Annotated in this window: 52 protein-coding genes (2 of these 52 running past the window's edge); 24 read left to right on the top strand and 28 right to left on the bottom strand. The window is 65.1% G+C overall.

The annotated features are described in order from the left end of the window. A protein-coding gene (locus tag CT676_RS04505; protein ID WP_135214008.1) for a sulfite exporter TauE/SafE family protein crosses the window boundary here: on the top strand, positions 1–546 show its 3' portion. Its footprint begins 225 nt before the window's first position; 546 of the gene's 771 nt are visible here — the last part of the coding sequence; its start codon lies off the left edge, out of view; it ends in the stop codon at positions 544–546. 98 nt (positions 547–644) lie between these two features. Here the strand turns inward: CT676_RS04505 and CT676_RS04500 are convergent, their stop codons facing one another. Continuing rightward, positions 645–2,042 (bottom strand): NAD(P)/FAD-dependent oxidoreductase, encoded by a 1,398-nt coding sequence (locus CT676_RS04500; RefSeq protein WP_135214007.1) that lies wholly within the window; start codon positions 2,040–2,042, stop codon positions 645–647. A gap of 192 nt (positions 2,043–2,234) precedes the next feature. Here CT676_RS04500 and CT676_RS04495 point away from each other — a divergent pair, with 192 nt between their 5' ends. Further along, entirely contained in the window at positions 2,235–3,206 is a 972-nt protein-coding gene (locus CT676_RS04495; protein ID WP_135214006.1) for a YiiX/YebB-like N1pC/P60 family cysteine hydrolase, read from the top strand. 157 nt (positions 3,207–3,363) lie between these two features. On the opposite strand, the gene CT676_RS04490 is transcribed toward CT676_RS04495, so the two are convergent. After that, the gene (locus CT676_RS04490) at positions 3,364–3,639 is read right to left on the bottom strand and encodes a metal-sensitive transcriptional regulator (protein ID WP_007598521.1); all 276 of its coding nucleotides are present in this window, start codon (positions 3,637–3,639) and stop codon (positions 3,364–3,366) included. A 50-nt stretch (positions 3,640–3,689) separates the two neighbouring features. Here CT676_RS04490 and CT676_RS04485 point away from each other — a divergent pair, with 50 nt between their 5' ends. Together CT676_RS04485 and nikR are read left to right on the top strand one after the other, a co-directional pair. Further along, entirely contained in the window at positions 3,690–6,155 is a 2,466-nt protein-coding gene (locus CT676_RS04485; protein WP_167767941.1) for a heavy metal translocating P-type ATPase, read from the top strand. Positions 6,156–6,286: 131 nt separating this feature from the next. Further along, a complete protein-coding gene (gene nikR / locus CT676_RS04480) occupies positions 6,287–6,733 on the top strand; it encodes a nickel-responsive transcriptional regulator NikR (RefSeq protein WP_135214004.1) in 447 nt (148 codons plus the stop codon). Positions 6,734–6,906: 173 nt separating this feature from the next. Here nikR and CT676_RS04475 read toward each other — a convergent pair whose 3' ends face one another. Beyond that, the gene (locus CT676_RS04475; RefSeq protein ID WP_135214003.1) at positions 6,907–8,550 is read right to left on the bottom strand and encodes a S53 family peptidase; all 1,644 of its coding nucleotides are present in this window, start codon (positions 8,548–8,550) and stop codon (positions 6,907–6,909) included. Positions 8,551–8,837: 287 nt separating this feature from the next. Between CT676_RS04475 and CT676_RS04470 the strand changes: the two genes are divergently transcribed. From CT676_RS04470 to CT676_RS04460, 3 genes are all read left to right on the top strand, one after another. Beyond that, the gene (locus CT676_RS04470) at positions 8,838–10,010 is read left to right on the top strand and encodes a hypothetical protein (RefSeq protein WP_135214002.1); all 1,173 of its coding nucleotides are present in this window, start codon (positions 8,838–8,840) and stop codon (positions 10,008–10,010) included. Between the two features lie 63 nt (positions 10,011–10,073). Continuing rightward, positions 10,074–12,101 (top strand): S8 family serine peptidase, encoded by a 2,028-nt coding sequence (locus CT676_RS04465; RefSeq protein WP_135214001.1) that lies wholly within the window; start codon positions 10,074–10,076, stop codon positions 12,099–12,101. Between the two features lie 191 nt (positions 12,102–12,292). Further along, positions 12,293–13,033 (top strand): sulfate transporter family protein, encoded by a 741-nt coding sequence (locus tag CT676_RS04460; RefSeq protein WP_135214000.1) that lies wholly within the window; start codon positions 12,293–12,295, stop codon positions 13,031–13,033. 6 nt (positions 13,034–13,039) lie between these two features. Here the strand turns inward: CT676_RS04460 and CT676_RS04455 are convergent, their stop codons facing one another. From CT676_RS04455 to nth, 3 genes are all read right to left on the bottom strand, one after another. Further along, entirely contained in the window at positions 13,040–14,668 is a 1,629-nt protein-coding gene (locus tag CT676_RS04455; protein WP_135213999.1) for an MFS transporter, read from the bottom strand. After that, positions 14,655–15,785, bottom strand: coding sequence for an HlyD family secretion protein (locus tag CT676_RS04450; RefSeq protein WP_135213998.1), 1,131 nt, complete (start codon positions 15,783–15,785; stop codon positions 14,655–14,657). The genes CT676_RS04455 and CT676_RS04450 overlap by 14 nt, the downstream gene beginning before the upstream one ends. A 110-nt stretch (positions 15,786–15,895) precedes the next feature. Further along, positions 15,896–16,663, bottom strand: a complete 768-nt coding sequence (gene nth / locus CT676_RS04445; protein WP_167767940.1) for an endonuclease III — start codon at positions 16,661–16,663, stop codon at positions 15,896–15,898. Positions 16,664–16,685: 22 nt separating this feature from the next. Between nth and CT676_RS04440 the strand changes: the two genes are divergently transcribed. Together CT676_RS04440 and CT676_RS04435 are read left to right on the top strand one after the other, a co-directional pair. Next, positions 16,686–17,219 carry a DUF2244 domain-containing protein gene (locus CT676_RS04440; protein WP_135213996.1) on the top strand — a complete coding sequence of 178 codons (534 nt, stop codon included), beginning with the start codon at positions 16,686–16,688 and terminating at the stop codon, positions 17,217–17,219. A gap of 55 nt (positions 17,220–17,274) precedes the next feature. Then, positions 17,275–18,171, top strand: a complete 897-nt coding sequence (locus tag CT676_RS04435; RefSeq protein ID WP_135213995.1) for a bifunctional helix-turn-helix domain-containing protein/methylated-DNA--[protein]-cysteine S-methyltransferase — start codon at positions 17,275–17,277, stop codon at positions 18,169–18,171. Between the two features lie 40 nt (positions 18,172–18,211). Here the strand turns inward: CT676_RS04435 and CT676_RS04430 are convergent, their stop codons facing one another. The 14 genes from CT676_RS04430 to dnaK form a co-directional block, all read right to left on the bottom strand. Then, positions 18,212–18,661, bottom strand: a complete 450-nt coding sequence (locus CT676_RS04430; RefSeq protein WP_135213994.1) for a hypothetical protein — start codon at positions 18,659–18,661, stop codon at positions 18,212–18,214. Between the two features lie 3 nt (positions 18,662–18,664). Next, positions 18,665–19,288 carry a 2,3-bisphosphoglycerate-dependent phosphoglycerate mutase gene (locus CT676_RS04425; RefSeq protein ID WP_014490847.1) on the bottom strand — a complete coding sequence of 208 codons (624 nt, stop codon included), beginning with the start codon at positions 19,286–19,288 and terminating at the stop codon, positions 18,665–18,667. Positions 19,289–19,394: 106 nt separating this feature from the next. Next, entirely contained in the window at positions 19,395–20,210 is an 816-nt protein-coding gene (gene dapB / locus CT676_RS04420) for a 4-hydroxy-tetrahydrodipicolinate reductase (protein ID WP_135213993.1), read from the bottom strand. Positions 20,211–20,313: 103 nt separating this feature from the next. Further along, positions 20,314–21,312 (bottom strand): M23 family metallopeptidase, encoded by a 999-nt coding sequence (locus tag CT676_RS04415; RefSeq protein WP_166061620.1) that lies wholly within the window; start codon positions 21,310–21,312, stop codon positions 20,314–20,316. 29 nt (positions 21,313–21,341) lie between these two features. Further along, entirely contained in the window at positions 21,342–22,424 is a 1,083-nt protein-coding gene (locus CT676_RS04410) for a helix-turn-helix transcriptional regulator (RefSeq protein ID WP_224580537.1), read from the bottom strand. A gap of 178 nt (positions 22,425–22,602) precedes the next feature. Then, a complete protein-coding gene (locus tag CT676_RS04405) occupies positions 22,603–23,964 on the bottom strand; it encodes an HlyD family type I secretion periplasmic adaptor subunit (RefSeq protein WP_135213991.1) in 1,362 nt (453 codons plus the stop codon). Further along, on the bottom strand, positions 23,961–25,676 hold the full coding sequence (locus CT676_RS04400) for a type I secretion system permease/ATPase (protein WP_244623066.1): 1,716 nt from the start codon (positions 25,674–25,676) through the stop codon (positions 23,961–23,963). Before CT676_RS04400 ends, CT676_RS04405 begins: the two co-directional genes overlap by 4 nt. Positions 25,677–25,798: 122 nt before the next feature. Then, the gene (locus CT676_RS04395) at positions 25,799–27,100 is read right to left on the bottom strand and encodes a calcium-binding protein (RefSeq protein ID WP_175617958.1); all 1,302 of its coding nucleotides are present in this window, start codon (positions 27,098–27,100) and stop codon (positions 25,799–25,801) included. 409 nt (positions 27,101–27,509) lie between these two features. After that, positions 27,510–27,812 carry a DUF1330 domain-containing protein gene (locus CT676_RS04390; protein WP_063980243.1) on the bottom strand — a complete coding sequence of 101 codons (303 nt, stop codon included), beginning with the start codon at positions 27,810–27,812 and terminating at the stop codon, positions 27,510–27,512. Positions 27,813–27,885: 73 nt separating this feature from the next. Beyond that, complete coding sequence (gene pyrF, locus CT676_RS04385) at positions 27,886–28,599, bottom strand: orotidine-5'-phosphate decarboxylase (protein ID WP_135213988.1); 714 nt, start codon at positions 28,597–28,599, stop codon at positions 27,886–27,888. 6 nt (positions 28,600–28,605) lie between these two features. Further along, the gene (locus CT676_RS04380; RefSeq protein ID WP_085405104.1) at positions 28,606–29,184 is read right to left on the bottom strand and encodes an NAD(P)H-dependent oxidoreductase; all 579 of its coding nucleotides are present in this window, start codon (positions 29,182–29,184) and stop codon (positions 28,606–28,608) included. A 57-nt stretch (positions 29,185–29,241) separates the two neighbouring features. After that, positions 29,242–29,841: an rRNA adenine N-6-methyltransferase family protein gene (locus tag CT676_RS04375; protein ID WP_028148799.1), complete on the bottom strand. Its 600-nt coding sequence runs from the start codon at positions 29,839–29,841 to the stop codon at positions 29,242–29,244. An 88-nt stretch (positions 29,842–29,929) separates the two neighbouring features. Beyond that, on the bottom strand, positions 29,930–31,057 hold the full coding sequence (dnaJ, locus tag CT676_RS04370) for a molecular chaperone DnaJ (RefSeq protein ID WP_063980245.1): 1,128 nt from the start codon (positions 31,055–31,057) through the stop codon (positions 29,930–29,932). Positions 31,058–31,302: 245 nt separating this feature from the next. Beyond that, a complete protein-coding gene (dnaK, locus tag CT676_RS04360; RefSeq protein ID WP_028148797.1) occupies positions 31,303–33,204 on the bottom strand; it encodes a molecular chaperone DnaK in 1,902 nt (633 codons plus the stop codon). A 395-nt stretch (positions 33,205–33,599) separates the two neighbouring features. Between dnaK and CT676_RS04355 the strand changes: the two genes are divergently transcribed. Then, a complete protein-coding gene (locus CT676_RS04355; protein ID WP_166347182.1) occupies positions 33,600–34,541 on the top strand; it encodes a hypothetical protein in 942 nt (313 codons plus the stop codon). A 113-nt stretch (positions 34,542–34,654) separates the two neighbouring features. After that, a complete protein-coding gene (gene pncA, locus CT676_RS04350; protein WP_028155509.1) occupies positions 34,655–35,377 on the top strand; it encodes a bifunctional nicotinamidase/pyrazinamidase in 723 nt (240 codons plus the stop codon). Positions 35,378–35,529: 152 nt separating this feature from the next. Here pncA and grpE read toward each other — a convergent pair whose 3' ends face one another. Together grpE and hrcA are read right to left on the bottom strand one after the other, a co-directional pair. Beyond that, complete coding sequence (gene grpE / locus CT676_RS04345; RefSeq protein WP_063980247.1) at positions 35,530–36,135, bottom strand: nucleotide exchange factor GrpE; 606 nt, start codon at positions 36,133–36,135, stop codon at positions 35,530–35,532. 96 nt (positions 36,136–36,231) lie between these two features. Further along, on the bottom strand, positions 36,232–37,320 hold the full coding sequence (hrcA, locus tag CT676_RS04340; protein WP_063980248.1) for a heat-inducible transcriptional repressor HrcA: 1,089 nt from the start codon (positions 37,318–37,320) through the stop codon (positions 36,232–36,234). A 168-nt stretch (positions 37,321–37,488) separates the two neighbouring features. Here hrcA and rph point away from each other — a divergent pair, with 168 nt between their 5' ends. Genes rph through hemW form a run of 3 tightly spaced genes read left to right on the top strand, consistent with a single transcriptional unit; the run spans position 37,489 to position 39,990 of the window. Then, positions 37,489–38,202, top strand: a complete 714-nt coding sequence (rph, locus tag CT676_RS04335; protein WP_135213986.1) for a ribonuclease PH — start codon at positions 37,489–37,491, stop codon at positions 38,200–38,202. 11 nt (positions 38,203–38,213) lie between these two features. After that, a complete protein-coding gene (rdgB, locus tag CT676_RS04330; protein WP_135213985.1) occupies positions 38,214–38,849 on the top strand; it encodes an RdgB/HAM1 family non-canonical purine NTP pyrophosphatase in 636 nt (211 codons plus the stop codon). Continuing rightward, entirely contained in the window at positions 38,836–39,990 is a 1,155-nt protein-coding gene (hemW, locus tag CT676_RS04325; RefSeq protein WP_135213984.1) for a radical SAM family heme chaperone HemW, read from the top strand. Before rdgB ends, hemW begins: the two co-directional genes overlap by 14 nt. 120 nt (positions 39,991–40,110) lie before the next feature. On the opposite strand, the gene CT676_RS04320 is transcribed toward hemW, so the two are convergent. Further along, entirely contained in the window at positions 40,111–41,346 is a 1,236-nt protein-coding gene (locus CT676_RS04320; RefSeq protein WP_063980251.1) for a penicillin-binding protein activator, read from the bottom strand. A gap of 339 nt (positions 41,347–41,685) precedes the next feature. Here CT676_RS04320 and rsmI point away from each other — a divergent pair, with 339 nt between their 5' ends. The 7 genes from rsmI (at position 41,686) to CT676_RS04285 (ending at position 48,813) form a co-directional block, all read left to right on the top strand. Beyond that, positions 41,686–42,636, top strand: coding sequence for a 16S rRNA (cytidine(1402)-2'-O)-methyltransferase (rsmI, locus tag CT676_RS04315; RefSeq protein ID WP_135213983.1), 951 nt, complete (start codon positions 41,686–41,688; stop codon positions 42,634–42,636). Then, on the top strand, positions 42,623–43,021 hold the full coding sequence (locus tag CT676_RS04310; protein WP_071908793.1) for a YraN family protein: 399 nt from the start codon (positions 42,623–42,625) through the stop codon (positions 43,019–43,021). Before rsmI ends, CT676_RS04310 begins: the two co-directional genes overlap by 14 nt. A gap of 10 nt (positions 43,022–43,031) precedes the next feature. Then, on the top strand, positions 43,032–43,976 hold the full coding sequence (gene gshB, locus CT676_RS04305; RefSeq protein ID WP_135213982.1) for a glutathione synthase: 945 nt from the start codon (positions 43,032–43,034) through the stop codon (positions 43,974–43,976). 414 nt (positions 43,977–44,390) lie between these two features. After that, positions 44,391–45,206, top strand: a complete 816-nt coding sequence (gene cpaB / locus CT676_RS04300; RefSeq protein WP_135213981.1) for a Flp pilus assembly protein CpaB — start codon at positions 44,391–44,393, stop codon at positions 45,204–45,206. Between the two features lie 13 nt (positions 45,207–45,219). After that, entirely contained in the window at positions 45,220–46,737 is a 1,518-nt protein-coding gene (locus CT676_RS04295) for a type II and III secretion system protein family protein (RefSeq protein ID WP_135213980.1), read from the top strand. A 52-nt stretch (positions 46,738–46,789) separates the two neighbouring features. Then, complete coding sequence (locus CT676_RS04290; protein WP_063980257.1) at positions 46,790–47,524, top strand: CpaD family pilus assembly protein; 735 nt, start codon at positions 46,790–46,792, stop codon at positions 47,522–47,524. Next, positions 47,521–48,813, top strand: a complete 1,293-nt coding sequence (locus CT676_RS04285) for an AAA family ATPase (protein WP_063980258.1) — start codon at positions 47,521–47,523, stop codon at positions 48,811–48,813. The genes CT676_RS04290 and CT676_RS04285 overlap by 4 nt, the downstream gene beginning before the upstream one ends. Before the next feature lie 80 nt (positions 48,814–48,893). On the opposite strand, the gene CT676_RS04280 is transcribed toward CT676_RS04285, so the two are convergent. Continuing rightward, positions 48,894–49,667, bottom strand: coding sequence for a tetratricopeptide repeat protein (locus tag CT676_RS04280; RefSeq protein ID WP_135213979.1), 774 nt, complete (start codon positions 49,665–49,667; stop codon positions 48,894–48,896). Between the two features lie 79 nt (positions 49,668–49,746). Beyond that, positions 49,747–49,992, bottom strand: a complete 246-nt coding sequence (locus CT676_RS04275) for a PilZ domain-containing protein (RefSeq protein ID WP_027534981.1) — start codon at positions 49,990–49,992, stop codon at positions 49,747–49,749. Between the two features lie 226 nt (positions 49,993–50,218). On the opposite strand from CT676_RS04275, the gene CT676_RS04270 reads away from it, so the two are divergent. The 3 genes from CT676_RS04270 to CT676_RS04260 all read left to right on the top strand — a co-directional run bounded on the left by CT676_RS04270 (position 50,219) and on the right by CT676_RS04260 (position 54,695). Continuing rightward, the gene (locus CT676_RS04270) at positions 50,219–51,757 is read left to right on the top strand and encodes a YifB family Mg chelatase-like AAA ATPase (RefSeq protein WP_135213978.1); all 1,539 of its coding nucleotides are present in this window, start codon (positions 50,219–50,221) and stop codon (positions 51,755–51,757) included. A gap of 110 nt (positions 51,758–51,867) precedes the next feature. Continuing rightward, positions 51,868–52,341 (top strand): hypothetical protein, encoded by a 474-nt coding sequence (locus CT676_RS04265; protein WP_135213977.1) that lies wholly within the window; start codon positions 51,868–51,870, stop codon positions 52,339–52,341. Between the two features lie 119 nt (positions 52,342–52,460). Then, the gene (locus CT676_RS04260; protein ID WP_135213976.1) at positions 52,461–54,695 is read left to right on the top strand and encodes an ATP-binding protein; all 2,235 of its coding nucleotides are present in this window, start codon (positions 52,461–52,463) and stop codon (positions 54,693–54,695) included. A gap of 275 nt (positions 54,696–54,970) precedes the next feature. On the opposite strand, the gene coaA is transcribed toward CT676_RS04260, so the two are convergent. The 3 genes from coaA to hisF form a co-directional block, all read right to left on the bottom strand. Next, positions 54,971–55,927, bottom strand: a complete 957-nt coding sequence (coaA, locus tag CT676_RS04255) for a type I pantothenate kinase (protein ID WP_028150152.1) — start codon at positions 55,925–55,927, stop codon at positions 54,971–54,973. A 25-nt stretch (positions 55,928–55,952) separates the two neighbouring features. Continuing rightward, positions 55,953–56,273: a phosphoribosyl-ATP diphosphatase gene (locus CT676_RS04250; protein ID WP_028150153.1), complete on the bottom strand. Its 321-nt coding sequence runs from the start codon at positions 56,271–56,273 to the stop codon at positions 55,953–55,955. Between the two features lie 78 nt (positions 56,274–56,351). Then, on the bottom strand, positions 56,352–56,598 hold the final stretch of the coding sequence (gene hisF / locus CT676_RS04245; protein ID WP_135213975.1) for an imidazole glycerol phosphate synthase subunit HisF. Its footprint extends 527 nt past the window's final position; only the last 247 of its 774 coding nucleotides appear in the window; its start codon lies off the right edge, out of view; it ends in the stop codon at positions 56,352–56,354.

The raw sequence follows: 56,598 nt of genomic DNA, 5'->3' as shown, positions 1-56,598 counted from the left end.
AAGGCGGACCGCAAGGCCACCGCGGTGATCGTGCTGGGCGCGCTGGTCGGCGTGCCCATCGGCACTTATTTCCTCAGCGTGCTCGAGCCCGTCACCACGCGCTGGATCATCTCCTGTTTCGTTGCTGCGCTGTTGCTGCTGCTGCTGTCCGGCTGGCGCTATCGCGGCAAGGACCACGCCTGGCTCTCGGTCGGCATCGGTGGCCTCTCGGGCTTCTGCAGCGGTCTGGCGCAGACCGGCGGCCCGCCGATCGTCGGCTACTGGCTCGGCCGCCCCATCGCGCCGATCGTCGCGCGCGCCAATATCGTGCTGTTCTTCGGCGCGTCGGATTTCTTCTCGATGGTCAGCTACGCGACAACCGGCCTGATCTCACGCGAATCGCTGGTGCTGTCGCTGATTGTCGGCCCGGTCTATGCGATCGGCGTCGCGTTCGGTGCGTCGCTGTTCGGCCGCGCCAGCGAAAAAGTGTTTCGCGCGATTTGCTACGGTCTGATCGCGATGGCGGTGATCGCGGGGCTGCCGGTGCTGGACGGGATTTTGCGCTAGAGCCTTTCCCGTTCCGATGGAATCGGAACGGGGCTCTAGATTCTTGTTTTGACGCGTTTTCTTGACGCGAACCGGTATCCACTTCGCTCGAAAACGCTCTAGTTGCCCTGCTGCCGCGGCGCGCGGCGCTTCTTCGTCGACTGCGTCGGCACGTCGGCCGACTCGTCCTTGAGCGCGCCGATCTTGCGCAAGGCCGCATCCGCCGCGCGCTCGCCGCTTTCCCAGGCGCCGTCGACGGTGCCCCACAGCGTCTCGTGCGTGGCTTCGCCGGCGAGGAACATGTTGCCGATCGGCTCGGTCAGGATTTTTCGCGAGAGCTGCCCGCCGGGCGAGGACGCCGACATCGCGCCCATCACGAAAGGCGAGGCGTTCCAGCGCGTCGCGGTGGTCTTCTGCACGGCGGCCGCCGCCTCGCTGCCGAACAGCTTCGTGATCCATTCCCTGGCGAAGGCGACCATCGCCTTCTCGCCCTGCTCGGAGAGATCGCGGCCGAACGAGCCGCCGACATCGATCGAACACAGTGAAGAGCCGCCGATATTGGCGAGCATCAGCGCCGTGCGCGTCGAATTGCTCTGCTCGATGAGGATGTCGTCACGCGAGAGCCCCAGCGGATTACCCGGCAGTTGCAGCACGATGCGATCGTAGCTGCCGAGCGTGAGCTTTGACGCCGCATCGAGCATGCGCTTGGGAATATCAGGCCCGAACTTGATCGCGCCCGACGTCAGCACGTTGGTCGAGACCGTGACGATGGCGGCGCGTGCGGCGATCCTGCCGGATGGCGTCTCCACGCTGACATCGCGATTGCTCCAGACAATCCTGCTCACCGGCGTCGACAGCGCCACCGGCGCCTGTTCGCCGAGCCTGGTGATCAGGGTCCCCAGGCCCTGGCGGCAGGCGATCGCGGTGTTGCGGTCCTGCGCACGCGCCTTGTCGATCGCCGAGAGCTCCTTGAGGTCTTTGCCCGCAAAGCTCGCACCGAGCGCGAATTCGGCCGCACCGGCCCAGTCGCCGAGATCCTTCGGCAGCACCGAGGCGCAGGCCGTATCGAGCTTGCCGCGCCCGGCCTCGTCGATGGCACGGTTGGCGCGCACCAGCGCCGCCAGGAACTGTTCGGTCTCGCCCGCGCGCGCATTGCGGCGGCCGATACGCATCTTCTGGCCGGTCGGCGCCGGCAGCACGTCGAGCCCGGCACTGCGCGCCAGCCGGATCATCGGATTGGTCTCGGGATTGTGCATCCAGCGCGCGCCGCGATCGAACGGCACGTCGAAGGTCGTGCTGTCCGTGATACAGCGGCCGCCGATCTGGGATGCCGCTTCCACCACCACGACCTTGCGGTTGGCGGCCATGATGCGCCGCGCCGCGGCAATTCCGGCCGCTCCCGCACCGATCACGACGATGTCGGCCTCGCGCGGCAGGGGTGCGGCAGTCGCGCGCAGGACCGGCATCGCGGCAAGAGCCGCCGACGCCGATAGGAAGCTGCGGCGCGTGATTGTCATGTCATGGTTTCCGGGAACTTGCGGCGAACGGGAACAGCCCGCGAACCTTGCTGCATCTGGTGTTGCACGGCAACCATCATGGTGAATCAATCGTGCTTGATCTCACAGAGTGATGAACCGAATTGCAACACGTTTCGACCATGATAGAGAAGGGAAAAAGACGGCCGGAAAAGGCCGTGGGGGGAGTTTGAAATGGGGACGGTTCTGGACTCAGTCGGCAAGCTGATTGCCGCGTACCTCTCGAAGGAGGTGCCGGGCTACGAGCCGTTCACGCCGAGCGACCCGGAGCACCTGCGCGGCGTCATCGAGCCCGGCGACGTGCTGCTGGTCGAGGGCAACAACCGCATCTCCGGCATCATCAAATATCTGACGCAGTCGACCTGGTCCCATGCCGCGCTCTATGTCGGTCCGGTCGAGGGCGCCGTGGAGCCCAACGGCGAGCCGCACGTGCTGATCGAGGCCAATATCGGCGAGGGCGTCACCTCGGCGCCGCTGTCGAAATATTTCCCGTATCACACCCGTGTCTGCCGCCCGGTCGGGCTGTCCTATGAGGACCGCACCACGGTCTGCCGCTATGCGATCAACCGCATCGGCTTCGGCTATGACACCAAGAACATCGTCGACCTGATGCGCTTCCTGTTCCCGTTGCCGATCCCGCAACGCTGGCGGCGGCGCATGATCTCGATCGGTTCGGGCGATCCGACAAAAATCATCTGCTCGGCGCTGATCGCGCAGGCCTTCGATGCCGTGCGCTATCCGATCCTGCCGAAGATCACCAAGGCCGGCAGCCGCGCCGCCCGCCGCGAGATCCTGCACATCCGCGATTCCTCGCTCTACATGCCCCGCGACTTCGACATCTCGCCCTATTTCGAAGTCGTCAAACCCACCATCGTGCACGGCTTCGACTACACCGCGCTGCACTGGGCCGACAAGCAGAAGCCGCTCGAGGAGGTAGCGGGCACATTCAGTGTGTTTCCAGAAACGCTCAGTGCGCCGCCGCTCGTTCCTGAGAAGGTTGACGAAGAAGCGCCGACTGAAGTTCCGGCTGAAGAAGTGAGCGCGCAGCCCGCGGAGATGGGCGCCATCTGCTCCGAGCATTTTGTGCTGCTGAACGAACTGGCGATGTACCGCGCGCGGGGACGCGCGCAGGAGATGGCGGCGTAAGCATCGCGCCTGCCGTCGTTCCGGCAAAGGCCGGGAGAGACGTTGCACCGCTCTTTCCACCGTCATTGCGAGCGTAGCGAAGCAATCCAGAGTCCCTCGGCGGAGGCAGTCTGGATTGCTTCGTCGCTGCGCTCCTCGCAATGACGATGGTGAGAGCCTACCGCTCCGCCCGCCCGATCACCGCCATCAGCTCCGCGATCTTCTCGCGCTGATCGGCCTTGTCGCCGCTCGCGATCGCGTGCTCGACGCAATGGGCGACGTGATCTTTCAGAACCTCTTCCTCGACCCGGCGCAGCGCGGCACGCACGGCCGAGATCTGCGTCACGATGTCGATGCAATAGCGGTCCTCCTCGACCATCTTCGAGAGGCCGCGAACCTGACCCTCGATCCGGCCAAGACGTTTTCCGACGGATGCCTTGATGTCCTTGCGCATGCGCTTTATATACCCCCCTAGGGTATATGTTGCAAGGCCGGAGCATGGCAATGAACGACGCCGAACACGGGCACCATCACACGTCGGAAACACCTTCCGGATGCGGCTGTTCCGCCAAGGCTGCTCCCGAGGCCGCCCCCAAGGCTGCCCCGCCAGCCGATAAGCCCGCGGCGTCCTCCTGCTGCGGCGGGCACGGCGATCAAGCGCATGACCACGGAGCCGCCGCGACAAAAGTCCTCGATCCCGTCTGCGGCATGACGGTCGATCCCGCGACCTCGAAGCATCACCACACACATCACGGCAAGACTTTCCATTTCTGCTCGGCCGGTTGCCGCACCAAATTCGCCGCCGATCCCGCAAAGTATCTCGCCAGAGAGAAGGCGCCCGAACCGGAGATGCCCGCGGGCACGATCTACACCTGCCCGATGCATCCGGAGATCCGCCAGGTCGGACCCGGCAGCTGCCCGATCTGCGGCATGGCGCTGGAGCCGGAGGTCGCGAGCCTGGAGACCGGACCCAATCCCGAGCTTGCCGACATGACGCGGCGGTTTTGGATCGGTGGCGCGCTGGCGCTGCCGGCGGTGGTGCTGGAGATGGGCGGCCATCTCGCCGGACCACACAACTGGATCGATCCGGCGCTGTCGAACTGGCTCCAGCTCGCCTTCACCACGCCCGCCGTGCTGTGGGCCGGCTGGCCGTTCTTCGTCCGCGGCTGGCAGTCTCTGGTCACCCGCAACCTCAACATGTTTACGCTGATCGCGATGGGCACGGGCGTTGCCTATGTCTACAGCGTCGTCGCGACTGTCGCGCCGCAGATTTTCCCGGCGACCTTCCGCAGTCATGATGGCGCCGTTGCCGTCTATTTCGAACCCGCCGCTGTGATCACCGTGCTGGTGCTGCTCGGCCAGGTGCTGGAGCTGCGCGCCCGCGACGCGACGTCGGGCGCGATCAAGGCGCTGTTGCAGCTTGCGCCAAAAACCGCGCGCCGCGTCGGTGCCGATGGCGGCGAGCATGAGGTCGAAATCGAGCAGCTCCACGCCGGCGACCATTTGCGCGTCCGTCCCGGCGAGAAGGTGCCAGTCGACGGAATTATCCTCGAGGGACGCTCCGCGCTCGACGAATCCCTCGTCACCGGCGAATCGATGCCGGTCACCAAGGAGCCAGGTGCGAAAGTTATCGCCGGCACGCTCAACCAGTCGGGCGGCTTCATCATGCGCGCCGACAAGGTCGGGCGCGAGACCCTGCTGTCGCAGATCGTGCAGATGGTCGCGGACGCGCAGCGCTCGCGCGCGCCGATCCAGCGGCTGGCCGATCAGGTCGCGGGCTGGTTCGTGCCGACCGTGATCGCCGTCGCCATCGCCGCCTTTGCCGCCTGGGCCTGGTTCGGACCGGAGCCGCGGCTGGCGTTCGGCCTCGTTGCTGCCGTCAGCGTGCTGATCATCGCCTGCCCCTGTGCGCTCGGCTTGGCGACCCCGATGTCGATCATGGTCGGCGTCGGCCGCGGCGCGCAGGCGGGCGTGCTGATCAAGAACGCCGAGGCGCTGGAGCGGATGGAGAAGATCGACACGCTGGTGGTCGACAAGACCGGCACGCTGACCGAGGGCAAGCCCAAGGTGGTTGCGATCGTCCCGGCTGCCGGCTTTGCGGAGGACGACATCCTCCGCATTGCGGCCAGCGTCGAGCGCGCCAGCGAGCATCCCCTCGCCGACGCCATCGTGCGCGCCGCGAAAGAGAAGCAACTCACCCTCGCTCAGGTCGAACAGTTCGACTCGCCGACGGGCAAGGGCGCGACCGGAAAAATCGACGGCAGGAGCATCGTGCTCGGCAACGCAAGATATCTGGGGTCGATCGGTATCGACACCAGAGCGCTCGATGCCGAGGCCGAACGGATGCGCCAGGACGGCGCCACCGTGATCAACATGGCCGTCGACGGCAAGCTGGCCGGCCTGTTCGCGATCGCCGATCCGGTCAAGGCCTCGACTCCGGACGCGTTGAGGGCGCTGGCCGATGAAGGCATCAAGGTCATCATGCTGACCGGCGACAATCTCACGACGGCGGAAGCGGTGGCGCGCCGGCTCGGTATCGTCGAGGTCGAGGCCGAGGTTCTGCCCGACCAGAAGAGCGCGGTGGTGACGAGGCTGCAAAAGGCCGGGCGCAGCGTCGCGATGGCGGGCGACGGCGTCAACGACGCGCCGGCGCTGGCGGCCGCCGAGGTCGGCATCGCCATGGGCACCGGCACGGACGTGGCGATGGAGAGCGCCGGCGTCACCCTGCTGGGCGGTGATCTCACCGGCATCGTGCGTGCGCGAAGACTGTCGCAGGCGACCATGAGCAACATCCGGCAAAACTTGTTCTTCGCTTTCATCTACAACGCCGCCGGCATTCCGATCGCGGCCGGCATCCTCTATCCGGCGTTCGGCATCCTGCTGTCCCCGATCATCGCCGCGGCGGCGATGGCGCTGTCCTCGGTGAGCGTGGTCGGGAATGCGCTGCGGCTGCGCGCGACGAAATTATGAAGGAATGCGTAGCCCGGATGGAGCGAAGCGAAATCCGGGATCCTGCCCACATATTGGCACCGTCCCGGATTGCGCTTCGCTCCATCCGGGCTACGGTTCACGGGACACAGGCGAGACGCGGGGAGCATCTGATGCAGCGGATTACGATCACCATCGAGGACGATCTTTTGGCGGAGATCGACGCGGCTGCGGAAGCGCGCGGCTACCAGAACCGCTCCGAGATCATCCGCGACCTCACGCGCGCCGGCCTGCAACAGAGCACCGAGGACACCGCGCAGACCGGCCCCTGCGTCGCCGGCCTCGTCTACGTCTACGACCACGCCGCGCGTGATCTCTCGAAGCGCCTGGTGCAGGAATTCCACGGCCACCACGACCTCGCGCTGGCCACCCTGCATGTCCATCTCGACGATAACAATTGCATGGAGATGACGGCGCTGCGCGGCGACGCCGGCGAGGTCAAGCATTTCGCCGACCACATCATCGCCGAGCGCGGCGTCCGCTACGGCCGCGTGGTGATGATCCCGACCGGTGAAGGGAAGCAGGCGAAGGCGCGCAAGCACGGGCACCGGCACGAGTAGGAGCGAGTCGCACACGCGCTTCACCCTCTCCCCTTGTGGGAGAGGGTGGCTCACCGCGCAGCGGTGAGACGGGTGAGGGGTATTTCTCCGCGAATTCTGAACTCGCGGAAGCATACCCCTCATCCGGCGCTTCGCGCCACCTTCTCCCACAAGGGGAGAAGGAAGAGACAAGCTCACGCCGAGAGCAAATTCTGCAGCGCTTCGCCGTTGGGGACGCCGAGGCCGGAGCAGGCGTCCCAGCCGGGGCCGGCCTTGTACATGCCGTGCAGATCGCCGGTGATGTCGTTATTGCCGACCGTGATGTCGCGGAACACGCCTTGCGTGTGGGAGGCATAGATCAGCGGGTTGATGAAGCCGACGGTCTTGCCGAATTTCTTCGTCGTCGCCTCGTTGATGCGGGCGATCAACCCCGCCATCAGCGGCGCCACGGCACTTGTGCCGCCGATGGTGGTACCGACGCCGTTGAGGAAGATCTGGTAACCGGTCGCGGGATCGGCATCGCCGGCAACATCGGGCACGCCGCGGCCATTGTGATGCGTCGGTGATTTCGGCACATGGGCCTGGGCCTGGTATTGCGGCCGCGGGAACACGACGCTGACACCGCCGCCGCCTGCGCCGCCCTGCGGCCCGCCGTTCCAGACCACCTCGTTGATATGGCCGTTCGGCGCCTTCAGATTGGTGCCGCCGCAGGCGAGTGCAAACGGGCTCGAGGCCGGGAAATCGGCATGTGGCTTGCCGTCCCAGTCCGCACCCATGTCAGCCGAACCATTGTCGCCGGAGGCAACGCAGACGGTGACGCCCATCGCGGCGGCGTCGCGGATCGCCTCGTTCAGGCCGTCGACGAATTGCTGCGAGCCTTCCTGGTCTTCCGGCCCACCCCAGCTGATCGAGATCACCGAAGGTTTTCGCGCGGTGTCGTGGACGGCGGCCTTGACCGCATCGATGAAGCCGTTGGTGGTGTTGGGCGCGAAATAGACCACGATCCTGGCGCCGGGCGCGATCGCACCGGCCACCTCGATGTCGAGCACGACCTCGCCGTCGGCGTCCGAATGGCCGGGCTTGTTGGCGCCGCCGTCGACGCTCGCGGGTGCGATCTTCGGCATCGGGATGCCCGCCTTCTTGAAGAAGGTGCGCAGGTCTGACGTTTTGTAGCCGGCGCCCGTGGGATGGCCCTTCTGGTCGATGTCGTTGAGCTCGATGATGGCGATGCACTGGCCGGCGCCGGTCTCGCCGCCGGGGAAATTGTAGAGCTGGGCGATCTGATCGACCGAGAAGCTGCCGCCCTGCGCGGCGCGTGCGGCTGCGCCCTTCTGCGGCAGCTTGCGGCGGAAGTGGGGTTGCGCCACCGGCCGGTTGTCCAGGCCGTGCACGCCGACCACGATACCTGCGAGCTCGGCCGGGATCTGCACGCTACCTTTACGCATGCGATGGGTCGCGCCCTCGTATCTGACCTTGTTGAGCTTGACGCCGAAGGCTGCGCTCATGGCCTTCACCGTCCCGGTCAGCTTCACGGTGCGGGACGCCAGATGCACGCTCTTGACGTTGAGATCGTGGTGATGCGCGAAATCGTCGATCTTGGCGACGTCGGCGGGGTCCGCGCCCATCTCTGCGCCGAACTCGGCACGCGAGAGATACTGCCGCTCGCGCGGCGGTTGCGCGCCGAGCGTCATCACCTGCTCATCGTCGGCACGCTTCGCGCGCAGGCGAACGCTGATCTCGATTTCCTGCTTGGGATCGGCCGCGCCGACGAGCTTGGCCCCCTTCGGCAATTTCCGTGCGCTGTTCGCCAGCGTCACGCGCGTGGTCGAGCTTGCCATGACTTCCTCCGTTTGTGATTGGAAGGCAGATTGTCGCACCTCAACTATAGGTGTAATCTCAAGCCCAAATTGGTTCAGGCATTTGAGCGATATTTTTTCAGCAAACCTCTTGTTTGACAGGGGCAACATCCAACTTGCTCAGATCGGCACGGAATCGGTCAATATTCACGACCATTCGTCGACAACGATTTCGATTTAAAATTGCAATCGTTGGCTTGTCTGGCCGACCAACGGAAGACGTTCGTCGAAATCAGACGTCTGAAAATCAATTTGGCGGAGACATTGCGATGCGTGCTGACCGCAAATGGGTTGAGAGAAATCTCGGTTTTGATCCGATCACGACGCCGCCCCCGCCCGACACCTTCGTGGTGAAGCGCGTGGCCAAGGGCGCGGTGAAGAAATCCGCGAAGGTCTCGACCGAGGACTTTCGGCGCGAGATCATCGATTTCGATTCGGAATCGAGCGAGGGCCGCGAGTTCATGGCCTTCTCGACCTCAACCGGGCTGTCGCGCTTCACCGACATTGCCTGGCCGAAGGGGCTGGCGCCGCAAACCGGGCCGAAGCCGAAGGGCAACGGCAAGGGACCGTTGCCGCGCGCCGACGTGCTGGTCGTGACCTGGACCGTCGACGAGGGGCACGCCCTCAGCCGCGTGCTGACGCCGGGCAAGGACTCCCGCAACGATTACGTACCCTATACGCACAATTACGCGGCCATCTCCAAGAAGATGCGCAACGGGTGTCCGGCCAAGGAGCTGAAACGGCTCGGCACCTACTGGACCACCACGATCGGCAAGAAGAAGGTCGTGATCTTCAAATCCGATTCGCACATGTCGCAGGACGGCCCGCAGCTGCCGAACATCGACGTCTGGCGCCAGATCATCACCGAGGTGCAGCCGACGCTCGTCATCACCACGGGCACGGCCGGCGGCATCGGCAGGGAATTCGAGGTCGGCGACGTCGTCGTCAGTCCGATCGTTCGCTTCGACTGCCTGTCGAAGTTCAAGAAGCAGCCGTTCGCGCAGGAGCATTTTTCCAGCAGAACCGCCGTGACGAAGAAGTTCGCGCAGGCCAAGACGCTGTTCAAGGCCAATGCCGGGCAATTGCCGAAGGACAATACAAGGGCGCCGAAGATCTTCGTCGTGAAGCCGAGCGGCCTGTCCTCCTCCGTGGTCACCACCGACTTCTTCGGCTTCGACACCTCGGACGACCACTTCCATCTCCAGGGGCTCGGCGACGTCTCCGAAATGGGCGATGCCATCCTTGGCCTGGTCGCGCAGGAGATGGGCGACAAGGCACCGCGCTGGCTCGCGATCCGCAACGTTTCCGATCCGCAGATCAAGGCCGAAGGCACCCTGCAGCAGCAGGAGCAGATCGCCGCCCAGATCTACAAGGGGTTCGGCCGCTGGAGCACGGTCTGTAGCGCCATCACCTGCTGGGCCAGCATCGCGGCGGAGCCGTAGCGAGCGATCCGGCCAGCGCAGACGACAAAGGACGGGCGATCAATCAGGGAAAGTGGAACGGCCATGGCGCAGATCACGATCAACGGCATCACGATCGATCCTTCGGCTCCGCACGCGGAACGCGCCGCGCTGTCGCTGGATCATGCGAATGCGAAGGAATCCGACTACATCATCGTGCAGACCGACCAGCCGCTCAACGCCGAGCGCAGAGGGCAGCTCGCCAAGGCCGGCGCCGAGATCCTGGAAGCCGTCCCGGGCAGCGCCGTCATCTGTCACTTTCCGGCGGCCGGGCTCGACAAGGTGCGGAAACTGCCGTTCGTGACATGGGCAGACCTCTACCCGGGCATCGTGAAGATCGCGCCGGCACTGCGCAACCTTGACACCCAACCCGGAGGCGTCGCTGCGGCGCGCGCGCTTGCGGCAAAGCCGGCGGCGCTCGACCGCACCAGCGTGACCGTCGACGTCATGCTCCACCGCAATGTCGGCGTGAAGGCCGCTGCAAAGAAGATCGCGGAAGCGGCGCATGTGCAGCTTGACGACGTCGTTCCGGGCACGGCCAAGGTGCGTGTGACGCTGAAGATGCGCCGTCTTGCCGACGTCGCTGCGCTCGACGAGGTGCGCAGCGTCGAGAAGGTCTTTCCCCGCAAGCTGCTCAACAACATCGCGCGGGGCATTCTTCGCGTTCCCGCGGCGACGCCCAGCAATGGCGGCGAAGGCGCGGGCGAGATCATCGCGATCGCCGATACCGGTTTCGACAAGGGATCGACCACGAACACGCACCCGGCTTTCAAGGGGCGCGTCAAGAAGCTCTACGCGCTCGGCCGGCCTGGGCGCAAAGACGATCCTGATGGTCACGGCACCCATGTTGCGGGTTCCGCCCTCGGCGACGGCGTATCGAAAAGCGACGGCCCGATCCGCGGCACGGCTCCCGGCGCAAAGCTGGTTCTGCAATCCGTGCTCGACAGCGGCGGCAACCTCGGCGGCCTTCCCGACAGCCTCGATGCGCTGTTCGGTCCGCCCTACAAGACCGACAAGGCGCGAATTCATTCCAACTCCTGGGGCAGCGTCGGAAACTTCGGCGTATATGATTCCCAGGCCAACGAGCTCGACACGTTCGTCTACGCGCATCGCGACATGCTGATCTGCTTTGCCGCGGGAAATGAAGGCAGCGACAAGGATGGCAATGGCCAGGTCGACCCCAACTCCGTGACGCCGCCTGGTACGGCCAAGAACTGCCTCACCATCGGCGCATGCGAGAACAATCGCCCCAACGAGCCCATGACCTACGGAGAGGCCTGGCCACGCGATTTTCCGGCCATTCCCATCAACCCCGATCCCGTCGCCAACGATCCCGAAGGGATGGTGGCGTTCAGCAGCCGGGGACCCACGAACGACGATCGCATCAAGCCCGACGTCGTGGCGCCAGGATCTTTCATCCTGTCAACGCGCTCCCGCGTCACGAAATCGAAGGGATGGAAGCTCTCGAAGGACCCGCTCTACATGTTCGAAGGCGGTACCAGCATGGCCACGCCGCTGGTGGCCGGATGCGTCGCGGTGGTCCGGTCGTTCCTGAGGAAGAGCCACGGGCTGAAGTCGCCGAGCGCCGCACTGCTGAAGGCACTCATCATCAACGGAGCTCGTAGCATTGCTGGCCAATACATTCCCTCGGAGGCGGGCTCTGTCGCAAACAACAGTCAGGGTTTCGGCCGAGTCGACGTCCAGGCCGTGGTCGGCCCCCTTGCTGCGAAGGAAGCCTTGCAGTTCTTCGACGAGAAGAAGAAGCTCGACGCAGGCGAACGCGAAGACCGCACGGTCACGATACCGGCGGCAAGCGGCCGCCTGAAGGTCACGCTGGTCTGGACCGATCCGCCTGGCGAAGGCCTGCAAAGCGACCTCGATCTCGTCGTGGTGGCCAACAAGCAGGAACGCCATGGCAACATGCCGGCCGGCTCGAAGGACTTCGACCGCCGGAACAATGTCGAGCAGGTCATCTTCGAGAATCTGCCGGCCGGCGAAGCGGTGATATCGGTCATCGCTCATTCCATCGCCGTCGCGCCGCAGAACTATGCCCTCGTCATCAGGGTCAGCTAGAGCGTCTTCAAGCGAAGTGGCTGCCGGCTCGCGCGAAGAAAACGCGTCAAAACAAGCGCCTTGAGCTTCCGTCCTGATTCACTCAGAACCCAAGCTCAAGGCGCGGCAATCTGTCCCGGAAGGCTCGGCCTCTTGTCGAACCTTCCGCGCATGTCTACCTCTCGCGGGTGGTTTTGCTGAGAGGTACTCCGATGCTGGATGCCGCCGTAAAGGCGCTGTCGCAATTGATCTCGCCGCCGATGCGCTCGATCCTGTGGCGATCGATCGGGCTTGCACTGGTGCTGATCATCGTGCTGGCGATCGGCTTGCAGCGGCTGCTGAGCTGGTTTGCGACCTATGGCGAGGTCTGGCTGGAAGGCCTGCTCGGGCCGAGCTGGCATTCCTCGCTCGAGGTCCTCGCCTGGATCGTCTCGATCACGGCGGGCCTCAGCGTCGTGTTCGGCGGCGTGTTCCTGATGCCTGCGATCACCTCGCTGGTGGCGAGCCTGTTCGTCGACGACGTCGCCGACATCGTCGAGCGCGAGCACTATCCCGCCGAGCGGCCGGGCGCTGCGCTGCCGTTCAGCCAGGCGATCTACGAGGGCGTCAAGACCGCGCTGCTGACGATCGTGGTCTATCTGGTGGCGTTGCCGCTGGTCCTGTTCGCCGGTGCCGGATTCCTGATCTTCTTCGTCGCCGCCGCCTGGCTGCTCGGGCGCGAATATTTCGAGCTCGCCGCGATGCGCTTCCGCTCACCGGAGGACGCCAAGGCGATGCGGCGCGACAACGCCGCGACCATCTTCACCGCCGGCCTCTTCATCGCGGCCTTCGTCTCGATCCCGATCGTCAATCTGGCGACGCCGATCTTCGGCATGGCGTTCATGGTCCACATGCACAAGCGCCTGTCGGGGCCGCGGCCCGAGCTGATCGAGCCGGCGCGGCAGATGCGGTGAGGCCTCTCAGTTCACTTGCACCCCGCATTTGCGCAGCAGCATCTTGGCGAAACCGAACGGCGCCGGCGTGAACGGGCCCGGTGGCGCCCGGGTGATCAGCGCGACGACGCCGAGTGCGACCATCGCGAGCCAGAAGCACAGCCAGAAGCCGTCGATATAGGCGAGCACATTGGCCTCGCGCTGCACCAGGCCCGCGAGCGTGCCGACCGCGCGCGCCTGCGCCATGCCGGTGCCATGGGCCGCGAAGTAATCGGCGAGCTGCTTGAGCCTACCCACCACGTCGGCATTGCCGACCACAAGGTCCTGGCCGAGATAGAAGGAATGGACCTGCTCGCGCACGCGCAGCCACGTTCCCATCAGCGCGATGCCGATCTCCGCGCCGCCGAGCCGCATGATCTGGATGTAGGCGGCAAAGGAGGTGGCGCGGCTCGGATCGGCGTTCGACAGCAGCGTGATGATGATCGGCAGCAGGAGCAGCGACTGCCCGATCGCCTGGAGCAGCACGATGCCGACAAAATCCTCGCGCGCCCAGACATGGCTGAGCTGCGTGCCCCAGAGATTGGCCGCGGCAAAGCAGGCAAAACCCAGCACCACGACGAGCCGCGTATCGAAATGCCGCAGCAGCCAGATCGAGATCGGCACCAGCACGAACATCGGCAGCGCGCCATAGGTGAGCAGCACCATCCCGCTCTGCTCCGGCCGGAGCAGAACGACATTGCCGAGGAAATTCGGCACCAGCGACGAGTTGGAAAGGCTGGTCAGCGTGTAGAGCAGGATCAAGATCAGCCCCAACCCGACATTGCGCGAGAACAGCACGTTGACATGCGCCCAGGGCTGTCGCACCAGCGACTCGTTGACGAGGAAGCCTGCGAACAGCACCACACCGCTGACGAGCAGCGCCATCACCGTCCCCGAGCCGAGCCAGTCCAGGCGATTGCCCTGGTCGAGGCCGGCATAGATCATCGAGACCGCGGCGCCGAGCAGCAGCATGCCGCCCCAATCGGCCTCGCGCAGCAGCGTGCGGTTCACCGGCTCGCTCGGCGTGCCCAGATAAACCATCAGGCCCATCAAGGGCGCGATCACGACGCTCTGCCAGTACATCCATTGCCAGCCCAGATGGTCGACATAGAAGCCGACCAGGGAGCTCGACGTATCCAGCGCAAAGCCGACCCGGATCGAATAGAGCGAGATCGCCGGCACCCACCATCGGATCGGCAGGTTTCGTAACACGATCATGAGCGTCGCAGGCACGAAGGTGCCGAGCAGCAGGCCATGGACGACGCTGAGCGCGAGCAGCGTCGGATAATCGTGCACGAAGGGAATGATCAGCGACACCGCGGCGTAGACGAGGCTCGGGATGCCGAGCACGCGGCGCAGGCCGAACACCGTCGCGAGCCACGCCACCGCCGGCGCGATCAGGATCTGCGAGCCGATGCCGGCGGTCGAAAGCCAGGCGCCCTCGTCGAACGAGAGCGAGAACGCACCGCGCAGGTCCGGCAGGCCGACCGTGGTCAGCCGGCTGTCGAAATTGGCGAGGAACGAGCCGAGCAGCACCGCCGCCACGGCAAACAAGGGCTGTGGCGCGATGCCGCCGCGCGAGAGAGGTCCGCGGCCGGCATCGTCATTTTCCGCCATTCGCGGCCTTCGTGTCGATGCTGGTGACGACCGACATGCCCGGCACCAGCCGCGCCAGCAGCGGCTGGTTGTCGTCGAACTGGATGCGCACGGGAATGCGCTGCACGACCTTGGTGAAATTGCCGGTCGCATTGTCCGGCGGCAGCAGGGCCACTTGCGCGCCGGTCGCGGGCGCAATGCGCTCGACCTTGCCGCGCAGCTTCTCGCGCGGGAAGCCATCGACGGTGATCTCGACCGGCTGGCCCGGCGCGACATGAGTGAGCTGGGTCTCCTTGTAATTCGCGATCACATAGACCTTCGGCAGCGGCACCACGTTGATGAGGTTGGTGCCGATGTTGACGTAGTCGCCGGGCTGCACCTGGCGCTCGCCGACGACGCCGTCGAACGGCGCGGTGATCCTGGTATAGCCGAGCTTCAGCTTCGCGCTCGCCAGCGTCGCCTTGGCCGCCGCGACATCGGCGGCGCGCTGCTTCTTGGTGCCCTGCAGAACTTCGAGTTGATGCTGCTGCGCGGCGATGACGGCGCGACTGGCACGTACGTCGGCCTGCGCCTTCGCATAGCCCGCGACGGCCTGTTCCAGCCGCTGCCGCGTGCCGGCTTCCGTCTGCGTCAGGGATTTCTGGCGATCCTGCTCCTGCCGGGCCTCGACTTCCAACGCTTCCGCGGACAGCTGCGCGGCCTGCGCCTGCGCGATGGTCGCATATTGCAGCTCGACCTGGTTGCTCAGATTGTCGAGCACGGCCTGCGCGGCGGCGACAGCGGCCTCGGACTGCGCGACCTGGGCCTGGTAGTCGGCGGGATCGATCTGGATCAGGAGATCGCCGGCCTTGACGCGCTGGAAGTCGGAGACCCCGACGGTCAGCACTTCGCCGGAGACGCGGCTTGCAAGCCGCGTCAGATCGGCGCGCACATAGGCGTCGTTGGTGGTCTGGACCACGGCGTTGCCGACCCATTCGTCGAAGCGCAGCGTCGCCAGTGCCACGAAGGCGAGCGCGACGATCACGGCGAACAGGGGGATCGCGAGCCGGCCCCAGAGCGAGCTCGCCGGCCGCTGTGTCGGCTTCGGCGGCGGAGCCGGTGCCGCGGCCGGCGGTGGCGGTGGCGATGGCGATGGCAATGGCGATGGCGATGGCGATGGCGATGGCGATGAGATTTGTTCTTGCTGACTCACGACATGTCCCCAAAACCGGCTTGCTTCACATCGCCCCCCGAAACGACGGCGCCACCTCAGACCGTCTTCTCCGGCCACCGGCAGAGATCGTTGATCAGGCAAACCTCGCAGCGCGGCTTGCGGGCGAGGCAAGTATAGCGGCCATGCAGGATCAGCCAATGATGGGCGTGCAACATGAACTCGGCCGGGATCACCTTTTCGAGACCGAGCTCAACTTCGAGTGGCGTCTTGCCGGGCGCGAGCCCGGTGCGGTTGCCGACCCGGAAGACATGCGTGTCGACCGCCATGGTGTGCTCGCCGAAGGCCATGTTGAGCACCACGTTGGCGGTCTTGCGCCCGGCGCCTGGCAGAGATTCGATCCCGGCGCGCGTGCGCGGCACCTCGCCGCCGAATTCGCTGAGCACCTTTGCCGACAGCGCAATCACGTTCCTGGCCTTGGTGCGATAGAGGCCGATGGTCTTGATGTATTCGCGCAAGCGTTCTTCGCCGAGGTCGAGCATCTTCTGCGGCGTGTCGGCGATCTCGAACAATGCGCGTGTCGCCTTGTTGACCCCGGCATCGGTGGCCTGCGCCGACAGCACCACCGCGACCAGCAGCGTGAACGGATTGACGTGCTCGAGCTCGCCTTTCGGCTCCGGATTGGCCTTGCGGAAACGGCTGAAGACCTCGTGGATCTCGGCCGGCGTCCAAGGTTTGGTAGAATTGGGTCTTGTGGCCTTGAGCGATTTCCTGGCGGGAGCCTTCGGCTTCGCAACTATCGCCTTTGCCTTTTTCTTCGGCACGGACGCTTTGCGCGGGGCCGGCTTGCGGGTGATTTTCGCCATGATCCGGATATACTGAGGGACGATGAGCACAGGCAACGAAATTGAGCGCGGGCGATCTGAAAGCGAGACGGAGCCTCAGATCTTCTCCGCGCTCCTGACGCCGCACCGCTCGCTGAACCGCACCGGCTTCCTCGCCGTGATGCTGTTCCTGAGCGTGGTGAGCTTTGCCACCGGCCTCGCCTTCCTGATGATGGGTGCGTGGCCGGTGTTCGGCTTCTTCGGCCTCGACGTGCTGGTGATCTGGTGGGCCTTCAAGGCTAATTTCCGCACCGCGCGGGCGCGCGAGGAGATTTCGGTCACGACGTCTGAGCTGCGGGTGCGGCGCGTCAGTCATCGCGGCCAGGTCGCCGAATGGACGTTCAATCCGCTCTGGGTCCGCCTCGACATGGAGGTCGACGAGGATTTTGGCATCGAGCATCTCTATCTGATCTCGCGCGGCCACCAGATCCAGATCGCCCGCTTCCTCGGCCCGGACGAAAAAGCAAGTTTTTACAAAGGCTTGGTTGAGGCCCTGAACGCCGCCAAGCGCGGCCCGACCTACAACCCGGTCTCCTGAGTCCGGATCGGAAATCGGGTGGTTTCGGCCCGGCGCCACGCCTACATTTCCAGTCATGATGACACTCGCCATAAATGACCAGCGCCTGGCCAAGCCGGGCTCCCAGAACGCCGCGTTGCGCGATTACGACTCCGTGCGCCGGGCGATCGCATTCATCTCGGAGAACTGGCGCACCCAGCCGGCCATCGAAGCGATGGCGGATGCGGCGGGCGTCACGCCGGATGAGCTGCACCATCTGTTCCGCCGCTGGGCCTCGATCACGCCGAAGGCGTTCATGCAGGCGCTGACGCTCGATCACGCCAAGGGACTGTTGCGGGACTCCGCGAGCATTCTCGATGCCGCGCTCGACTCAGGTCTTTCAGGACCGGGCCGGCTGCACGATCTCTTCGTCACCCATGAAGCGATGTCGCCCGGCGAATGGAAGAACGGCGGCGCGGGCCTGACGCTGCGCTACGGCTTCCATCCCTCGCCCTTTGGCACGGCGATCGTGATCGCCACCGACCGCGGCCTGTCAGGCCTTGCGTTCGCCGATCCCGGTGATGAGAAGGTCGCGCTCGCCGACATGACGCGGCGATGGCGCAACGCAACTTACGTCGAGGATCACGAAGGCACCGCACCGCTCGCACAGCGCATCTTCGACACCAAGCTGTGGCGGCCGGACCAGCCGCTGCGCGTGGTGATGATCGGCACCGATTTCGAGGTACGGGTGTGGGAGACGCTGCTGAAGATCCCGATGGGTCGCGCGGTGTCCTATTCCGACATCGCCTGCAACATCAACAGCCCGAAGGCCTCACGCGCCGTCGGCGCTGCGGTCGGCAAGAACCCGGTCTCGTTCGTCGTGCCCTGCCATCGCGCGCTCGGCAAGAGCGGCACGCTCACCGGCTATCACTGGGGCATCACCCGCAAGCAGGCGATGCTGGGCTGGGAGGCCGGGCAGCTGGGGATGCAGTGAGCTCTACGCGAGATGTGCAGAAGCTGAGCTACAGCAGCATTCAAGAAATGCCGTAATCTGCCAAGCGCTTCTTTGCGGCTTCCACCGTCTCTGAAGAAAATTCGCTTGAGTACTTGATAACTAGTGCCTCTGCGGACAGCTCCTTGGCCATTCCAAACTCGACCAACTTCAAGAAGCCCGTCGAGGGTGTGGGCTTCATTGCCAAGTCGGCCAACGTTTGCCTTACGCCAACTCTGCCTAGTTTCTGACGAGTCCTGCTCAGACGCTTTGTCGTGCCGCTTTCTTCCGACAAGGCTTCTTCCAAGGCTCGCATCACGACCGCAAACTCAGATTCCAGTGGATCGTCAATATTGCGCCCTTCAATTCGGCAAAGCTGGCGAAACGCTGCATGATAAACATCATCGCGCTTTAGGCGCTTAGCGTTCGCCATCCAATTGCGCAGCTTTTTTTTATCCCATTCGTTTGACAGGTCAGGAAGCTGCGCATTCATGGACTACCCCGCCAGATCCAGCTTTGAGGCCACCGTCGAATCCGCGTTGAGCCGGTAGATGATCGGCACACCGGTCGCGAGCTCGCGCTTCAAAATGCCTTCGGGCGAGAGCTTCTCCAGCACCATGATCAGCGCGCGCAGCGAATTGCCGTGGGCGGCGACCAGCGTGCGCTTGCCGTTGAGCACGCCGGGCAGGATCTCCTGCACGTAATAGGGCAACGCGCGCGCCAGCGTATCCTTCAGGCTTTCGCCGCCGGGCGGCGGCACGTCGTAGGAGCGGCGCCAGATCAGCACCTGGTCCTCGCCCCATTTCTTGCGGGCGTCGTCCTTGTTGAGGCCGGAGAGATCGCCATAGTCGCGCTCGTTCAGCGCGAGGTCTTTGGAGGTCGGCAGGCCCTTCTGGTCGAGCTCGCCGAGAATGAGATCGAGCGTGTGCTGCGCGCGCGTCAAGACCGAGGTGTAGGCGACGTCGAACACGAGGCCCTGTGCCTTCAGCTTGCGGCCGGCTTCCGTGGCTTCCTTCACGCCGAGCTCGGTGAGATCAGGATCCTTCCAGCCCGTGAACAGGTTCTTCAGATTCCACTCGCTCTGACCGTGGCGCACGAGCACGAGGAGACGTTCGCTCATTGACTGCTTTCCATTCAGGTTATTGTTGAGGAATGATCTTGGCGGAAAGCCGCTTCACATCTTGCGCTAACGCGGCCCTTCGGGTCCGGTTCATGCTCCGGCTCGCTCAGATGTCTGCGAGACCGAGCACGTCGGCCATGGAGTAGTGCCCCGGCTTCTTGCCATGCGCCCACAGCGCCGCCTTGAGCGCGCCGTGTGCGAACAGCATGCGGTCTTCGGCGAGATGCGACAGCGTCAGGCGTTCGAACGGACCGAGGAAGATCACGCTGTGCTCGCCGGCGACGGTGCCGCCGCGCAAGGAGGCAAAGCCGATGTCGCCCGGCTTGCGCGCGCCGGTGATGCCGTCGCGGCCGCGATCCGAATGCTCATCGAGCGAGATGCCGCGGCCGGCGGCAGCGGCCTGGCCCAGCATCAGCGCAGTGCCCGAGGGCGCATCGATCTTCATGCGGTGGTGGGTTTCCACGACCTCGATGTCGAAGCTCTCGTCGAGTGCCTTGGCGACGCGCTTGACCACCGCGGCGAGCAGATTGACGCCCAGGCTCATATTGCCCGACTGCACCACGACCGCACGGTTGGTGACGCTCTTGATCACGGCGTTGTCGGAGGCCGACAGTCCGGTGGTGCCGATGACGTGCACGATGCCGCGCTCGGCCGCGATCGCGACGTTGGCGATGGTCGCGGCCGGCACGGTGAAATCCAGGATGCCGTCGGCATCTTTCGACATCGCCCAGAGGTCGGCCGAGAGTTTGACGCCGTTGGCCGGCAGGCCCGCGAGTACGCCGGCATCCTTGCCGAGCAGCTCCGAGCCGGGCGCCTCCAGGGCTCCCGCCAGCACCGCGCCTTCGGTGTCGGCAATCGCTCGTGCCAGCGCCCGGCCCATCCGGCCGCCTGCCCCAGCAACAATCAAACGCATATCGGACATGGTTCACCCTCTCCACGCCCTATAGCGGGAGCGGGCCGTTCCGGCAACCGATCAGGCCTTCAAAAGGCCCGTGGCGCGGGTCTCCCCAAGCACAGATGCAACGCTAGAGCATGAGCTCCAGGTCTTTCCTGAGCACGATCTGACCATCGCGCTCGACAACATAAGTGGCCTTGTAGGAGCCGCGTTCCCAACCCCCGGGAGGTCGCTTCTTCCCCGCAAAGAGCATGAATTGCGCCTTGTTGGCCTGAAGTGGTGCAGACCGATTTTCCGCGATGACGTTCTCGAGGGGATCCTTGATGACCAGCCATTGCGCATCGCCCGCCTTCAGCCCGATGGCCCGCACGAACGCGACGATCGCCATCGAACCGGCGGACGGCTTTTGGCTCTCGGCACTGCCGTCCTCGATGAGTTCCATCGTGACCGGCCCCGTCGTAAAGCCCGCATTGAGGATGGCTCGTTCCTGGTACTCGAGTTTCGGGCGGAGGGCAGCAAGCCAGAGCGATTGACCGCCCTCGCAAGACTCGGGGCGAACACCATACGCAAAGGGATCGACCACCGCGCCATTGTGCCTCACGGTGAAATGCAGGTGAGGATACTCCGTGAGGCCGGAGAGCCCGACACGGCCGATCGGCTGTCCGAGGTCGACCTTGTCTCCAGGCTTGACCAACACACTGCCGGCGGCGAGGTGGCAGTACTGGGTTTCCCACTGCTCCGGATGTTCGATGACGATGCCATTGCCACATTCGGCCTCGCGCACCGCTTCGCGTCCCGATTTTGTGAAAGCGCCGTCCGGCGCGTCATTGCGTGTACGAAGAACGCGACCGCCTGCCGCCGCGCGCACGTCCACGCCGGCCTTTTGCGCTGCCAGTGAGGGCAAACGAAAATCGGTGCCGTTGTGGTCGTCATAAGTCAGCGTGCCGCACTTGTAATCTCGCGCCGACCGCGACGGATCGAGATCCGTGTAATTCTGGATGTAGCAGGTGCGGCCAGGCTCGCAGGCAATCGGCAGCGCCAATTGAATGCTCTGGGCATGTGCAGGGAAGCCGGCCCCGGCCAATGCCAAGGCAGCGAACGCCCGGTAGAGAAAACCTGCGCAGCTCATGCGCCTCGACATCGCGGAGAACCCCGTACTCAGTCAGGCGAATGCTTGCCAGCCGTCCGCAATCTCATCGGACCCTCTTCGTCCAATCGACCCTCGGAGGCCGGCCGGCTCACCCAGTTCTCGCGCCTGCCGGCGCCAAAAGGCGACTGGGTGAGATGATACAGAAGAAAGAACTCCGACTGCCGATTGATCCCCAGTTTGAGCATGATCCTCTTGGTGTAGGTTCGCACCGTTGCCTCGGTCAGCCCAAGCTCGGCTCCAATATCGCGAGGGCACTGGAATTGAAGAATCCGGGCGACGATTCTTTCCTCAGCCCAATTCAAGCCGAAGGCAGATGCGATGCAGTGCGCGCCCTGCACGTCATCGAATTGCGGCACGACGATGAGGGCCTGTCCCAGCTTGTCATGCGTTGGAACAGCGCCGATCTTGGCGAAGGCGAATTGCTGACGATCCGTCGAAAGCGGTACCGTAGTGTTGAACCATCCATGAGTCCCGCTCTCGATGAGCACTTTCCCGATTGCCCCCCGCAAGCTCTCGGTCACGGAAGCGCATGAGCCAGCAAGCCTGCCTCCTTCCATCCTGAGCAGCTCGCGCTTGGCAAGCAGCACGCGTCCACCACGATTGACTGCGTAAATGTGCAGGCCCTGGTCCACGACGATGGCGGGAAAGGTCAGCTCTTCGAGCCAGAGTTGCGCATCGACCTGCCCCGGCGCTTGCCGGGCAAGTGAATGAGCAGCCTTCCATAACGGGCGCACGGTATGCGCCAAGCCCGGAATCTCCGATGCCGCAAGCGCGGCCGGTCGCCATCCAGCCACGAACACGACCGTGGTTCGCTCATCGGAAGCAAACCTGCCAATGACTGAATGACTCTTTACCGGGGGTTCCGCGCCGATCAACTTGCGGACGAAGGAGGTCCGGGAATTGATCGGCTCGAGCGAGGCGACGTCCTCGGCTGTACCCTTGCGCGCAAATCGCTCAACCATCGCCGCGCATGACGGATCGGCAGGAGCATCTCCGATCCTGGCTTCTTCCAGCCCGGAGGCGGATAGCATGGCTACGTAGCAGCTCCGGCAGCCGAGCAATTCCGCCATGGCCTTCGCGAAATATTCCATTGCGGCCTGTTGCGGGCGTGGCTCCGGACAAGACCCAGACGGACCGCATCCGTCATTGCCTTGCTTCGAGGCGCGCTCGACGCAATCGGAACGAAAATCATCCTGTGCGGAAGGTAGTGCCTTACTGCACTCATGCACGGTCGCCTCCCTCATAGGCCGGCCCACCCCTTACCAGCGCTTAATTCTCCCTGAACGCACGGTTGATCCGTAACGTCATCGGCTGCAAAAGATATTCCGCAAAGGTTCGTTCCCCCGTCTCGACAAATATCTCGACAGGCATTCCAGGCATCAATGTGGAGATGTAGGAGGCCGTCGGCGCGTTGGGGTCGAGCTCAACCTCGGCCAAATAGGAGCTGTCGCCGGAATGGGTGTCGGTCAGTGCGTCTGCCGCAACGCCGACCACCCTTCCCTCGAGCATCGGCCGGCGGCGAATGTTCAGCGCGTGAACCCGCACACGCGCCATCTGTCCGACATAAACCTCTTCCCGATCGGCAGGCTTCAATGTCGCCTCGATGACAAGCCGATCTTGCATCGGAACGATTTCCAAAAGGGTTTCCCGAGGTCCAAGCACGGCATTGAGGTCCCTGCTGTTGAGGCCAACGATCCTTCCACTTTCCGGGGCACGCAATTCAGACCGGACAAGCTGGGCACGCAACGCGGCAATTCGATGTCTGAGGTCGCCGATCTCCTCGCTCGTCGCATGCCGCTGCTTGGCGATATCCTGATTTTGGTTGAACCCCAGTTGCCGGCGTCTGTCCTGCAACTCCGCGATCTTGCCCTGCATCTCCGAGATTGACGCGGCATTGCGATCGACCTGTCCGGTGGCCTCGGCTTCGGCGCGTTGCAAGGCCAGCAAACGTGGTTTCCGGGCGAGGCCCTTTGCGAGGAGATAACTCGTGTCGGCGATTTCTTCCCGCAACAGCTTGAGTTGCTGTTCAAGCCCTTGGGTGTTGCTCTGCAGGCCGCGGATGGTGTCCGCGTTTTGCAGCATCTGCTGATCGATCACCTTGCGCTCGTTCTCAATCGCGGCCAGTCGCGCAGCAAATTCGGCCTCCTGGGTTTGAATGGCGATACGTGCGGAGAGACGCGCCGCACTTTCCCGCAATTCGTCCGGAAACCGGATTGACTTCGCACCGTCCTGCTCCGCCGACAGCCGGGCCTCCATCGCCAGATCAGCAAAGAACTTGGTTTCGAGGGAACCAAGGCTCCCTTCGATCTGCGCGGTGTCGAGCCGTGCAATGAGTTGACCGGCTTCGACGTGATCGTTCTCCCGGACATAGATCGATTTGATGATTCCGCCTTCCAGATGTTGCACAGCCTTGCGCTTCGAATGGACCTTGATGAATCCCGGGGCCACGACAGCGCCGCGGAGCGGAACCGTGGTTGCCCACAAGCCGAAGCCGCAAAATTGCAGGACGAGCAATACACAGCCCCATGCGATGATCCGTCGCATGTCGGATCGCGGTTGCTCCGTCGGCCAGGTCTTCGACGGACCGGCAACAGGCGCGGACATCGCGGGGGCATGACCGGTCTGCGTCATGGAATGACCCTCCTGCCTGGCAACCTCTGAGGTTCGACATTGCGCGGGAGCCCTGGCGAACCCGGTACCGGTGCCGGCCGCTGGGCGCGAAGAACATCATATGGCGGTCCGAAGGCGACCTGGTTGCCGTCCCTCAGCAGCAACACGGCATCGGCGATGGTCAACAGCCGCGGCCGGTGAGTGACGATCACCGACGCCGCGCCGCGCGCTTTGGCCGATTGAATGGCGGAGCACAACGCTTCTTCGCCGTCCGGGTCGAGATTGGCATTGGGCTCATCCAGCAGGATCAATTTGCGATCGCCGAAGAAGGCGCGTGCAAGACCAATGCGTTGACGCTGGCCGCCGGATAGCCTGCAGCCGTCGCGGCCGATCTCGGTCTGGTAGCCGGCCGGAAGGGACAGGATCATCTCATGCGCCTGCGCGAGCATGGCCGCGGCGACGATGGCCTCGTCCCGTGCGTATTCATCAAACCCGGCAATGGCTTCGGCCACCGTTCCTTCCAGGAGCTGCACGTCCTGGGGGAGGTAGCCGACGAATTGCCCAAGCTGGTCGGGATCCCAGGTATGGAGTGCTGCGTGGTCCAACCGGATCGTACCGCTGGTCGGCCGATCGAGGCCTGCCATCAAGCGCAGCAATGTGGATTTTCCGGCGCCGGTCGGCCCGATCACGACGACAAGCTCGGACGGCCGGCATTGAAAGGATATGCCCGCGAGAATGGGACGCTGCGTCCCGCCAATCCGGAATGTCACCCGTTCGACCTTGAGCATGCCGGCTGGCGGCGGAAGCAACGTCTTCCGCGGACGCGCAAGCACCGGCATCGCGGCGTTGCAGACCTGCGTCCACGCGTCCTGCGCAGATGCCAACGCGCGCCAGGCCGAGACCAATCCTTCCATGGGCTGCAATGTGCGCGCTATCAGGATCGAGCTCGCGATCAGACTGCCGGACAGCACCTCGTTCTGGAGCACGAGCCAGGCACCGGCGCCGATCGCGGCAATCTGCAGGATGGTCCTGACCATTCGCGCGGCGGCGCTAATCGTGTAGATGCGTTCGCTGGCCCGCACCACCGGAGACAGGGCTTCGTCATTGAGGCTCATGAACGCGCGGATGGCGCCCCGGGTCCAGCCCATCGCCCGCACCACGCTGGAGTGCCGGACGATTCCATCGAGCAACGCCTGCGTCTTCAACGCGGCCTGCGAAGCCTGCGCAATTTCCCCGCGCGCGATCCAGTGGCTTGCAACACCCATCGCCAGCAGGACCCCCACCCCGATCAGGGCTATGACGCCATACCAGGGGTGCAGGAAGAACAGGATGAGAATAAACACCGGGAGGAACGGAGCATCGATCAGCGATGTGACCGTTCCGCTCGACAGGAAAGTTCTCAACTCGCGAAGCTTGACGAGATCGTGCTGCCGGCCGTCGCCGGGCGCCGCACCGGTGATGCTGCCTTCAAGGATGATCGGAGCGAGGCAGTGCTCGAACCCGACCGCGAACCGGCTCAACAGGCGGTTACGAAACGTGTCGAAGGCGGCGCTGAAGGCGAGAGCGCCGACGGCGATGACGGTGAGGCCGACAAGCGTCTCGACGCTTCCGCTGCTGAGCACGCGGTCGAACACTTCGATGGAATAGAAAGGTACGACCAGCAGCAGCAGGTTTACGGACACGCTGAAACAGACGATCCACACCAAGGCGAATCGTCCCGGAATCAAGGCCACCAGCAATCTCTGACCAGATGCTGGGATCACACCACGGTTACGCGAATACATAACTTGCCGGCACTGTCACTGACTGAAATGAGGGCGGGGCGGCCTGACAGCCGCCCCGCTACTAGTCGGCGCTAGACAACGTCAACGGCCGTATAACCGGCGGCAGTGTTGATTTCGGCGATCGACTCGAACGGTGTCGCGCCGCCCGTGATGCCATCGAGCTGGATGGCGCCGAAGCCGAAATCCAGCACGGTGTTGGTGCCGTCGTCGTCCACTATCACTGTCGCCGGGTCAAAGCCTGGCGGAGCGTCGACAACAACGGCATCGCCATCGGCAAAGCTGAGATCGGTGACTTCATCGTTGCCGAAGTTCGTAGCTGTGTTGTCGCCGAAATTGTGCGTATCGGTACCAGCACCGCCCGTCAGCACATCATCGCCGAGTCCACCGTTGAGGACGTCGGCGCCATTGCCGCCGGACAACTCGTCATCGCCGTTACCGCCGTTCAGGGTGTCATTGCCGGCGCCGCCCGACAGGATGTCAGCCCCAGCCCCGCCGTTCAGGACATCGGTGCCGTCGCCGCCATCGAGCGTGTCATCTCCGGCGTCGCCGTCGAGCGTGTCGTTGCCGGTTCCGCCGCTCATTTCGTCATCACCGGCGCCGCCGCTCATGGCATCGTTGCCCGCGCCGCCGGCCATCTCGTCGTCTCCGGCATCGCCGAACATCGTATCGTTACCGGCGCCGCCGTCCATGATGTCGTCGCCCGCGTCGCCGTGCATGGTGTCGTTGCCATCGCCACCGTTGAGCGTATCGGCGCCCAAACCGCCGTTCAGGATGTCGTCACCGGTACCGCCGTTCAGCAGGTCATTGCCAAGTCCGCCGTTCAGCGTGTCGTTGCCGGCATCGCCATTCAGAGTGTCATCTCCGAATCCACCGTTGAGTAGGTCGTTACCGTCGCCGCCATTCAAGACGTCATTGCCGGCGTCGCCGCTCAACGTATCGTCGCCGGCGTCGCCCCACAGGGTGTCGGCACCCGCGCCGCCATGAATGTCATCATTGCCGTCGCCGCCGTGGATGCCGTCGTCGCCGGCGTCACCAAAGAGCTGATCAGCGCCGGTTCCGCCATCGATGGTGTCGTTGCCTTGGTCGCCGTGGATGATGTCGGCGCCGGCATTTCCGTTCAGCGTGTCGTCGCCCGCGCCGCCGTTGATCGTGTCGTCGCCGGCGCCACCGGTGATCGTATCGATACCGGCATTTCCATCAAGGATGTCGTTGCCGGCACCACCATCGATGGAATCATTGCCCGCGCCGCCGCTTACGTCATCATTGCCGTCCAGGCCAGTAATGGTGTCGTTGCCTTGAAGGCCAAAGATCTGATCGTCTACATTCGTGCCAGGCAACACATCGTCGCCTGCTGTTCCGATGATCAGTGCCATGATCTTCACTCCCTTTGCATGGAAATGCGCGATGCGGGTCGCCTTGCGGCCCGTCACGGACGTCGCAGATTTCGGGTTGGCTTGATGCCCATCACCGATCGATGTGGGCTCCGATCAAGCAACCTTGGATGAAAGGAGAGCGATCCAGCAATCCCCATTTGGGGACAAAAGAATACGGCAAGCTGGTGGACCCAATGACGGCCACGGTCTTCGTCTCAGGCGCGAACGGCACTCACGCGTTCAAGCGAGTGAGTCCGTCAAGGCGATGCAAGGTGATGTCGGCGTGAGTGCGAGCGGAGATGTCTGCGACGCTCTCTCGATCGCGTACGATGATCGTACGCGCGTGCTGTCCGCGAGAGCCGGATGATGCTCGCGTCAATCCAGGATCGGCTCTCGCGGCAATTCGTCTTCAGGGCTGCGGGCCGTCATAGCCCTCGATGATGATGAGGTCGGCGATGGAGTGCGGCTGGCGCACCTTGATGTTGGCTTGGTATTCCGGCGAGTTGTAGCAGGCGATCGCGGTCTCGTAGTCGGGAAATTCAATCACGACGTTGCGCGAGCGGCTGGCGCCTTCGACGGTGGTGAACTTGCCGGCGCGAACGACGAAGCGGCCACCCCATTTCTTGAAGATCGGACCGTTGGCGACGGCATAGGGCTTGTAGCCCTCGTCGCTGCTCACATCCACGCGCCCGATCCAGTAGCCCTTTGCCATTGTTCTTCTCCCTGCTTGTTGATCTCTATCTAAGCATCATCCGACCGGAAAACCGCTGCGCGGTTTTTCCGAATCATGCGCCGAGCGCCTGCGCGATCTCGGCCTGGATGGCTTCAGCGATCGCCTTGGGGTCGGCGGCTTCCACCACCGGCCGTCCGACGACGAGATAATCGGCGCCCGCGGCAATTGCGCGACCCGGCGTCATGATGCGTTTCTGGTCGCCAGTCGCAGAACCCGCCGGCCGGATGCCGGGGGTGACGAGATGCATCTGGTGGCCGACGATCTTGCGCAAGGCGACGACCTCCTCGGGCGAGGACACCAGCCCGTCGACGCCGAGCACCTGCGCCTGCTGTGCGCGCGCTTCGACCAGCTCGGAGACGCTGAGCCGATAGCCGGCCGCGTGCAGATCGTCGTCGTTGTAGGACGTCAGCACCGTGACGGCGAGAATCTTCAGGCTCGCGCTACCGCGGCCTTCGACCGCGCCCTTCATGGTCTGCGGATAGGCGTGCACGGTGACGAAGGTTGCACCCAGCCTGGCCACGCTCTCCACACCACGCGTGACGGTGTTGCCGATGTCGTGCATCTTGAGATCGGCGAACACCTTCTTGCCCTTGTCGGCGAGCTTGCCGATCAGCGGCAGGCCGCCGGCATAAGCGAGCTGATAACCGATCTTGTAGAAGGTGACGCTGTCGCCGAGCCTTGCGATCATCGCCTCCGCGGCGTCAACGCTGGGCAGGTCGAGCGCTACGATCAGGCGGTCCTTCGGGGCGATCTCGGCTGGCGTCATGTCACCTCACATCATGCGTTGGGAAATGTCGATCAATTGCCGCACCAGCTCCTTCAACGCGGCGATGTCGCCCTCGTTCTTCAGCCTGTCCATATCGTCATAGGCCTGGTCGGCAAAGGCGAGCGTGAGCTGGCTGGCAATCACATTGGCGTGGCAGGAGGTCAGGATCAGCCGCAGCGCCTGGAGCGCACGGGCCGCACCGAGCCGGCTCTGCGAGGCGCCGGCGAGCGCGAAGGCGCGGTTGCGAAACACGTCGCCGCGCGTCTCGTGCAGCTCATGTACGCGGCTGATCCAGTCGATCGCGTTCTTGAGCAGCGGCGGCACCGAGGCGTTATATTCGGGCGAAACGATCAGCACGCCATGATGCGCGCCGATCATGCGCTTGAGATTGATCGCGTGCTTGGGCGCGCCCGACTTGGCCTGGAGATCGCCGTCATAGATCGGCAGCGGAAAATCGGCGAGCGAGATGCGGGTGACGTCGACGCCGGCCTGGGCGAATTCATAGGCGGCGACCGCCGCCAGCTTCGCATTGTGCGAGCCGGTGCGCAGCGAGCCGGGAATGACCAGGATTTTGGGTGCGGACATCCACTTCCATGCGTTCGGCGAAACGAGTCCGCCGCGCAAAAGGGAATGCCGACGGAATTAGTCCTTGCGATACACCCAGACGCGGGCCGGCGGAAGGTTCATCCAGATCCGTTCCGAGGCCTCTGTGGACACGCCGGGCAGCGATTTCGGGATCGGCGGCACCACCGCATAGGTGAACTGCACGAAGGGCGCGCCCGGGGTCAGCGCCGCGAAGGCGTCGCGGACCAGCCGGAGCCGCGTCAGCATCGGTTTTGTCACGAGCGGAAGGCCGGAGACGACGGCGGAGGCCGGCGCGCTGAGCACGTTCCAGAGCGTGTCGCGCAGGCGATAAGCATCGCCCTGCACCACCTTGGCTTGCGGATAGCGGTCGCGCAGCAAGGCGCAGAAGCCGGGATTGTATTCGACGAGGACGAGGCGCTTCTGGTCGACGCCCCGCTCGACCAGGGCCGAGGTGATGGCGCCGGTGCCGGGCCCGAGCTCGACCACGGGTGCGTCTGAATTGACGTCGACGTAATGCGCCATGGTCCGGGCGAGCAGCTTGCCCGAAGGCATCACTGCACCCATGTGCAGCGGCTTTTCGATCCACGACCTTAGAAAGCGCACCTCGTCGTCGAGACGGGGCTTCTTCAACGCACGCGCGGACGATGGCAATGGCATGTCGGGACCGGACGGGACCGCGGGACCGCGGCGTGTCAGAAAATGGTCATAAACAGGTATAGGCCGAAGGCGATACGGTCAAGACGAGTCAGGTTGCCCGATTACTGAATAGATCCTTGACCTTGGCGAAGAAGCCGACCGATTCCGGCTGGGTATTGCCGGAGGAGAGCTTTTCGAATTCCGCCAGCAATTCCTGCTGCTTCTTGGTGAGATTCTGCGGGGTCTCGACGGCAACCTGGACGTACATGTCGCCCATCTGGCGCGAGCGCAGCACCGGCATGCCTTTTGATGCAATGCGGAATCGGCGGCCCGACTGGGTTCCGGCCGGCACCTTCACCTTGGTTTTGCCGCTGTCGATGGTCGGCACCTCGAATTCGCCGCCGAGGGCGGCCGTCACCATCGAGATCGGCACCCGGCAGTGCAAATCGGCGCCGTCGCGCTGGAAGAGCTGGTGCTGGGCCAGCGACAGGAAGATGTAGAGGTCGCCGGGCGGGCCGCCGCGAACCCCGGCCTCGCCCTCGCCGGCGAGCCTGATCCGGGTGCCGTCCTCGACCCCCGGGGGAATGTTGACCGACAGCGTCCGCTCGCGGGTGACCCGGCCCTGGCCGGAGCAGGACGGGCAGGCATCCTCGATCATCTGGCCGCGGCCCTGGCAGCTCGGACAGGTGCGCTCCAGCGTGAAGAAGCCCTGCGACTGCCGCACACGGCCGGCGCCGCCGCAGCTCGAGCAGGTCTTCGGCTTGGTGCCGGCCTTGGCGCCGATGCCCGAGCAGGCCTCGCAGGTGACCGAGACTGGAATCTCGATCTGCGCGGTTTTGCCGCCAAAGGCTTCCTCGAGCGTGATTTCCATGTTGTAGCGCAGATCGGCGCCACGCTCGCGGCCGCCGCGACCGCGCTGCCCGGCCATGCCGAACAGGTCTTCGAAGATGTCGGAGAAGGAGGAGGCGAAGCCCGCGCCGAAACCGGCACCGCCGCCGCCCTGCTCGAAGGCCGCGTGGCCGAAGCGGTCATAGGCCGCGCGCTTGTCCTTGTCCTTGAGGACCTCGTAGGCCTCGTTGATTTCCTTGAACTTGACTTCGCTGGTGTCGTCCCCGGGATTGCGGTCCGGGTGGAATTTCATCGCAAGCTTGCGGAAGGACGATTTCAGGACGGAATCGTCGGCAGTGCGTTCGACTTCGAGCGTTTCGTAATAGCAGCGCTTGGTGGACGTGGACATGTTGAACTCGGTCTATCCAATCGCGATTCAAGTCGGAGCGGAACAACGTCGCCAGGAGACGATATAGGCAGCCCTTTGCTTCGCGGCAGAGGGCGGCACGGCGACGTTCATCATAACGGCTGGGAATTGATCGATCGTAACGGGGACACGCCCCGCCGAGCCCGACACGACGGCCTCCCCCGTGAGGGGGGAGGCCGGTAGCGCGTGTGGGGTCCAAGCCGTCCGCATCATCACCCTCTTGGGGATCAGGCGGACTTCTTGTTGTTCTTGTCGTCGTCGACTTCGGTGAATTCCGCGTCGACGACGTCGTCCTTGGCCGCATCCTTCTTGGCGTCGGCCTCGGCCTGCTGCTTGTACATGGCCTCGCCGAGCTTCATCGAAGCCTGGGCCAGCGTCTGGGTCTTGGCCTTGATCGCCTCGGCATCGTCGCCCTTCAGCGCTTCCTTGAGGTCGCTGACGGCATCCTCGATGGCGCGGCGCTCGGGCTCTGCGACCTTCGAACCGTGCTCGGCCAGAGCCTTCTCGGTGGAGTGCACCAAGCCATCCGCCTCGTTCTTGGCGGTGACGGCCTCGCGGCGCTTCTTGTCCGCCTCGGCGTTGGCCTCGGCGTCCTTGACCATCTTCTCGATGTCGGCTTCCGACAGGCCGCCGGAGGCCTGGATGCGGATCTGCTGCTCCTTGGCCGTGGCCTTGTCCTTGGCCGAGACGTTGACGATGCCGTTGGCGTCGATGTCGAAGGTCACCTCGATCTGCGGCATGCCGCGCGGAGCCGGCGGAATGCCCATCAGATCGAACTGGCCGAGCATCTTGTTGTCGGCCGCCATTTCACGCTCGCCCTGGAAGACGCGGATGGTGACCGCGTTCTGGTTGTCCTCGGCGGTCGAGAACACCTGGCTCTTCTTGGTCGGGATCGTGGTGTTGCGGTCGATGATGCGGGTGAACACGCCGCCCAGCGTCTCGATGCCCAGCGACAGCGGGGTCACGTCGAGCAGCAGCACGTCCTTGACGTCGCCCTGGAGCACGCCGGCCTGGATCGCGGCACCGATCGCCACGACTTCGTCCGGGTTGACGCCCTTGTGCGGCTCCTTGCCGAACAGCTGCTTCACGACTTCCTGGACCTTCGGCATGCGCGACATGCCGCCGACCAGAACGACTTCGCCGATCTCACCGGCGGTGACGCCGGCGTCCTTCAGCGCCTTGCGGCAGGGCTCGACCGTCTTCTGGACGAGGTCGTCGACCAGCGCCTCGAACTTGGCGCGGGTGAGCTTCATCGTCAGATGCTTGGGGCCGGTCTGGTCCGCGGTGATGAAGGGCAGGTTGATCTCGGTCTGCGTCGTCGACGACAGCTCGATCTTGGCCTTTTCAGCGGCTTCCTTCAGGCGCTGCAACGCGAGCTTGTCGTTGCGCAGGTTGATGCCCTGCTCCTTCTGGAACTCGTCGGCCAGATAACCCACGAGGCGCATGTCGAAGTCTTCGCCGCCGAGGAAGGTGTCGCCGTTGGTCGACTTCACCTCGAACACGCCGTCGCCGATTTCGAGAATGGAGATATCGAACGTGCCGCCGCCAAGATCGTACACGGCGATCGTGCCGGTCTTGGTCTTGTCCAGACCATAGGCGAGCGCGGCCGCGGTCGGCTCGTTGATGATGCGCAGCACTTCAAGGCCCGCGATCTTGCCGGCGTCCTTGGTCGCCTGGCGCTGGGCGTCGTTGAAGTAAGCGGGAACGGTGATGACGGCCTGGTCGACCTTCTGGCCGAGATGGGCTTCCGCGGTCTCCTTCATCTTCTGCAGGATGAACGCAGACACCTGCGACGGCGAGTAGGTCTGGCCGTCGGCCTCGACCCAGGCGTCGCCGTTGGAAGCCTTCACGATCTTGTACGGAACGAGCTTCTTGTCCTTCTCGACCATCGGGTCGTCGTAGCGGCGGCCGATGAGGCGCTTCACTGCGAAGAACGTACGCTCGGGATTGGTAACTGCCTGGCGCTTGGCAGGCTGGCCGACGAGGCGCTCACCGTCGTCCGTCACGGCGACGATCGAAGGCGTCGTGCGCATGCCTTCGGAATTCTCGATGACTTTGGCGTTCTTGCCATCCATCACGGCGACGCACGAATTCGTGGTGCCGAGGTCGATCCCAATGACCTTTCCCATGGTCCTGATATCCTTGTTTTTGCGGCAGGTTGGCTGGGCCCAAGAGGCACCCGCTCCAACCCCCCTAAGATCAAACATCCGCGATATTGCGATGGTTGACGCTCATATAGGAGGGGGGGAGGGGCCCGCAAGGACCGAACGCAAGTTTCGGCCATGAAAACATTGGGTTTTGGAAGATCATATCCGGGCTCAACCGCCCTTGCGGGTGAGGAATTATTAACAGGTTCAGGCGTCAGCCGGCCACCGCCACCGTGATCTGCCCCGCCCTGTTACCGGCGGGCCAAACCCGTTAAAAGGCGGGCGGCCGGACCGCCGCCATCAAGGCGGCTTTGCGCGACAAAGCGGCCCAACGGCCGACCATCGAACGGCCTCAATGTGAACCAATCAGAGTGCCCATGAAGCTCATTCGCCCCCTCGCCGCGCTCGCCGTCCTCGTCGCCACAGCGCTTCCGGCCCTTGCGGCGGATGCCGTTTTCCCGCCCGGCTTGCGCCTCGGCATGGTGCCGCTGGTCGGCCTGAGCACGGCCAAGACGTTTCCGGGCTTCGAGAGCGAGGACGGCAGCGTCAAGGTGCTGATCACCGAGCTGCCGCCGGCGGCCTATGGCGAGGTCGTGAGCGCCTTCAATTCCAATCCAGCCGGCACCGCCGGCGTCAAGCAGGACAAGCTCGAGACCCCCGCGGGTCTTGCCTATTTCACCACGGAAAGCGGCAAGGCCGGCGAGACGCCGGTGAAGCGCTACTCGATGATCGTGCCGGGCGCCGGCTTCTCCGGCTATGTCGCGGTGCAGATCCCGGAGAACGCGACCAAGATCTACACCGACGAGGCGGTGCGGCAGATGTTTGCGAGCGCCGTCACCCGCAAGCAGGTCTCGGCCGAAGAGCAGATCGGGCTGATGCCGTTCAAGATCACCGATCTCGCCGATTTCAAGGACATCCGCACCCTGGCGCCGGGCTCCAGCATCATCCTGGCCGACGGCAATGAGAGCTCGGGCTATGAATCCAAGCCGTTCATGATCCTCGGCCTGATCGGCGCCACCCCGCAGCAGGCCGACGATCGCGCCCGCTTTGCCCAGGAGGCCGCGTTGCAGATTCCCGGCGTGCGCGAATCCCGCGTCACCATGTCGGAGCCGATCCGCATCAACGGCCAGCAGGGTTTCGAGACCCGGATCGACGGCGTCAGCGGCAAGGACAAGACGCCCGTGACCGTGGTCCAGTGGATCCGCTTCTCGAGCGGCGGCGCCTCGCTGCGCATCATCGCCAGCGCCCCGCGCGACCAGTGGTCGGCCGCCTTCACCCGCTTCCGCGCCGTGCGCGACGGCATCCAGCCCAAGGGTTAGTCTCAAGGGTTAGCCCAAGCGCTGGACAGAACCGGCTGCATTTTCGGGCTTCTGTTCGTATACGAACGGAACTAGGCTTCCTTCCATTGGATCATCCTGGAGGGAGGCGAACGATGCTTGATCGACGACAAATCCTCGCGGCGCTTGGGACAAGCGCTCTCGTAGCCCTTGCTCCAACCGCGCTCCTTGCGGCCGCATCGATCAAGCCGGACGATGCCTCCGCGCTGCTCGTGATCGACGTGCAAAACTGCTTCCTGCCCGGCGGCAGCCTCGCCGTGAAGGAAGGCGAGCAGGTAGTTCCCGTCATCAACAAGATGGCGAAGGCCTTTGCGAACGTGGTGATGACCCAGGACTGGCACACGCCAGGTCACATCTCGTTTGCGTCGGTGCACTCCGGCAAGAAGCCGTTCGAGACCGTCGATCTCCCTTACGGCAAGCAGGTGCTGTGGCCCGATCATTGCGTGCAGGGCACCGATGGCGCTGCGCTGTCGAAGGATCTCGCGATCCCGCATGCCGAGCTCATCATCCGCAAGGGTTTTCACAAGGACGTCGACAGCTATTCGGCCTTCCTGGAGGCCGACGGCAAGACCTCGACGGGCCTCGCCGGTTACCTGAAGGGCCGCAAGATCAAGCGCGTCTTCGTCGCCGGCCTCGCGACAGACTTCTGCGTCGCCTGGACCGCGCTCGATGCGCGCAAGGCGGGCTTCGAGGTCTATGTGGTGGAGGACGCCTGCCGCGGCATCGACACGCAGGGTTCGCTCGCAAAAGCCTGGGCCGACATGGCCAAGGCCGGCGTGAAGCGGATTCAGTCCGCGGATATCGCGGTGAGCGCGTAAGCGGCGCGAAAAGCTGCCAAACCCTCATCCTGAGGAGCGTGCTCCTTAGCACGCGTCTCGAAGGATGAAGGCCGAGCTGCAACAGCCGGGCCTGCATGGTTCGAGACGGCGCTGACGCGCCTCCTCACCATGAGAATCGACCAGTGCGCCGCTCAGTTCACTTCGTTGCTGTTCGCAGCCGGCGCAGCCTTGGTGCCGCCCTTGGCGACACCGACCAGCGCCGGGCGCAGCACGCGCTCGCCGATGGTGTAGCCGGCCTGCATGACCTGCACGACGGTGCCCGCAGGCACCGACGCATCCGGCACCTCGTACATCGCCTGCTGGAAGTTCGGGTCGAACTTCTGGCCCTGCGGATCGAACTTCTTCACGCCGTGCTTTTCCAGCGCGTTGAGCAGCGAGCGCTCGGTGAGCTCGACGCCCTCGATCAGCGAGGTCAGGCCCGGATCGGCCGCGGCACGGGCCTCGGCCGGAACGGCATCGAGCGCACGCTGGAGATTGTCGGCGATGTCGAGCACGTCACGGGCAAAGCCGGTGATGCCGTAGAGGCGGGCATCGGCGACCTCCTTGGTGGTGCGCTTGCGCAGATTTTCCATCTCGGCCAGCGTCCGCAGCATGCGGTCGCGCGCCTCGGCGGCTTCCTTCTGCAACAGCTCGACCGAGCCGGGCTCCGGATCGTCGGGCATGATGTAGGGTTTTGACACCACCGGCTCGTCGGTCGGTGGGGTCGTGTCGTCGGGCTGCCGGTCTCGATCGGTCATCGGCTCTCTTCTCGAACTCGTCTCAAGGGATTGTTGGCCCGGATATCGTGCCTATGCTCACGAAAATCAAGCGCCCGTGATCGGAGGAAACGCCGATCAGCCCCCCAGGAGGCGGCTGACGATGCGCGCGGCGTAGTCCACGGTCGGGATCACGCGGGCATAATTCAGCCGCGTCGGCCCGATCACGCCCAAAACGCCGACGATGTGGCCGGCGGCATCCCGATACGGCGAGATGATCGTGGAGGAGCCCGACAAGGAAAACAGTTTGTTCTCCGAACCGATGAAGATCCGCACGCCCTCGGCGGTCTCGGCGCGCCCCAGAAGGTCGATCACGCCGCGCTTGGTCTCGAGATCGTCGAACAGCAGGCGAACGCGCTCGAGATCCTCCAACGCGTGCAGATCTTCGAGCAGGTTGGCGTGACCGCGGACGATCAGCTGGCGGTCCTCGTTCTCGCCGCCGGACCAGCTCGCAATCCCCGCCGAAATCACCTTCTGCGTCAGCTGATCGAGCTCGGCGCGGGCTTCGCCGAGCGCGGTTTCGAGCTCGAGCCGCGCCTCGGCCAGCGTGCGGCCGCGGATCCGCGCGTTGAGGAAATTACCGGCTTCCGTGAGCGCCGAGGAGGGAACTCCCGGCGGCAGCGACAGCACGCGGTTTTCGACCTGACCGTCCTCGCCGACCAGGATCACCAGCGCTTTCTCGGGTTCCAGCCGGACGAATTCGATGTGTTTCAGCCGCGCATTGGATTTCGGGGTCAGCACGACCGCTGCGGCGCGGGTGAGACCGGACAGCCGCGTCAGCGCCTCCGACAGCGCCGCCTCGACCGATTGGGCGTGACCCACCGACGTCAACTGGCTCTGGATCGACTGCCGCTCGGCGTCATTGAGGTCGCCGACCTGCATCAGGGCGTCGACGAAGAAGCGCAGGCCCAGTTCCGTCGGCAAGCGGCCGGCAGAGGTGTGGGGCGCATAGATCAGGCCGAGCTGTTCCAGGTCGGCCATGACGTTGCGGACCGAGGCCGGCGACAGCGGCATCGCGATCAGCCGCGAAATATTGCGCGAGCCGACCGGCTCGCCGGTCGCGAGATAGCTTTCGACAATTTGACGAAAGATGTCGCGGGAACGCTCGTTGAGCTGGGCGAGGCCTGCGCGCGGCGCGATCAGATGGATCGGATCGTGATGGGCCACGGACGGTAACTCCTCTCAGACGCTTATAATTTGTCCATCCCGGAGGGTTCTGACAAGCGTGGCGTTTGCGGGGTGGAAAACCCGGGGTGAAAAAGCCTTGCCGCCCACCCTCACCCCACCTACAAGCACCGCGAATAGCCCTTTTCCGAGAGTTTTGGAGGATTTCCCATGCGGCCAAGCCGCCGTGCGCCCGACGAATTGCGCCCCGTGACGCTGGAGCGCGGCGTGGTCAAATATGCGGAAGGCTCCTGCCTGGTGAAATTCGGCGACACCCATGTGCTGGTCACCGCCACGCTGGAAGACCGCCTGCCGCCGTGGCTGAAGGGCCAGGGCCGCGGCTGGGTCACCGCCGAATACGGCATGCTGCCCCGCGCGACCTCCGAACGCACCCGCCGCGAGGCCTCCGCCGGCAAGCAAAGCGGCCGCACCGTCGAGATTCAGCGCCTGATCGGCCGCTCGCTTCGCACCATCGTCGATCTCGAAGCGCTCGGTGAGCGCCAGATCACGGTTGATTGCGACGTGCTCCAGGCCGACGGTGGCACGCGCACGGCCTCGATCACCGGTGCCTGGGTCGCGCTCGCCGATTGCATCAACTGGATGAGGGCGCGCAACATGATCAAGGCCAAGGTGCTGCGCGACAACGTCGCCGCGATCTCCTGCGGCATCTACAACGGCACGCCCGTGCTCGACCTCGACTATGCCGAGGATTCGGAAGCCCAGACCGACGCCAATTTCGTTCTGACCGGCGATGGCCGCATCATCGAGGTGCAGGGCACCGCGGAACGCGAACCGTTCACACAGGACGAATTCCTCGCGCTGATGGCGCTGGCCCAGAAGGGTATCGCGCGGCTCGTGGACTTGCAGAAACTGGCCGTCGCGTAGTCAATAGGCCCATGCACCGCCGAATCACCGGAAAGCTCGTCATCGCGACCCACAATCCCGGCAAGCTCGCCGAGATGAAGGAGTTGCTCGCGCCTTGCGGCATCGAGGCGGTGTCGGCCGGTGAGCTCGGCCTGCCCGAGCCCGACGAGACCGGCAACGATTTCCGCAGCAATGCCGCGATCAAGGCGATCGCGGCGGCGCAGGCGACCAAGCTTCCCGCCTTCGCCGACGATTCCGGCATCGTGGTCGACGCGCTCGACGGCGCGCCGGGCATCTACAGCGCGCGCTGGGCCGGTCCAGCCAAGGATTTTGCCGCCGCGATGGCGCAGATCGAGCGGCTGTTGCAGGAGCGCGGCGCCACCACGCCCGACAAGCGCACCGCTCATTTCGTTTCCGCGCTCTGCGTCGCCTGGCCCGACGATCATCTCGAAGAGGTCGAGGCGCGCGTCGACGGCACCTTGGTCTGGCCGCCGCGCGGCACCGCCGGCTTCGGTTATGATCCGATGTTCCTGCCCAATGGCCACGATCGCACGTTCGGCGAGATGACCAGCATCGAGAAGCACGGCCTGCCGCCGCTTGGCCTCGGCCTGTCGCATCGCGCCCGCGCCTTCGTGAAACTGGCGGAGATCTGCCTTGAGCCGCGCTAAGCAAGCTTTCGGCGTCTATGTGCACTGGCCGTTCTGCCTGTCGAAGTGCCCCTATTGCGACTTCAACAGCCACGTCCGCCACGCCGCGATCGACGAGGCGCGCTTCGCTTCAGCTTTCGCGCGTGAAATCGAAACGACCGCACAGCGTGCGCCCGGGCGTGAAGTCACCTCGATCTTCCTCGGCGGCGGCACGCCTTCACTGATGCAGCCCGCGACCGTCGGCGCGGTGCTCGATGCCATCGGCAAGCACTGGCACGTCGCCAGCGATGTCGAGGTCACGCTCGAGGCAAACCCGACCAGCGTCGAAGCCACGCGCTTTGCCGGCTATCGCGCCGCCGGCGTCAACCGCGTCTCGCTCGGCGTGCAGGCTCTCGACGATGCCTCGCTGAAAGCGCTGGGCCGCATGCACAGCGCCCGCGAGGCGCTCGATGCCGTCGCGATCGCGCGCCGCTCGTTCGACCGTTATTCGTTCGACCTGATCTACGCCCGCCCCGACCAGACGCCGGCGATGTGGGCCGACGAGCTGCGCCTCGCGATCGACGAAGCGGCCGAGCATCTGTCGCTCTATCAATTGACGATCGAGGAGGGCACGCCGTTCTTCGGCCTGCACCAGGCCGGCAAATTGAAGACGCCGGACGAAGCGGTCGCGCGCGCGCTCTACGACGTGACGCAGGAGACCTGCGACAAGCTCGGCCTGCCCGCCTACGAGATTTCAAATCACGCGCGGCGCGGCGCCGAGTGCCGGCACAATCTGGTGTACTGGCGCGGCGATGAATATGCCGGTATCGGCCCCGGTGCCCATGGCCGCCTCGACATCGACGGGATCAGGCACGCCACCGCCACCGAGAAGCGCCCCGAAGCCTGGCTGATGCGGGTCGAGACCAACGGCCACGGCAACGTCACCGACGATCTCCTCAACAGCGAGGAGCGCGCCGACGAATTCTTGCTGATGGGATTGCGTCTCGCCGAAGGCATCGACCCCGAGCGCTACAGCGCGCTGTCCGGCCGCCCGCTCGATCCCAAGCGCATCGCGCTGTTGCGCGAGGAGGGTGCGATCATCGTGGATGCGACGGGGCGCCTGCGCGTGACCAGCAGCGGCTTCCCAGTGCTGGACGCCGTGGTCGCGGATCTCGCCGCGTAGCGAGCCGCCGTAGGGTGGGCAAAGCGGAAGCGTGCCCACCATTTTCACAGCGTTTGCAGGCAGATGGTGGGCACGGCGCGAAGCGCGCCTTTGCCCACCCTACGGCACCGTCGCCCCGAACTACGCCCCAAAGCTCTTCGGCGAGCCCGCGACCGCCACGCCACCACCCGTCGTCACCTTCATCACGGCGAGGCCGCGCTCGTTGGTGCCATCGGCGCGGAAGCGGAACAGGCCGTCGATGCCGGCGAAGCCGGAAGGGTTGGTGAGCACATCCGGCGAGAAGCGCGTCGGGCCTTGCGTGCGCGCCAGCGCGGCGACGAGGGCGACCGCGTCATAGGCGAGCGTCGCGGTGCGGATCGGCTCGGCACCGTATTTGGTACGGTAGCGGCCGGAGAAGGCGCGGAAGCCGGCCGGGTCCGGCGCGGCGTAGAGACCGCCTTGCAAGTTCGCATTGGCATAGACGCGCGGATTGTCCCACAGGCCGGTGCCGAGCAGCTGGATGTTGCGCAAATTCGCGCCTGCGGCCGTCATCGCATCGGCCACCGCGACGACGGCATCGCCGTCATCGGCGATGAACAGCGCATCCGCGCTGCCGAGCTGCTGGGCCACGGTGCGTGCCGGCGTCGCACGATCGGCGCCGTATTTCTCGAAGGCGACAATGCGGCCGCCGCGCCGCGGCACCGCCGCCTTCACCGCGGCCTCGACGACATTGCCATAGGCATTGTCGGGCACGAGCACGGCAACGGAGCGCTTTCCGATGCTGGCGGAATATTCGACGATTCGGTTGACGTCGGACTCCGGCAGGAAGCTCAGCAGAAAGACGCCGCGGCCGGCAATGCTGGAATCGGTCGAGAACGCGATCACCGAGATGCCGCGCGTACGCGCGACCTGCGCCACCGCCGGCACCGATTGCGCGAACAGCGGGCCCAAAATGATCTCGGCGCCTTCGTCGACCGCCTGCTGTGCCCCCGCCTGCGCCCCTTGCGGGCTGCCGTTGTCGTCCTTGATCAGGAGCTGGATGTTGGGATTCTGGAACTCGGCCAGTGCCATCTCGGCGGCGTTGCGCATCGACTGCGCGGCGAGGCCGGCATTGCCGGCGGCCGAGAGCGGCAGGATCACGGCAACCTTCACCCCGCCGCTGCCGGCGGTGGTGGCCTGTTGCGGCGGGCCGGCCGGCTGAGCCGGGGCCGGGGAGGAGCTGCTGAACGGGTTGGAGAACTGGCTGAGACTCTGCTGCACGCCGGCGCAGGCCGACAGCAAGGGGGCGCCGAGTAACAGGCCGAGTGCGCTCCGCCGGGTCGCCCCCGATAATCGGGAGCCCTGAACGGGAGATTTAGGATCGCGCGGGCCCAGCATCACAACTTCTCTTCTGACCGACCGTCGGCCGGCCGGTCACAACATTCTTTCCACGACACAAGCCGCGGATTCAGGCATATTGTCGGCAAATAGTTAACTAAAACAAAAGGATAATGACCACTTAACGCGGCCACACCTCAAGCCCTGGCTAGCTGTCCACCATCCGTCACCCGCATCAAGGTGGCGTTTCCGCCGCGAATGTGGCGCCGACGCTTCATTCCCTCTGCAATGTGATGCCGGATGGATCACATTCCAGTCCTTCCTCACCCCTGACCTGGCGCGATCTTTTTCCGAGGACCGGTTCCCAGCCCCCGGGATCATGCCTAAGTTCGATTCATTATGCGCGTAAAACCGAGCCCGATAAATACACCTGAGACGACGGATCCCGCCTCGCGCGGTTTCTCCATCGACGCCCATCGGCTGACGGCGCCGAAGGCGGCGCCGGGCCTCCATCTGGTCGCCACCCCCATCGGCAATCTCGGCGACATCACGCTGCGCGCGCTTCAGACGCTCGCCGGCGTCGACGTCATCGCCTGCGAGGACACCCGCATCACGCGGCGCCTGACCGAGCGCTACGCGATCACGGCCCAGCTCAAGCAATATCACGAGCACAACGCGGAAGCGGCGCGTCCGAGGATCCTGGAGGCGCTGGGGCAGGGCGGCTCGATCGCGCTGGTGTCGGATGCCGGCACGCCGCTGATCTCCGACCCCGGTTTCAAGCTGGTGCGCGAGGTCTGCGCAGCCGGCCATGCGGTCTACGCGCTGCCCGGCCCGTCCTCGGTGCTGGCCGCGCTGTCGGTCGCCGCATTGCCGACCGACCGCTTCTTCTTCGAGGGCTTTCTGCCGACGAAATCCGCCGCCCGAAAGTCGCGCCTTGCGGAGCTCGCCCGCATCGATGCGACGCTGGTGATGTTCGACTCCGGCAACCGCGTGCAGGACACGCTCGCCGAGCTTGCCGAGATCATGGGGACGCGCGAAGCCGCGATCTGCCGCGAATTGACGAAACTGCACGAGGAGATTTCGCGCGCGCCGCTGCAGGAGCTGGCACGCGGAGCGGACACGCTGGAGACGCGCGGCGAATTCGTGCTGGTGATCGCGCCGCCTGCGGCGGACGCGGAGCTGCTGACGCCGGATGCGCTCGACGGTCTGCTGCGCGAGCAGCTCGCCGTGCACAGCGTCAAGGATGCCGTCGCGCATGCGGTCGCGCTCTCGGGCCGGCCGCGCCGCGAGGTCTATGCCCGCGCGCTCGAGCTCGCAAAGGAGCTGAGGGACGGCGATGGCGAAGACTGAGGGCGCGGAACCGAAAGTCGCCTCGCCCGAACGCGTCGCCGCGTTCCGCACCGGCATCTCCGCGGAGAGCCGCGCCGCCGCCTATCTCATGGCCAAGGGCTACCGCATCCTCGCCAAGCGCTACCGTACCCCCCATGGCGAGATCGACATCGTGGCGCGCCGCCGCAACCTGATCGCCTTCGTCGAGGTCAAGGCTCGCGCGACGCTGGATGACGCCGCCTTCGCCGTGACCCCGCGCCAGCAGCAGCGCATCATCGACGCCGCGCAAGGCTGGCTCGTGGCGCATCCCGAGCATGCCGAATTCGAACTGCGATTCGACGCCATGCTGATTGCGCCGCGCTCACTTCCGCGCCATGTGTTGGCGGCATTCGACGCCTCGACCTGAAAGGCAGACCATGAAACTGAACGTCGCCGTCCAGATGGACCCCATCGCCCGTATCAACATCAAGGGCGATTCCACCTTTGCACTGCTCCTGGAGGCGCAGAAGCGCGGCCACGGCCTGTCCTATTACACGCCCGACAAGCTCTCGATGGTCGGCGAGGAGATCGTCGCGCCCATCCAGCTCCTGACCGTGCGCGACGAGCCCGGCAATCACTTCACGCTGGGCGAGCCCAGGCGCGAAGCGCTCAACGGCTTCGACGTGGTGCTGCTGCGCCAGGATCCGCCGTTCGATCTCGCCTACATCACCTCGACGCACTTTCTTGAGCGCATCCATCCGAAGACGCTGGTGGTCAACGACCCCGCCTCGGTGCGCAACGCGCCGGAAAAACTGTTTGTGATGAACTTTCCGCAGCTGATGCCGCCGACGCTGATCTCGCGCGACCTCGACGAGATCAACGCGTTCCGGGATAAGCACGGCGCCGTCGTGATGAAGCCGCTGCACGGCCATGGCGGCGCAGCGGTGTTCCGCGTGATGCCGCAGGACATGAATTTCGGCTCGCTGTTCGACATGTTCTCGGTCACCTTCAAGGAGCCGTGGGTGATCCAGCAGTTCATCCCCGAGGTGAAGCACGGCGACAAGCGCATCATCCTGGTCAACGGCGAGTTCGCCGGCGCGGTCAACCGCGTGCCGGCCGCCGACGACCTCCGCTCCAACATGGTGCGTGGCGGCGCCGCGCAGGAGACCGAGCTCACGCCACGCGAGCGCGAGATCTGCGCGACCGTCGGCCCGGCGCTGCGCGAGCACGGCCTGCTGTTCGTCGGCATCGACGTCATCAACGGCAACCTCACCGAGATCAACGTGACATCGCCGACGGGCATCCGCGCCATCGCGCGGCTCGGCGGACCTGATGTCGCGGCGAAGGTCTGGGACACGATCGAGCAGAAGCGGGCGAAGTAGGGCGCTCACTCGTAGCCCGGATGGAGCGCAGCGAAATCCGGGATCTCACAACGCGCTGCACGAGCCCGGATTGCGCTTCGCTCCATCCGGGCTACGGACATCAATTGAAACACGAGGAAGTACGCTCCTCACCCTGAGGAGCGACTACCGCGCACGCTGCGCGAAGCGCCGATGACTAACCACCCATTCACCATGACGTCGCGCGCATCGTTCGAACGAACGTCCCGCTCTGCGTGAATCTACGGGGCCACTGGCCGACCGGATAACGCGACGTTCACCATCTGCCCAGAACGCGCATCGTCACGGGCCATCACACTCGGCCTCGCAACACCCCTTATACTTTTACTCCCTACTCATCGACGCAGGGGAACCCGCCACGTGCGGTTCGAGTGCCCCGCGTAAGAGTAGAAGCGTATGAACACCGCACGCATTGTCGTTCTCGTCATCGCGCTGGGCGCCGGCGGCGTCGCTGCGTATCTGGCGAGCGGCTTTGACAACAAGCCAGCGCCCGCCCTTCCCGTCGCCGAGAAGCTGCCGACGGTCGAGGTGCTGATCGCGAAGAACGACATCCAACTCGGCCAAGCCGTCAAGCCCGAGGATCTGCAATGGCAGTCCTGGCCGGCGGCGACCGCGAGCAGCGCCTTCATCCGCCGCGACAGCAGGCCCGACGCCCAGGCCCAGATCGCAGGCTCGATCGCGCGCGTGCCGTTGATGCAGGGCGAACCCATCCGCGAGCAGAAGCTGGTGAGGGCCGAGGGCTCGGGCTTCATGGCCGCGATCCTGCCCTCCGGCATGCGGGCCGTCTCCACCGAGATTTCAGCCGAGACCGGCGCCGGCGGCTTCATCCTGCCGAACGACCGCGTCGATATCGTCCTGACGCGGCGCCTGAAGAATCCCGATGGCGCCAACGGCGCGACCGGCGGCAACGACCTGATCCTGTCCGAGGTCATCCTGAGCAACATCCGTGTGCTCGCGATCGACCAGGCGCCGAAAGAAAAAGACGGCCAGAACGCCGTGCTCGGCAAGACCGTCACGCTCGAGCTCAAGCCGGACCAGGTCGCGACGCTGTCGGCCTCGCGCCAGGGCGGCACGCTGACGCTCGCGTTGCGAAGCATCGCCGATGCCAACGCGTCGGAGATTTCGATCGAAGACCTGGCGGCCAAGCGGCCCGGCGGCGTGAACGTGATCCGCTACGGGGTGCAGGCACGGCAACTGACGTCACAGAAGTGATGATGGGGACACCATGAACTACGGGGATGATCGGACGGGCCTGCGCATTCGGGGGAAGCGCGCGCGCTCGTTCTGGACGGGGGCGGTGCTGATGCTGGGGCTGATCGCAGCCCCCGACGTCGTCAGCGCGGCGGATGCGCCGGTCGGCGACCAGGCGCCGATGCAGGCGCCGGATCTCGGCATGTCGCCGGTTTCGACCATCGCGCCTGCACGCACGCGCTCGCTGTCGCTCGGCGTCGGCAAGTCCGTCGTCATCGACCTGCCGCGCGAGGTCAAGGACGTGCTGGTGGCCGATCCCAAGATCGCCAATGCAGTGATCCGCTCGTCGCAGCGCGCCTATATCATCGGCGGCCAGGTCGGCCAGACCAACGTCGTGTTCTTCACCGCCGACGGCCAGCAGGTTGCCGCCTACGACATCGCGGTGAAGCGCGATCTCAACGGCATGCGCACGGCGCTGCGCCAGTCGCTGCCGGGCGTGCAGATCGAAGGCGTCGGCGACAGCGTGATGCTGACCGGCTCGGTGTCGAGCCCGATCGAGGCCCAGCAGGCCGGCGACGTCGCCGCAAAACTCGTTGGCGGCGCTGACAAGGTCGTCAACAACATCGTCGTGCGCGGCCGCGACCAGGTGATGCTCAAGGTCGTCGTCGGCGAAGTCCGCCGCGACATCGTCAAGCAGCTGGGCGTCGACCTCAGCGCCAGCCTGAATGCCGGCACTGCGGTCGTGAACTTCAACAACTCCAACCCGTTCTCGGTCAGCGGCGGACCGATCGTCGGCAGCAACGGGCTCGGCGTGGCCGGGCTCGCCAAGGGCGTCGCCACCGTCAGCGCCACGATGCGCGCGATGGAGAGCGCCGGCGTCATGCGCACGCTCGCCGAACCGAGCCTGACCGCGATCTCGGGCGAATCCGCCACCTTCATCGCCGGCGGTGAATTCCCGATCCCTGCAGGCTATTCCTGCGATCCGGTCACCCATGTCTGTACCACCCAGGTCACCTACAAGAAGTTCGGCATCTCGCTGAACTTCACGCCGCTCGTGCTCAGCGAAGGCCGTATCAGCCTGCGCGTGATGACCGAGGTCTCGGAGCTGTCGAACACGAACGCGATCACGCTGACGCAGGCGGTGTCCTCGACCTCGAGCAACTCGATCACCATCCCCTCGGTCCAGACCCGCCGCGCCGAGACCACGCTGGAAATTCCCTCCGGGGGCTCGATGGCGATGGCCGGCCTGATCCAGCAGAAGACCAAGCAGGCGATCAATGGCCTGCCCGGCGTCGACCAGGTGCCGATCATCGGCGCGCTGTTCCGCAGCCAGGACTTCGTCAACAACGAAACCGAGCTGATGGTGATCGTGACGCCCTATGTGGTGCGCGCGGTCGCCCAGAAGGAATTGTCGCGGCCCGACGACGGCTTTGCGCCGGCCTCGGACGCGCAGACGGCGCTGCTCGGCCGCATGAACCGGCTCTATGGCATCGCGCGCAGCGTCGATCCGATCGAAGGCACCCGCGGCGATTTCGGCTTCATCATCGACTGAGACAGACGGTTTGGGGACCGGGACAGGAAACGGGGCAAGAGGGGACAAAGCGATGACGAAGACGATTGCCGATCGACGTCGCAACCTGCGGATCGCGCTGGCGCTGACGGGGCTTTCCGTCATGCTCGGCGCCTGCAACACCACCGGTGACATCGTCACCCAGACGGTGCCGACCGACTATCGCCAGCGCCACCCGATCGCGGTGCAGGAAGCCAAGAAGTCGATCGTGATCTTCGTCGGCAAGGCGCGCGGCGGCCTCTCCACCGCGCAGCACGCGGACGTCGCGGGCATTGCCAGGGACTGGGTGCGCGAAGGCACCGGTTCCGTCGTCGTCGACGTGCCGAGCGACGCTGCGAATTCGCGCGCCGCGGCGGCGACCTATCACGAAATCCGGTCGGTGCTCGCATCCGGCGGCGTGCCGTCGCGCGCCATCGTCCAGCATCCCTATCGCCCCGAGGATCCCGGACTGCTGCCGACCATCCGCCTGAGCTATTCGAAGATCGCCGCGGTCGCCGGCCCCTGCGGGCTGTGGCCGGAAGACGTCGGTCCGAACATCCTCGACCCCGGCTACAACGAGAACCGGCCGTACTTCAATCTGGGCTGCGCCAGCCAGCGCAACCTCGCGGCCATGATCGACAACCCCGCCGACCTCGAGCAGCCGAGGGCGGAGACGCCTGCCTACACCGCACGGCGCGAGATCGCCTTCGAGCGCTACCGCAAGGGCATGGCGACCACGACCATGTATCCCGAGGCCGAAAAGGCCAAACTCAGCGACACCGGCAAATGACAAGTTTTCACGACGACGAAGAAGCGGACGACCCGCGGCACCCCGAGGACCACATTGCGCCGGTTCCTCGCATCTCGGTACAGGCCTTTTGCGAGACCGAGCAGACGCTCGCCGCGATCACCGCGGCCGGGCAGGATCGCCGTCTCGCCAAGGCGCATCTCACCGCCAAGGGCGGCGGCCTTGCCGCGGCCATCGAAGTCTATGACACGATGCCGACGCCGAACGTCATCGTGATCGAATCCGACGGCACACGCGATATCCTCGAGGGCCTCGACGATCTCGCCGGCGTCTGTGATCCCGGCACCCGCGTGGTCGTGATCGGCAACCCCAACGACACCGCACCCTATCGCGAGCTGGTCCGCCGCGGCGTCAACGACTACGTGGTGGGACCGGTCGAAACCCTCGACGTCGTCCGCTCGATCTGCAGCCTGTTCTCGGCCTCGGAAGCCATCATCACCGGCCGCGTCATCGCGGTGGTCGGCGCCAAGGGCGGCGTCGGTGCGTCCACGGTCGCGCACAACGTGGCCTGGACCATCGCGCGCGACCTCGCGCTCGATTCCGTCGTGATCGATCTCGACCTCGCCTTCGGCACCGCTGGCCTCGACTACAACCAGGACCCGGCGCAGGGCATCGCCAACGCGGTGCTCTCGCAGGACCGGCCGGACACGGCGCTGATGGAGCGCCTGCTCGCCAAATGCACCGAGCGCCTCAGTCTCCTCGCTGCGCCCGCAACGCTCGACCGCGTCTACGATTTCGGCGCCGAAGCTTTTGATGCGATCTTCGACACGCTGCGCATGACCACGCCCTGCATCGTGCTCGACGTTCCTCACCAATGGTCGGGCTGGACGCGCCGCGCGCTCGTCAATGCCGACGACATCGTGATCGTGGCCGAACCCGATCTCGCCAATTTGCGCAACACCAGGAACATGCTGAGCGTGCTCAAGGCGGCACGCCCCAACGACCGGCCGCCGCTGTACTGCATCAACCAGGTCGGCATGCACAAGCGCGCGGAGATCGACGTCAAGGCGTTCGCCAAGACCATGGAGAGCCAGCCGATCGCGGCGATCCCGTTCGACTCGAAACTGTTCTCGACCGCGGCCAATAACGGCCAGATGATCGCGGAGGTCTCCAAGAACCACCGCACCACCCTTCTGTTCCAGAACATGGCGAACCGCCTCGCCGGGCGTGGCGAGGTGAAGAAGCCGAAGCGCTCGCTGCTCGGGCCGCTCCTGAAGAGGCTCAAGGGCAGGGCGGGTCGCGGGTCAGCCCCGCATCGCAAGGTGTCGTAAGGGCGAAAGCGTTTTCGCGCGAAGTGGATACCGGTTCGCGCCAGGAAAACGCGTAAAAGAAGAATCCGGACGAGGGCGGGCTATTTCTCCGCCCGCTGCTGCTTCTTCGCCAGCAACTGCCGCAGCGCCGTGACCTTTGCCGCGGCCTGATCCGGCGGCAGGTCGGCCTTCACGATGGTCTCGGCCTCGGCCTGCTTTCCCTGCAGTCCCACGACGAGCGCCAGATTGGCGCGCACGCGGGAATCGGCGCGATTGCGCTCATAGGCGCGGCGCAGCGTTTCCTCGGCCCGCGGCAGATTGTTCTGGAGCATGTAGGACAGGCCGAGATTGGACAGAACCTGCGGCTCCTCGGGCACGATCTTCAGCGCTGCCGAATAATATTGCTGCGCCTCTTCGTTGCGACCGAGCTGATCGAGCGCGGCGCCTTGCGCCGACAGGATGCGCCAGTCGGGATCCTCAGGCGTATGCGCGCGGCTGAGCACATCGAAAGCCTGCTGGAAATTGCCGCTGTCGGCGAGCGCGCGGCCGTAGCCGGCGAGCAGCGCCTTGTTGCTGGGATGGGCGAGCACGGCCTGCTCCATCACCGCAACCGCCTGGGCGCGCTGGCCGGTCTCGCGTAGCGCCATGCCATATTCGAGCGCGACGTTGGGATCGGAAGGCTTGGCGCGATAGCGCTCGCGAAGCGCGTCCATGTCCGGCTTCGGATCGGCCCTGCCGGCCGTTTCCGACTTGCCACCGAGCGCGCCGGTGATGTCCTCCAGACTCGTGGTCTGGCAGCCGCCGAGGGCAAGCATCACGAGCGCGGAAAGCAGGAATCTCGCCGGCGGAGAGGCAAGGGACGAACGCTTGGGCATACTCTGATCACTCGGCGACTGATCAGTGATGCTTACCGATTAACGCTAAAGTCCAGTTAAGGAACCTGGCCGGTCCGGCTCAATCGGTGAACTCGGCGCCGAATTCGCAGCCGATGCGCCAGCGCAGGCGGCATTGGCGGGAATAATCGGGCGCGAAGATGATGGTGAATTGCGGCGGCACTTCCAGAAACTCCGCCACCACTTTCACGCCCCCATCCGAGATATCCGTGATCGTGCAATCCCTCGGCAGCGAGCCCGCGCCAAAGTGAATCTTGGCGAGCCGAGTGCACACCCGTCGTTCGCTTCTGCGGCGATTTGCAAGCATTTGAATTGTTCACCCGTTAGATCACGGCCCATCCCGCAGCTCTAGGAGTAGCGAACATTCGTTGGGATGTGCTGATGAGAGCCGCTCGCATTCGAGGCGTAGTGTCTGCGTGATGTTTACGACCGGTTAGGGTTTTCCGGGCCCTCGGGTTGTTCTTGTATTGTTCTTGCAAGAAAGATCGGGCTCTGCTACCCCTAATTGTGCGAGAGGGCAGGCTGGTTCGGGCATGGTTCAGCGGGTTTCTACCGTCGCCTTTGAGGGGATCGAGGCCCGCGCGGTCGACGTGCAGGTGCAGGTCGCGCCCGGCCTCCCTGCGTTCGCCATCGTCGGCCTGCCCGACAAGGCGGTGTCGGAGGCACGGGAGCGCGTTCGCTCGGCGCTGATTGCCTCGGGGCTGGCGCTGCCGGCGCGGCGGATCATCGTCAATCTGGCGCCCGCCGACCTGCCCAAGGAGGGCAGCCATTACGACCTGCCGATCGCGCTCGGGCTGATGGCCGCAATCGGCGCGATCCCGCCGGATGCGCTGACCGGTTTTACCGTTCTCGGCGAACTCGGTCTCGACGGCTCGATCGCGCCGGTGGCCGGCGTGCTTCCCGCCGCGATCGGCGCCAATGTGCGCGAGGAAGGCTTGATCTGTCCGGCGGCCTGCGGCTCGGAAGCGGCGTGGGCGAGCCCGGACATCCAGATCGTCGCGGCACAATCGCTGATCCAGATCGCCAACCACTTCAAGGGCACGCAGGTGCTGTCGCGGCCCACGCCGCGCGTGCACGGGGTCGCCGCCTCCCGGCTCGACCTGCGCGACATCAAGGGCCAGGAGAGCGCCAAGCGCGCGCTGGAGATCGCGGCCGCCGGCGGGCATCACCTGCTCATGATCGGCGCGCCCGGTGCCGGCAAGTCGATGCTGGCGGCGCGCCTGCCCTCGATCCTGCCACCGCTGTCGCCGGGCGAATTGCTCGAAGTCTCCATGATCGCCTCCGTTGCCGGCGAGATCGAGGGCGGCGCGTTGACCGCGCGGCGGCCGTTCCGCTCGCCGCATCACTCCGCCAGCATGGCCGCGCTCACCGGCGGCGGCATTCGCGCAAAACCCGGCGAGATCTCGCTCGCGCATCAGGGCGTGCTGTTCCTCGACGAGCTGCCCGAATTCGATCCGCGCGTGCTGGATTCGCTGCGCCAGCCGCTGGAGAACGGTGAGGTCTCCGTCTCCCGCGCCAATCATCGCGTGACTTATCCTGCGCGCTTCATGCTGGTCGCGGCGATGAATCCGTGCCGCTGCGGCCATGCGTTCGAGCCCGGCTATGCCTGCAAGCGCGGCCGCATCGACCGCTGCACCGGCGACTACCAGGCGCGCATCTCCGGTCCGCTGATGGACCGCATCGATTTGCGCATCGAGGTTCCCGCGGTGACCGCCGCGGATCTGATCCTGCCGCCGGCGGCGGAGGGCTCGGCGGAAGTCGCCGCGCGCGTGGCAGCCGCGCGCGACATCCAGCTCGCGCGTTACGCGGATGCGGGCCTGCCGCATGTTCGCACCAATGCCGAGGCACCGGCCTCAGTGTTGGAAGACGTCGCCAAGCCGGATGCGCAAGGCGCCAAATTGCTGCGCGACGCTGCCGAGACCATGCGGCTGTCGGCGCGCGGCTATCATCGCGTCCTGCGGGTGGCGCGCACGCTCGCCGATCTCGACGGCGCCGACAAGATCGGCCGGCTGCATCTCGCCGAGGCGCTGTCCTACCGCGCACTCGCGGAGGATGTGCGGCAGATGGCCTGATCATTCCGCGCATCAACCCGGCGGTAACGAGTTTCCTTTACGCTCTGCAAACCATAAGGCCCAAGCGCTCCCCTATGAGTTCCACACAGGGCCCGGGCGAGTAGAGTGTCATGTTGCGTTTCAAGATCCTGGCCTCGGTTGTTCCCCTGCTGGCGGCCGCGGTGTTCGCCCGCGGCGAGATCGGATCGGTCTCGCATCCCTGCATCGCACTGGGCGAGACTTCAGTCGAGCTGACATCCCTGTTCTGGACGGCCGGCGTCCATGTCGCCTTCACCGACGATCTGTCGCGAGCCACGGTGCGGGTTCAGATCACCGACGATCCGGACGCGGCGGACTTCGCGGTCGTGGACGACGGTCTCGGCTCCGACACGGATTCCTGTCAGGCCAATCCGGCGACGCGCCTCGTCACGATTGCCACGGAGCCGGTCGACGGCGGCCCGGTGATTTACCTGTCCACCGACGGGCCAGCCGATTACCGCATCTATGTGCGCTCGAAGACCTTTTCGCAGCGCGAGGCCGCGGCGCTGATCGTCGGTGCCAATGGCGGCCACCGCCCGCTCCCGCTCCAGGCCGCCTCGCTCTGAAGCGTTAACACCTCGTCAACCCTGTTTGGAGGCCGAACCAAAGCCTCAAGCTGTTCGCAAGGTCGGCGAGACATCGTCGCAATTGGCGACGCAGGGTTTCGGAGCAAGAGTCGGGGTCGATGGCGATGGATCGGACGTTCCGGATCAAGGTGCGCATGCGCCGCTTCAGGCGACAGCATCCCCGCATCGCGTTCGCGATCCGCTCCTTCATGATCTTCTCGGCGACGTTCGGCGGCGCCTATGGCTTCGTCTCCGGCAGCCGCTCCGAGAACTCCGGCTACGATCCCAATACGTTTGCGGTCGGCGCAAGCTTCCTGTTCGCGCTCGCCTGCCTTGGCCTTGCCACGCTCAGCATGCGGCTGCGCTTCGTCAACAAGCGGATGCGTAAGCTGGCCGCCCACAACGAGACGCTGATCGACCGCAATTGGGAACTGAAGGAGGCGGAAGAACGCGCGCGCAGCCTGTTCGAACAGCAGGGCGACCTGATCGTGCTGCGCGACCACCAGGGCCGCATCACCTTCGCCAACGACGCCTATTGCGCGCTCGCAGGACAGGCGCGCAGCGTGCTGGTCGGCACGCGTTTCGATTTCGACGTGCTCGAGCAGGGCGACAGCGCCCGCGAAAGCAACGGCACGCGCATTCACGACCAGAGGATCACCACCCCGCACGGCGCGCGCTGGATCGCCTGGCGCGAGGGCTATGTCCGTCTCGATGCCGGCCAGCCCGCCGAACTGCAGAGCGTCGGACGCGACGTCACCGACCGCACCGAGACCGAGCGCGCGCTGTCGGACGCGCGCGACCAGGCCGATGCCGCCAACCGCGCCAAGTCGCGCTTCCTGGCGATGGCCTCGCATGAGATCCGCACGCCGCTCAACGGCATCATCGGCATGGGCGGCCTGTTGCTCGACACCACGCTGACGCCGGAGCAGACGACCTATGCCAGGGCGGTGAAAACCTCCGGCGAAGCGCTGATGGCGCTGATCGAGGAGCTGCTCGACTATTCCAAGATCGAGGCCGGCAAGCTCGATCTCGACCAACGCCCGTTCGCGCTCTCGACCATGATCGAGGAGATCACCGAGCTGCTCGCGCCGCGCGCGCAGGCAAAGACGCTCGAGATCGCCGCCTATGTCGACGAGCGCCTGCCGCTCGAGGTCGTCGGCGATGCCGCGCGGTTGCGCCAGGTGCTGCTCAACCTCGCTGGCAACGCCATCAAGTTCACCGCGACCGGCGGCGTCGCGCTGATCGTCGAACCCGGCATCTGGCCGAACGAGATCAGTTTTCTGGTGCGCGACACCGGCATCGGCATCGCCCCCGAGGTGCGAACGCGCATCTTCCGCGAGTTCGAGCAGGCCGACGAGCGCGTCGCCCGCACCTATGGCGGCACCGGGCTCGGCCTTGCCATCAGCGAGCGCATCGTCAAGCGCATGGGCGGCCGCATCACCCTGGAGAGCGAGCCGGGCAAGGGCTCGACCTTCGAGGTCGCGATTCCGCTTGCGCCATCGCAATCCGGCGCGGGACAGACGGCGTTCCCAAGCCCTGACCTCACCGGCAAGTCGATCCTCCTGATCGCCGACGGCATCGAGGCCTCGCTGATCGCGCGGCGGCTGGAGCGCTGGGGCGGACAGATCTGCCTCGTCTCGGATGGAGCCGTCGCAGAGGCGCTGCTGCCGGAGCGCTCATGGCATGCGGTGCTGGTCGATCGTGCGATCTGCGCCGCCATCGCCGACCATCTCGGCGAGGTCGCGCGCAAGCATGCGACGCAGCGGCTGGTGCTGCTGACGTCGAGCTCGCGTCACGAGACATTTTCAGCTTCCTTCACCGGCTTCCTGATCAAGCCGCTGCGCGCGGCTTCGCTCGCGGCGCGTCTCGCGCTGACGCCGGAGGTCGCCTCGCCCGAACTGGCGCCGGAGCCGCCGGCCGCCTCCCCCGCCGGCGTCGTAGCGGCAAAGGGCCTGTCGATCCTCGTCGCCGAAGACAACGAGATCAACGCGCTGCTGATGCGCTCGCTGCTGACCAAGCTCGGCCACCGCGTCGTCATCGCCGTTCATGGCGAGGCGGCGCTGGAATCCTGGCTCGCCGCGTCATCCGCCGGCACGCCCTACGATCTCGTGCTGATGGATATCCAGATGCCGCAACTCGACGGCATCGAGGCGACAAAACGCATCCGCACGCATGAGGCAGCCAAAGGCGGCCACCACACGCCGATCCTCGCGCTCACCGCCAATACGCTGGTGGAGGATCGCTATGCCTGTTTCGAGGCGGGCATGAACGGGTTTCTGATCAAGCCGCTCGATCGCGACAAGCTGGACGAGGCGCTGGCCGGGCTGGCGGCGGCGCGGCATCTGGCGGTGTAGGAAGGTCTCTCCTCCGTCATTGCGAGGAGCCCTTGCGACGAAGCAATCCAGAATCCCTCCGCGGAAAGATTCTGGATTGCTTCGCTGCGCTCGCAATGATGATGTGGCTGCAGGCGTGCGCCAATCACCAATGCCGTAGGGTGGGCAAAGCCAACGGGTCGCGCGAATGCGCGCCCGATGACAGGCTCCGCGTGCCCACCATTCACATTCGACAATGCAGATAGACGGTGGGCACAGCGCGCTTCGCGCCTTTGCCCACCCGACGATACCGCGGCCTATAGCCGTCGCAGCGCCACGCTCGCCACCGTGTGGTCGGCGCCCTTCTTCAGGATCAGCGTCGCGCGGGGGCGGGTCGGAAGGATGTTGTCCTCGAGATTGGCGAGGTTGGTGCGTTCCCAGATCGCGATGGCGGTGGCGGTGGCTTCCTCGTCCGACAACAGCGCGTAGCGGTTGAAGTAGGATTTTGGATTGGTGAACGCGGTGTCACGCAGCGCCAGGAAGCGCTTGATGTACCATTGCCGCAGCGCCGCCTCGTCGGCGTCGATATAGACCGAGAAATCGAAGAAGTCGGAGACCACGGGCACCGCCTTGCCGTCGCGCGGCAGCTTGCCGGTCTGCAGCACGTTGACGCCCTCGACGATCAGGATGTCGGGCTGGTCGATCTCGGCCCACTGGTTCGGCACGATGTCGTAGGTCAGATGCGAATAGACCGGCGCGCGCACGTGGCGGCGGCCGGCCTTGATGTCGGAGAGGAAGCTGAGCAGCAGCGGCAGGTCGTAGCTCTCCGGAAAACCCTTCTTCTGCATGATGCCCTGCCGCTCCAGCACGGCGTTGGGATACAGAAATCCGTCGGTGGTGATCAGCTCGACCTTCGGACGCGGCGACCAGCGCGCCAGCAGCGCCTGAAGCACGCGGGCCGTGGTGGATTTTCCGACCGCGACCGAACCGGCGACGCCGATGATGTAGGGCATCTTGCGGTCGCGGATGTTGAGGAACTGGCGCTCCGCGTAATACAGGCGCTGCATCGCATCGACATAGATCGACAGGAGGCGCGACAGCGGCAGGTAGATGTCCTCGACCTCCTGCAAGTCCAGGCGATCGTGCAGCGAGCGCAGCCGGTCGAACTCGCCGGGCTCCAGCGTCATCGGCGTGTCGTCGCGCAGTCGCGACCACTGCTCGCGCGTATAGACGCGGTACGGATTATACTGCTGCTCGGGTGCGCGGATATCCATGACGCGACCTTTCCGTTGGGATCTACTAACCCTTGCGGGACGCCTTTTCTTCCAATCCGGACATATTCGTCCGCTTGTCCAGCGCGGCCTCGACCTCCTCCAGCTTTACGCCGCGGGCCTTGAGCAGCACAAGGAAGTGATAGAGCAGGTCGGCACTTTCAGCGATCAGATGCGCGCGATCGTTTTCGACTGCTGCGATTACGGTTTCGACTGCCTCCTCGCCGAACTTCTTGGCGCAATGCTCGGCGCCCTTGTCCAGGAGCTTGCGGGTATAGGACGCCTCGCCGCCGGCCGCCGCGCGGGCGTCGATGGTGTCGGCCAGATCGTGGATCGTGAAACGCGACATCGGAATTACTCAGAAACACACAAGGCCACGGAGGCCATTCCCCGCAGGCCTATGTAGCATTTTTATGATCGGGAGTCGTCAGGCATCGAGGCGCATGGCCAGTCCGCGCCGGGCCATGTGCTCCTTGGCTTCGCGAATGGTGAATTCCCCGAAATGGAAGATCGAGGCAGCCAGCACAGCCGTGGCGTGGCCGTCGCGGATACCGTCGACGAGATGATCGAGATTGCCGACGCCGCCCGAGGCGATCACGGGAACGGGAACGCTGTCGGCGATCGCCCGGGTCAGCGGGATGTCGAAGCCCTGCCGGGTGCCGTCGCGGTCCATG

Origin of the sequence: Bradyrhizobium sp. MOS001 (assembly GCF_004634465.1) — a bacterium.
Taxonomy (GTDB): domain Bacteria; phylum Pseudomonadota; class Alphaproteobacteria; order Rhizobiales; family Xanthobacteraceae; genus Bradyrhizobium; species Bradyrhizobium barranii.
Note: the sequence above shows the minus strand (reverse complement) of the source record. Positions and strands in the feature narration are given on the sequence as shown.

What these genes read in the sequence shown, in the direction of transcription:
- CT676_RS04310 (WP_071908793.1), top strand. Translation starts at nt 42,623, where the DNA reads ATGGCGAAGACTGAGGGCGCGGAACCGAAAGTCGCCTCGCCCGAACGC.
- CT676_RS04410 (WP_224580537.1), bottom strand. Translation starts at nt 22,424, where the DNA reads ATGGAATATTTCGCGAAGGCCATGGCGGAATTGCTCGGCTGCCGGAGC.
- CT676_RS04320 (WP_063980251.1), bottom strand. Translation starts at nt 41,346, where the DNA reads ATGCTGGGCCCGCGCGATCCTAAATCTCCCGTTCAGGGCTCCCGATTA.
- rph (WP_135213986.1), top strand. Translation starts at nt 37,489, where the DNA reads ATGCGGCCAAGCCGCCGTGCGCCCGACGAATTGCGCCCCGTGACGCTG.
- CT676_RS04270 (WP_135213978.1), top strand. Translation starts at nt 50,219, where the DNA reads ATGGTTCAGCGGGTTTCTACCGTCGCCTTTGAGGGGATCGAGGCCCGC.
- CT676_RS04435 (WP_135213995.1), top strand. Translation starts at nt 17,275, where the DNA reads ATGATGACACTCGCCATAAATGACCAGCGCCTGGCCAAGCCGGGCTCC.
- CT676_RS04485 (WP_167767941.1), top strand. Translation starts at nt 3,690, where the DNA reads ATGAACGACGCCGAACACGGGCACCATCACACGTCGGAAACACCTTCC.
- nikR (WP_135214004.1), top strand. Translation starts at nt 6,287, where the DNA reads ATGCAGCGGATTACGATCACCATCGAGGACGATCTTTTGGCGGAGATC.
- CT676_RS04290 (WP_063980257.1), top strand. Translation starts at nt 46,790, where the DNA reads ATGACGAAGACGATTGCCGATCGACGTCGCAACCTGCGGATCGCGCTG.
- CT676_RS04500 (WP_135214007.1), bottom strand. Translation starts at nt 2,042, where the DNA reads ATGACAATCACGCGCCGCAGCTTCCTATCGGCGTCGGCGGCTCTTGCC.
- CT676_RS04260 (WP_135213976.1), top strand. Translation starts at nt 52,461, where the DNA reads ATGGCGATGGATCGGACGTTCCGGATCAAGGTGCGCATGCGCCGCTTC.
- CT676_RS04265 (WP_135213977.1), top strand. Translation starts at nt 51,868, where the DNA reads ATGTTGCGTTTCAAGATCCTGGCCTCGGTTGTTCCCCTGCTGGCGGCC.
- cpaB (WP_135213981.1), top strand. Translation starts at nt 44,391, where the DNA reads ATGAACACCGCACGCATTGTCGTTCTCGTCATCGCGCTGGGCGCCGGC.
- CT676_RS04490 (WP_007598521.1), bottom strand. Translation starts at nt 3,639, where the DNA reads ATGCGCAAGGACATCAAGGCATCCGTCGGAAAACGTCTTGGCCGGATC.
- grpE (WP_063980247.1), bottom strand. Translation starts at nt 36,135, where the DNA reads ATGACCGATCGAGACCGGCAGCCCGACGACACGACCCCACCGACCGAC.
- CT676_RS04425 (WP_014490847.1), bottom strand. Translation starts at nt 19,288, where the DNA reads ATGAGCGAACGTCTCCTCGTGCTCGTGCGCCACGGTCAGAGCGAGTGG.
- coaA (WP_028150152.1), bottom strand. Translation starts at nt 55,927, where the DNA reads ATGGATATCCGCGCACCCGAGCAGCAGTATAATCCGTACCGCGTCTAT.
- CT676_RS04390 (WP_063980243.1), bottom strand. Translation starts at nt 27,812, where the DNA reads ATGGCAAAGGGCTACTGGATCGGGCGCGTGGATGTGAGCAGCGACGAG.
- pyrF (WP_135213988.1), bottom strand. Translation starts at nt 28,599, where the DNA reads ATGACGCCAGCCGAGATCGCCCCGAAGGACCGCCTGATCGTAGCGCTC.
- gshB (WP_135213982.1), top strand. Translation starts at nt 43,032, where the DNA reads ATGAAACTGAACGTCGCCGTCCAGATGGACCCCATCGCCCGTATCAAC.
- CT676_RS04355 (WP_166347182.1), top strand. Translation starts at nt 33,600, where the DNA reads ATGAAGCTCATTCGCCCCCTCGCCGCGCTCGCCGTCCTCGTCGCCACA.
- CT676_RS04405 (WP_135213991.1), bottom strand. Translation starts at nt 23,964, where the DNA reads ATGACGCAGACCGGTCATGCCCCCGCGATGTCCGCGCCTGTTGCCGGT.
- dnaJ (WP_063980245.1), bottom strand. Translation starts at nt 31,057, where the DNA reads ATGTCCACGTCCACCAAGCGCTGCTATTACGAAACGCTCGAAGTCGAA.
- nth (WP_167767940.1), bottom strand. Translation starts at nt 16,663, where the DNA reads ATGGCGAAAATCACCCGCAAGCCGGCCCCGCGCAAAGCGTCCGTGCCG.
- CT676_RS04430 (WP_135213994.1), bottom strand. Translation starts at nt 18,661, where the DNA reads ATGAATGCGCAGCTTCCTGACCTGTCAAACGAATGGGATAAAAAAAAG.
- dapB (WP_135213993.1), bottom strand. Translation starts at nt 20,210, where the DNA reads ATGTCCGATATGCGTTTGATTGTTGCTGGGGCAGGCGGCCGGATGGGC.
- CT676_RS04460 (WP_135214000.1), top strand. Translation starts at nt 12,293, where the DNA reads ATGCTGGATGCCGCCGTAAAGGCGCTGTCGCAATTGATCTCGCCGCCG.
- CT676_RS04295 (WP_135213980.1), top strand. Translation starts at nt 45,220, where the DNA reads ATGAACTACGGGGATGATCGGACGGGCCTGCGCATTCGGGGGAAGCGC.
- CT676_RS04380 (WP_085405104.1), bottom strand. Translation starts at nt 29,184, where the DNA reads ATGTCCGCACCCAAAATCCTGGTCATTCCCGGCTCGCTGCGCACCGGC.
- CT676_RS04440 (WP_135213996.1), top strand. Translation starts at nt 16,686, where the DNA reads ATGAGCACAGGCAACGAAATTGAGCGCGGGCGATCTGAAAGCGAGACG.
- CT676_RS04280 (WP_135213979.1), bottom strand. Translation starts at nt 49,667, where the DNA reads ATGCCCAAGCGTTCGTCCCTTGCCTCTCCGCCGGCGAGATTCCTGCTT.
- CT676_RS04275 (WP_027534981.1), bottom strand. Translation starts at nt 49,992, where the DNA reads ATGCTTGCAAATCGCCGCAGAAGCGAACGACGGGTGTGCACTCGGCTC.
- CT676_RS04415 (WP_166061620.1), bottom strand. Translation starts at nt 21,312, where the DNA reads ATGAGCTGCGCAGGTTTTCTCTACCGGGCGTTCGCTGCCTTGGCATTG.
- pncA (WP_028155509.1), top strand. Translation starts at nt 34,655, where the DNA reads ATGCTTGATCGACGACAAATCCTCGCGGCGCTTGGGACAAGCGCTCTC.
- rdgB (WP_135213985.1), top strand. Translation starts at nt 38,214, where the DNA reads ATGCACCGCCGAATCACCGGAAAGCTCGTCATCGCGACCCACAATCCC.
- CT676_RS04470 (WP_135214002.1), top strand. Translation starts at nt 8,838, where the DNA reads ATGCGTGCTGACCGCAAATGGGTTGAGAGAAATCTCGGTTTTGATCCG.
- CT676_RS04250 (WP_028150153.1), bottom strand. Translation starts at nt 56,273, where the DNA reads ATGTCGCGTTTCACGATCCACGATCTGGCCGACACCATCGACGCCCGC.
- CT676_RS04395 (WP_175617958.1), bottom strand. Translation starts at nt 27,100, where the DNA reads ATGGCACTGATCATCGGAACAGCAGGCGACGATGTGTTGCCTGGCACG.
- CT676_RS04475 (WP_135214003.1), bottom strand. Translation starts at nt 8,550, where the DNA reads ATGGCAAGCTCGACCACGCGCGTGACGCTGGCGAACAGCGCACGGAAA.
- CT676_RS04455 (WP_135213999.1), bottom strand. Translation starts at nt 14,668, where the DNA reads ATGGCGGAAAATGACGATGCCGGCCGCGGACCTCTCTCGCGCGGCGGC.
- CT676_RS04495 (WP_135214006.1), top strand. Translation starts at nt 2,235, where the DNA reads ATGGGGACGGTTCTGGACTCAGTCGGCAAGCTGATTGCCGCGTACCTC.
- CT676_RS04285 (WP_063980258.1), top strand. Translation starts at nt 47,521, where the DNA reads ATGACAAGTTTTCACGACGACGAAGAAGCGGACGACCCGCGGCACCCC.
- CT676_RS04375 (WP_028148799.1), bottom strand. Translation starts at nt 29,841, where the DNA reads ATGCCATTGCCATCGTCCGCGCGTGCGTTGAAGAAGCCCCGTCTCGAC.
- rsmI (WP_135213983.1), top strand. Translation starts at nt 41,686, where the DNA reads ATGCGCGTAAAACCGAGCCCGATAAATACACCTGAGACGACGGATCCC.
- CT676_RS04465 (WP_135214001.1), top strand. Translation starts at nt 10,074, where the DNA reads ATGGCGCAGATCACGATCAACGGCATCACGATCGATCCTTCGGCTCCG.
- dnaK (WP_028148797.1), bottom strand. Translation starts at nt 33,204, where the DNA reads ATGGGAAAGGTCATTGGGATCGACCTCGGCACCACGAATTCGTGCGTC.